Source organism: Muricaecibacterium torontonense, from assembly GCF_004793925.1.
Taxonomy (GTDB): domain Bacteria; phylum Actinomycetota; class Coriobacteriia; order Coriobacteriales; family Atopobiaceae; genus Leptogranulimonas; species Leptogranulimonas caecicola.
In genome coordinates this window covers 2,501-58,833 of record NZ_SRYE01000001.1, presented here as the reverse complement: position 1 = coordinate 58,833, position 56,333 = coordinate 2,501, and the positions used below count along the sequence as shown (strand labels likewise).

General features: G+C 59.4%; 57 protein-coding genes and 2 rRNA genes (2 of these 59 running past the window's edge). 50 read left to right on the top strand and 9 right to left on the bottom strand.

Annotated elements, in window-relative coordinates:
• The 3 genes in view from E5334_RS00290 to E5334_RS00280 are tightly spaced (at most 45 nt apart) and all read right to left on the bottom strand, a layout consistent with a single transcriptional unit that may run on beyond the window.
• Window positions 1-443, bottom strand: partial view of a PTS sugar transporter subunit IIC gene (locus E5334_RS00290; RefSeq protein WP_136011624.1) — the 5' portion only. Its footprint begins 382 nt before the window's first position; 443 of the gene's 825 nt are visible here — the first part of the coding sequence; its start codon is at window positions 441-443; the stop codon falls past the left edge of the window.
• An 18-nt stretch (window positions 444-461) separates the two neighbouring features.
• On the bottom strand, window positions 462-956 hold the full coding sequence (locus E5334_RS00285; protein WP_136011623.1) for a PTS sugar transporter subunit IIB: 495 nt from the start codon (window positions 954-956) through the stop codon (window positions 462-464).
• Window positions 957-1,001: 45 nt separating this feature from the next.
• Window positions 1,002-1,430 carry a PTS sugar transporter subunit IIA gene (locus E5334_RS00280; protein WP_136011622.1) on the bottom strand — a complete coding sequence of 143 codons (429 nt, stop codon included), beginning with the start codon at window positions 1,428-1,430 and terminating at the stop codon, window positions 1,002-1,004.
• Window positions 1,431-1,938: 508 nt separating this feature from the next.
• Here E5334_RS00280 and deoC point away from each other — a divergent pair.
• From deoC to E5334_RS00265, 3 genes are all read left to right on the top strand, one after another.
• Window positions 1,939-2,652, top strand: coding sequence for a deoxyribose-phosphate aldolase (deoC, locus tag E5334_RS00275; RefSeq protein ID WP_136011621.1), 714 nt, complete (start codon window positions 1,939-1,941; stop codon window positions 2,650-2,652).
• A 138-nt stretch (window positions 2,653-2,790) separates the two neighbouring features.
• Window positions 2,791-3,726, top strand: coding sequence for a type I phosphomannose isomerase catalytic subunit (locus E5334_RS00270; RefSeq protein WP_136011620.1), 936 nt, complete (start codon window positions 2,791-2,793; stop codon window positions 3,724-3,726).
• A 61-nt stretch (window positions 3,727-3,787) separates the two neighbouring features.
• Window positions 3,788-4,654 (top strand): SDR family oxidoreductase, encoded by an 867-nt coding sequence (locus E5334_RS00265; protein WP_136011619.1) that lies wholly within the window; start codon window positions 3,788-3,790, stop codon window positions 4,652-4,654.
• Window positions 4,655-4,768: 114 nt separating this feature from the next.
• On the opposite strand, the gene E5334_RS00260 is transcribed toward E5334_RS00265, so the two are convergent.
• Window positions 4,769-5,623 (bottom strand): MBL fold metallo-hydrolase, encoded by an 855-nt coding sequence (locus E5334_RS00260; RefSeq protein WP_275438854.1) that lies wholly within the window; start codon window positions 5,621-5,623, stop codon window positions 4,769-4,771.
• Between the two features lie 70 nt (window positions 5,624-5,693).
• Between E5334_RS00260 and tilS the strand changes: the two genes are divergently transcribed.
• Genes tilS through ftsH form a run of 3 tightly spaced genes read left to right on the top strand, consistent with a single transcriptional unit; the run spans window position 5,694 to window position 9,953 of the window.
• Window positions 5,694-7,211, top strand: a complete 1,518-nt coding sequence (gene tilS, locus E5334_RS00255; protein WP_275438853.1) for a tRNA lysidine(34) synthetase TilS — start codon at window positions 5,694-5,696, stop codon at window positions 7,209-7,211.
• Between the two features lie 33 nt (window positions 7,212-7,244).
• Window positions 7,245-7,808, top strand: a complete 564-nt coding sequence (gene hpt / locus E5334_RS00250) for a hypoxanthine phosphoribosyltransferase (RefSeq protein ID WP_136011618.1) — start codon at window positions 7,245-7,247, stop codon at window positions 7,806-7,808.
• 48 nt (window positions 7,809-7,856) lie between these two features.
• Entirely contained in the window at window positions 7,857-9,953 is a 2,097-nt protein-coding gene (ftsH, locus tag E5334_RS00245; protein WP_136011617.1) for an ATP-dependent zinc metalloprotease FtsH, read from the top strand.
• A 116-nt stretch (window positions 9,954-10,069) separates the two neighbouring features.
• On the opposite strand, the gene E5334_RS08595 is transcribed toward ftsH, so the two are convergent.
• Window positions 10,070-10,744, bottom strand: a complete 675-nt coding sequence (locus E5334_RS08595) for an HAD family hydrolase (RefSeq protein WP_167604231.1) — start codon at window positions 10,742-10,744, stop codon at window positions 10,070-10,072.
• Window positions 10,745-10,832: 88 nt separating this feature from the next.
• Here E5334_RS08595 and E5334_RS08590 point away from each other — a divergent pair, with 88 nt between their 5' ends.
• The 11 genes from E5334_RS08590 to E5334_RS00195 all read left to right on the top strand — a co-directional run bounded on the left by E5334_RS08590 (window position 10,833) and on the right by E5334_RS00195 (window position 19,330).
• Window positions 10,833-11,345, top strand: a complete 513-nt coding sequence (locus E5334_RS08590; protein WP_167604230.1) for a hypothetical protein — start codon at window positions 10,833-10,835, stop codon at window positions 11,343-11,345.
• Window positions 11,342-12,109 (top strand): GntR family transcriptional regulator, encoded by a 768-nt coding sequence (locus E5334_RS00235; RefSeq protein WP_136011615.1) that lies wholly within the window; start codon window positions 11,342-11,344, stop codon window positions 12,107-12,109. Before E5334_RS08590 ends, E5334_RS00235 begins: the two co-directional genes overlap by 4 nt.
• Window positions 12,094-12,825, top strand: coding sequence for a GntR family transcriptional regulator (locus tag E5334_RS00230; RefSeq protein WP_136011614.1), 732 nt, complete (start codon window positions 12,094-12,096; stop codon window positions 12,823-12,825). Before E5334_RS00235 ends, E5334_RS00230 begins: the two co-directional genes overlap by 16 nt.
• A gap of 198 nt (window positions 12,826-13,023) precedes the next feature.
• Window positions 13,024-14,160 (top strand): SIS domain-containing protein, encoded by a 1,137-nt coding sequence (locus tag E5334_RS00225; protein ID WP_167604229.1) that lies wholly within the window; start codon window positions 13,024-13,026, stop codon window positions 14,158-14,160.
• A 90-nt stretch (window positions 14,161-14,250) separates the two neighbouring features.
• Window positions 14,251-15,312, top strand: coding sequence for an SIS domain-containing protein (locus E5334_RS00220; RefSeq protein ID WP_136011612.1), 1,062 nt, complete (start codon window positions 14,251-14,253; stop codon window positions 15,310-15,312).
• A 52-nt stretch (window positions 15,313-15,364) separates the two neighbouring features.
• Entirely contained in the window at window positions 15,365-15,631 is a 267-nt protein-coding gene (locus E5334_RS08675; RefSeq protein WP_275438852.1) for a PTS sugar transporter subunit IIA, read from the top strand.
• Entirely contained in the window at window positions 15,628-15,780 is a 153-nt protein-coding gene (locus E5334_RS08670) for a hypothetical protein (RefSeq protein ID WP_275438851.1), read from the top strand. The genes E5334_RS08675 and E5334_RS08670 overlap by 4 nt, the downstream gene beginning before the upstream one ends.
• 65 nt (window positions 15,781-15,845) lie before the next feature.
• Window positions 15,846-16,316 (top strand): PTS sugar transporter subunit IIB, encoded by a 471-nt coding sequence (locus tag E5334_RS00210; RefSeq protein ID WP_136011611.1) that lies wholly within the window; start codon window positions 15,846-15,848, stop codon window positions 16,314-16,316.
• Window positions 16,317-16,355: 39 nt separating this feature from the next.
• Window positions 16,356-17,126 carry a PTS mannose/fructose/sorbose/N-acetylgalactosamine transporter subunit IIC gene (locus E5334_RS00205; protein WP_136011610.1) on the top strand — a complete coding sequence of 257 codons (771 nt, stop codon included), beginning with the start codon at window positions 16,356-16,358 and terminating at the stop codon, window positions 17,124-17,126.
• 4 nt (window positions 17,127-17,130) lie between these two features.
• Window positions 17,131-17,982 carry a PTS system mannose/fructose/sorbose family transporter subunit IID gene (locus tag E5334_RS00200; protein WP_167604276.1) on the top strand — a complete coding sequence of 284 codons (852 nt, stop codon included), beginning with the start codon at window positions 17,131-17,133 and terminating at the stop codon, window positions 17,980-17,982.
• Window positions 17,983-18,103: 121 nt separating this feature from the next.
• Window positions 18,104-19,330, top strand: coding sequence for an MFS transporter (locus E5334_RS00195; protein ID WP_275438850.1), 1,227 nt, complete (start codon window positions 18,104-18,106; stop codon window positions 19,328-19,330).
• Window positions 19,331-19,369: 39 nt separating this feature from the next.
• Here E5334_RS00195 and E5334_RS00190 read toward each other — a convergent pair whose 3' ends face one another.
• Complete coding sequence (locus E5334_RS00190) at window positions 19,370-20,323, bottom strand: NAD(P)-dependent oxidoreductase (RefSeq protein WP_136011608.1); 954 nt, start codon at window positions 20,321-20,323, stop codon at window positions 19,370-19,372.
• A gap of 210 nt (window positions 20,324-20,533) precedes the next feature.
• On the opposite strand from E5334_RS00190, the gene E5334_RS00185 reads away from it, so the two are divergent.
• The 5 genes from E5334_RS00185 to E5334_RS00165 all read left to right on the top strand — a co-directional run bounded on the left by E5334_RS00185 (window position 20,534) and on the right by E5334_RS00165 (window position 25,185).
• On the top strand, window positions 20,534-21,253 hold the full coding sequence (locus E5334_RS00185) for an ABC transporter ATP-binding protein (protein WP_136011607.1): 720 nt from the start codon (window positions 20,534-20,536) through the stop codon (window positions 21,251-21,253).
• Window positions 21,250-22,071: an ABC transporter permease gene (locus E5334_RS00180; protein WP_136011606.1), complete on the top strand. Its 822-nt coding sequence runs from the start codon at window positions 21,250-21,252 to the stop codon at window positions 22,069-22,071. The genes E5334_RS00185 and E5334_RS00180 overlap by 4 nt, the downstream gene beginning before the upstream one ends.
• 108 nt (window positions 22,072-22,179) lie before the next feature.
• A complete protein-coding gene (locus E5334_RS00175) occupies window positions 22,180-23,364 on the top strand; it encodes a pyridoxal phosphate-dependent aminotransferase (RefSeq protein ID WP_136012114.1) in 1,185 nt (394 codons plus the stop codon).
• Window positions 23,365-23,412: 48 nt separating this feature from the next.
• Window positions 23,413-24,216 (top strand): PHP domain-containing protein, encoded by an 804-nt coding sequence (locus E5334_RS00170; protein ID WP_136011605.1) that lies wholly within the window; start codon window positions 23,413-23,415, stop codon window positions 24,214-24,216.
• A gap of 210 nt (window positions 24,217-24,426) precedes the next feature.
• Entirely contained in the window at window positions 24,427-25,185 is a 759-nt protein-coding gene (locus E5334_RS00165; protein ID WP_136011604.1) for an exodeoxyribonuclease III, read from the top strand.
• 167 nt (window positions 25,186-25,352) lie between these two features.
• On the opposite strand, the gene E5334_RS00160 is transcribed toward E5334_RS00165, so the two are convergent.
• On the bottom strand, window positions 25,353-26,228 hold the full coding sequence (locus tag E5334_RS00160) for a patatin-like phospholipase family protein (RefSeq protein ID WP_136011603.1): 876 nt from the start codon (window positions 26,226-26,228) through the stop codon (window positions 25,353-25,355).
• A gap of 81 nt (window positions 26,229-26,309) precedes the next feature.
• Here E5334_RS00160 and E5334_RS00155 point away from each other — a divergent pair, with 81 nt between their 5' ends.
• The 4 genes from E5334_RS00155 (at window position 26,310) to E5334_RS00140 (ending at window position 30,377) form a co-directional block, all read left to right on the top strand.
• A complete protein-coding gene (locus E5334_RS00155) occupies window positions 26,310-27,044 on the top strand; it encodes an NAD-dependent protein deacylase (protein WP_136011602.1) in 735 nt (244 codons plus the stop codon).
• Window positions 27,045-27,285: 241 nt separating this feature from the next.
• Entirely contained in the window at window positions 27,286-27,876 is a 591-nt protein-coding gene (gene folE, locus E5334_RS00150) for a GTP cyclohydrolase I FolE (protein WP_136011601.1), read from the top strand.
• Between the two features lie 9 nt (window positions 27,877-27,885).
• Entirely contained in the window at window positions 27,886-29,532 is a 1,647-nt protein-coding gene (gene folK / locus E5334_RS00145; protein ID WP_136011600.1) for a 2-amino-4-hydroxy-6-hydroxymethyldihydropteridine diphosphokinase, read from the top strand.
• Window positions 29,533-29,570: 38 nt separating this feature from the next.
• On the top strand, window positions 29,571-30,377 hold the full coding sequence (locus tag E5334_RS00140) for a biotin--[acetyl-CoA-carboxylase] ligase (RefSeq protein ID WP_136011599.1): 807 nt from the start codon (window positions 29,571-29,573) through the stop codon (window positions 30,375-30,377).
• A 30-nt stretch (window positions 30,378-30,407) separates the two neighbouring features.
• Here the strand turns inward: E5334_RS00140 and E5334_RS00135 are convergent, their stop codons facing one another.
• Window positions 30,408-31,187: a type III pantothenate kinase gene (locus E5334_RS00135; RefSeq protein WP_136011598.1), complete on the bottom strand. Its 780-nt coding sequence runs from the start codon at window positions 31,185-31,187 to the stop codon at window positions 30,408-30,410.
• Between the two features lie 303 nt (window positions 31,188-31,490).
• Here E5334_RS00135 and rpmE point away from each other — a divergent pair, with 303 nt between their 5' ends.
• The gene (rpmE, locus tag E5334_RS00130; RefSeq protein WP_136011597.1) at window positions 31,491-31,931 is read left to right on the top strand and encodes a 50S ribosomal protein L31; all 441 of its coding nucleotides are present in this window, start codon (window positions 31,491-31,493) and stop codon (window positions 31,929-31,931) included.
• A gap of 150 nt (window positions 31,932-32,081) precedes the next feature.
• Here rpmE and E5334_RS00125 read toward each other — a convergent pair whose 3' ends face one another.
• Entirely contained in the window at window positions 32,082-32,936 is an 855-nt protein-coding gene (locus E5334_RS00125; RefSeq protein WP_167604228.1) for a trigger factor, read from the bottom strand.
• Window positions 32,937-33,192: 256 nt separating this feature from the next.
• Between E5334_RS00125 and prfA the strand changes: the two genes are divergently transcribed.
• The 23 genes from prfA to E5334_RS00010 all read left to right on the top strand — a co-directional run.
• Window positions 33,193-34,260: a peptide chain release factor 1 gene (prfA, locus tag E5334_RS00120; protein WP_136011595.1), complete on the top strand. Its 1,068-nt coding sequence runs from the start codon at window positions 33,193-33,195 to the stop codon at window positions 34,258-34,260.
• Window positions 34,261-34,410: 150 nt separating this feature from the next.
• Window positions 34,411-35,556, top strand: a complete 1,146-nt coding sequence (locus E5334_RS00115) for a N5-glutamine methyltransferase family protein (protein WP_136011594.1) — start codon at window positions 34,411-34,413, stop codon at window positions 35,554-35,556.
• A 3-nt stretch (window positions 35,557-35,559) separates the two neighbouring features.
• On the top strand, window positions 35,560-36,018 hold the full coding sequence (locus E5334_RS00110; RefSeq protein ID WP_136011593.1) for a very short patch repair endonuclease: 459 nt from the start codon (window positions 35,560-35,562) through the stop codon (window positions 36,016-36,018).
• A gap of 153 nt (window positions 36,019-36,171) precedes the next feature.
• Window positions 36,172-37,260 carry a DNA cytosine methyltransferase gene (locus E5334_RS00105; protein WP_275438849.1) on the top strand — a complete coding sequence of 363 codons (1,089 nt, stop codon included), beginning with the start codon at window positions 36,172-36,174 and terminating at the stop codon, window positions 37,258-37,260.
• Window positions 37,247-38,194: a DUF4928 family protein gene (locus E5334_RS00100; RefSeq protein WP_136011592.1), complete on the top strand. Its 948-nt coding sequence runs from the start codon at window positions 37,247-37,249 to the stop codon at window positions 38,192-38,194. The genes E5334_RS00105 and E5334_RS00100 overlap by 14 nt, the downstream gene beginning before the upstream one ends.
• Window positions 38,195-38,210: 16 nt before the next feature.
• On the top strand, window positions 38,211-38,846 hold the full coding sequence (locus E5334_RS00095) for an L-threonylcarbamoyladenylate synthase (protein WP_136011591.1): 636 nt from the start codon (window positions 38,211-38,213) through the stop codon (window positions 38,844-38,846).
• A 71-nt stretch (window positions 38,847-38,917) separates the two neighbouring features.
• Window positions 38,918-39,358 carry a ribose 5-phosphate isomerase B gene (gene rpiB, locus E5334_RS00090; RefSeq protein ID WP_136011590.1) on the top strand — a complete coding sequence of 147 codons (441 nt, stop codon included), beginning with the start codon at window positions 38,918-38,920 and terminating at the stop codon, window positions 39,356-39,358.
• Between the two features lie 41 nt (window positions 39,359-39,399).
• Entirely contained in the window at window positions 39,400-40,047 is a 648-nt protein-coding gene (upp, locus tag E5334_RS00085) for a uracil phosphoribosyltransferase (protein ID WP_265591875.1), read from the top strand.
• A gap of 863 nt (window positions 40,048-40,910) precedes the next feature.
• Complete coding sequence (atpB, locus tag E5334_RS00080; protein WP_136011589.1) at window positions 40,911-41,711, top strand: F0F1 ATP synthase subunit A; 801 nt, start codon at window positions 40,911-40,913, stop codon at window positions 41,709-41,711.
• Window positions 41,712-41,801: 90 nt separating this feature from the next.
• The gene (locus E5334_RS00075) at window positions 41,802-41,993 is read left to right on the top strand and encodes an ATP synthase F0 subunit C (protein WP_136011588.1); all 192 of its coding nucleotides are present in this window, start codon (window positions 41,802-41,804) and stop codon (window positions 41,991-41,993) included.
• 90 nt (window positions 41,994-42,083) lie between these two features.
• Window positions 42,084-42,635, top strand: a complete 552-nt coding sequence (atpF, locus tag E5334_RS00070) for a F0F1 ATP synthase subunit B (protein ID WP_265591876.1) — start codon at window positions 42,084-42,086, stop codon at window positions 42,633-42,635.
• The gene (locus E5334_RS00065; RefSeq protein WP_136011586.1) at window positions 42,622-43,086 is read left to right on the top strand and encodes a F0F1 ATP synthase subunit delta; all 465 of its coding nucleotides are present in this window, start codon (window positions 42,622-42,624) and stop codon (window positions 43,084-43,086) included. Before atpF ends, E5334_RS00065 begins: the two co-directional genes overlap by 14 nt.
• A 96-nt stretch (window positions 43,087-43,182) precedes the next feature.
• Window positions 43,183-44,802, top strand: coding sequence for a F0F1 ATP synthase subunit alpha (gene atpA, locus E5334_RS00060; protein WP_369945822.1), 1,620 nt, complete (start codon window positions 43,183-43,185; stop codon window positions 44,800-44,802).
• 4 nt (window positions 44,803-44,806) lie between these two features.
• Window positions 44,807-45,733: an ATP synthase F1 subunit gamma gene (atpG, locus tag E5334_RS00055; protein WP_136011585.1), complete on the top strand. Its 927-nt coding sequence runs from the start codon at window positions 44,807-44,809 to the stop codon at window positions 45,731-45,733.
• On the top strand, window positions 45,733-47,217 hold the full coding sequence (gene atpD / locus E5334_RS00050; protein WP_136011584.1) for a F0F1 ATP synthase subunit beta: 1,485 nt from the start codon (window positions 45,733-45,735) through the stop codon (window positions 47,215-47,217). Before atpG ends, atpD begins: the two co-directional genes overlap by 1 nt.
• A gap of 6 nt (window positions 47,218-47,223) precedes the next feature.
• A complete protein-coding gene (gene atpC, locus E5334_RS00045; protein ID WP_136011583.1) occupies window positions 47,224-47,658 on the top strand; it encodes an ATP synthase F1 subunit epsilon in 435 nt (144 codons plus the stop codon).
• A 286-nt stretch (window positions 47,659-47,944) separates the two neighbouring features.
• A complete protein-coding gene (gene murA / locus E5334_RS00040) occupies window positions 47,945-49,216 on the top strand; it encodes a UDP-N-acetylglucosamine 1-carboxyvinyltransferase (protein ID WP_136011582.1) in 1,272 nt (423 codons plus the stop codon).
• Between the two features lie 36 nt (window positions 49,217-49,252).
• The gene (locus E5334_RS00035) at window positions 49,253-49,681 is read left to right on the top strand and encodes a metal-dependent transcriptional regulator (protein WP_136011581.1); all 429 of its coding nucleotides are present in this window, start codon (window positions 49,253-49,255) and stop codon (window positions 49,679-49,681) included.
• A gap of 48 nt (window positions 49,682-49,729) precedes the next feature.
• Window positions 49,730-50,743 carry a hypothetical protein gene (locus tag E5334_RS00030; protein ID WP_136011580.1) on the top strand — a complete coding sequence of 338 codons (1,014 nt, stop codon included), beginning with the start codon at window positions 49,730-49,732 and terminating at the stop codon, window positions 50,741-50,743.
• A 251-nt stretch (window positions 50,744-50,994) separates the two neighbouring features.
• Window positions 50,995-51,888 (top strand): UTP--glucose-1-phosphate uridylyltransferase, encoded by an 894-nt coding sequence (locus E5334_RS00025; protein ID WP_136011579.1) that lies wholly within the window; start codon window positions 50,995-50,997, stop codon window positions 51,886-51,888.
• 71 nt (window positions 51,889-51,959) lie between these two features.
• On the top strand, window positions 51,960-53,351 hold the full coding sequence (locus tag E5334_RS00020) for a phosphohexomutase domain-containing protein (protein ID WP_136011578.1): 1,392 nt from the start codon (window positions 51,960-51,962) through the stop codon (window positions 53,349-53,351).
• A 373-nt stretch (window positions 53,352-53,724) separates the two neighbouring features.
• Window positions 53,725-55,236 (top strand): 16S ribosomal RNA (locus E5334_RS00015).
• A 348-nt stretch (window positions 55,237-55,584) separates the two neighbouring features.
• A 23S ribosomal RNA gene (locus tag E5334_RS00010) occupies window positions 55,585-56,333 on the top strand (it continues 2,229 nt past the right edge of the window).
• The 16S and 23S rRNA genes sit together here, the layout of an rRNA operon.

Below are 56,333 nucleotides of genomic sequence, written 5' to 3'. Positions count from 1 at the left end.
AGGTGCCACAGAGTGACGCCCTTGGTGCTTCCGGCCTGTGCGGCCTCCAGGGCCTTGTTGTTGAAGACGGAGTAGCCGGCCATACGCAGGTTGTAGAAGACCAGGCCAAAGGTGTTGCCCACCAGCACCGCCAGGGTCACTGCCAGCGCGGGGTCCTTGGTGGCGGCCATGGCCAAGCCAATGCCGCCATAGGAGGCATACGTGATCTCAGAGTTGGTGGCGCCGCCGGTGGACAGGTTGGCGATGAAGACGGCCTGCACCGCCACGCCGCAGAGGATGCCCTGGGTGACGTCGCCAAAGGCGAGGCCCACGATAAGGCCGGCTACCAAGGGGCGGCCAAGGCAGTAGAAGCTGCCGGTGGTGCCCAGAGGGTTGGCGCACTCGATGGCGCCCAGATAACAGAAGAGACCGCAGATAAACGCCGGGAAAATAAGTCCGCTCATAACAGTTCTCCTCCTCCTTTACAAAGACTCGTACTTGCTCTTCACCTGGGACCAGGTGTGCACAGAATCGTCGGGGATCATCTGGAATTGCAGGTCGATGCCTTGATTTGCCAGATAGTCGAAGCAGGCGACGTCTTCGTCGGTGATGCAGATGGCGTTGCCTAGGTTTTTGGTGCCCGGGCGTGTGCCAGAGAGGTTGCCTACGTTGAGCATGGGGCCAAAGTCGCCGCCTGCCTTCTTGAGGTTGGCGAACTCCTCCACCGAGTCGGAGATAATAAAGAAGTTTTTCTTGGAAGCTTTGGCCTTCTCGCAGGCCTCCACGCCCTGGTCGACGGTGTAAATGCCGATCTTCAGGTGCCCGGCTGCCGCCTTGAGCACCTTCTTGCGCAGGTCGTCAGCGGCAACTTTGTCGCTGATCACCAGGATGGCGTCGCAGGGCTTCTGGGTGGCCCAGCGGGTCATGGTCTGGCCATGGATCACACGATCGTCGATGCGTGCGAACGAAATGGTCATACACCTCTCCTCTCTTTTAGGGAAACTTGTGGCAAGACGACGCGGCTAGAAGAGATCCTCCTCTTCCTCTGGGCCGTCTTCCTGGGGAAGTTCCGCACCACAGACGCCGCTCGCCCCCGCTGAGACGGCAGTCTGAACAACGGCATCGATGTCATCGGCGGCAGAGGCCATGACTCCTGCCTCGATGAGCATGGGAAGGTTGAGGCCGCACACCAGGCGCAGCCGGGAAGGGTCTTCAAGCAGGCGGGCGTAGACCTCGTTATAGGGGGTGCCGCCCAACAGATCGGCCATCACCAAGATGGGGCCCTGGCCGTCAAGGGCGGCCAGACGCTCATCCAAGCGCACCCGAAAATCCTCTACGCCATCGTTGGTGAGGCTGAGGGCGCTCACGTTCGGCGCGTCGGCAAAGAGCATCTTGTAGGCGTCGAGCACGCCCTCGCAGAGCTTTCCGTGGGACACGAGCAGGATGTTCATAGGGGCTCCTTTAGGTGTAAGCAAAATTGATCGAAGGGAGGCGCCCGAAGGCGCCGGATGCCAAGGGAGGGTGCGCTTTTGTGAAGCGCCGTTCTTAAGGGCCCAGAGCGCGCAAGGGAAGAGGGGCGACGCTGGGCTTTCGAGGGATCCTGGCGGCCAGGTCCCGAAGGATAAGGAAATAAGTAAAGGCTGCTCAGAAACTTGTAAGTCAATATGTAAGCTTTAAGCCTTACATAACGCCTGTGCAATCCCAATAGTAGGGGGAGTTATCCAAAGAAACAAGAGACATATCCACACAATATCCGTGAACGGTAGAAAATATGAGCTGACAAAAAAGACAAATAGCCTAGACAAAAAGCTTGTTATACTCCTGCTACCGAGAAGGCCTGGCCCCCGGATGTTGTGAGCTTATCGGCACAAGGGCAATTCAGGTTGCCTTTAGAGTTGCAAGTTGTACAAGACGCACCCCTTAGCATTCTTCGAGTGCTTCTATTTAAGGAGCTTATCCATGAGCAAGACCTATACCTTGGACGACCTCGCTCGTCTGGTGGACCACACCAGCCTGCACGCCGACGCCACAGAGCAAGACATGAAGAAGCTCTGCGACGAGGCACGTGCCTACCACTTCAAGATGGTGGCGGTCAACCAGGTGCAGTCCAAGTTCTGTTCTGAGCAGCTGGCGGGTACCGACATCCATACAGGCGCCGCCATCGCCTTCCCGTTGGGGCAGATTTCTATCGAGTCCAAGGTGGCCGAGACTGAAGACGCCATCGCCAACGGCGCCACCGAGATCGACTATGTGATCAACATCACCCAGGTGAAGGCTAAAAACTGGGCCTATCTGGAAGACGAGATGGCACGCATCGTGGAGGTGTGCGACAAAGCCCAGGTACCCTCCAAGGTGATCTTTGAGAATTGCCTGCTCACCGATGAGGAAAAGCTTGCCCTCTGCGAGATCGCCAGCCGCGTGAAGCCCACCTTTGTGAAGACTTCCACCGGATTCTCCACCGGCGGCGCCACTGTGGCCGACGTGGAGCTCATGGCCAGCCATGTGGGGCCGGACGTACAGGTAAAGGCTGCCGGTGGCATCCGCGACGCCGACACCTTCCTGGACATGGTGCGCGCCGGCGCCACCCGCATCGGCACCTCTTCGGGCATCTCCATCATCGAAGCCTTGAAGGCGCGTATGGCAGACGAGGGCGTCGAGAGCTACACCCTCTAACAGGGCAGCTTCCTTAAGCGAGCGTTCTTGCACCTGCGCCCCTGCGGCATCCTATGACGAACGAGGACTGTCAAGAGAATGCCGCGGGGGCGCTTCTTTGGGTCGGATGATCTTTTTTAAACGAAAGGAGCCTATACTATGGGCCCCATTACCTTTGCTCCCCACGTCATATCGCCCATATGGGCCGGCACGCGCCTGGCCCAAATCCGCGGGCTTGAGCCTTCGGGCGACAAGAACTATGGCGAGTCCTTCGACATCTCGGCCCATGAAGGGGTGACCTCGCAGGTGGCCTCGGGTCCGGGCGAAGGCATGGCCTACGACGAGTTCTTGCGCGCCTATCACGATGAGGTGCTAGGCGATACCGAGGACACCGAGAGCCTCCAGGCCATCTTCATGGATGCCAAGGAGTTCTTGTCGGTGCAGGTGCATCCCGGAGAGGAGGATGCGGCACGCCTGGTGGGGGACCGCGGCAAGGTGGAATGCTGGTACATCTGCGAAGCGGAGCCCGGCGCCGAGCTCATTGGCGGATGCACCACCTGCGATCTGGAGGCGCTAAGGGAGGCTTCGGCCAACGATACCATCGGCGAGCGCTACGGGTTGCGGGTGCCGGTGCATCCTGGCGACTTCGTGCAGGTGCCCTCTGGGACCATGCATGCCATGGGCCCAGGCATCCTGAGTGTGGAGATTGGTTCCTTTGGCAATACTACCTTCAGGCTCTGCGACTGGGGCCGCGGCCGTGAGCTGCACGTGGATCAGGGATTCGAGGTGCTCAACCCCTCCAACTGCGTCACGGTGGCTCATGTGGGCGACCCGGAGCGCGTGGACCACCCTGCCACTCATCGCGCTATCCACAACGAGGCCTTCACGTGCGACGTCATCGATGTGCGCGACAGCTGGCAGGTGCCTACAGACGGCCAGTACTTCCTGCTCACCTGCGTCTGGGGAGAAGCCCACGTCTCCAGCCCTGAGGGCGACACAAACCTCGCCTATACCGAGAGCTGCGTGATCCCGGCATCTCTCGAAGGCGTCACCATCTCGGGCGACTGCCGCGTGGTGGTGAGCCGCCGCTGCTAAGGCCGCTGCCCGAACCTAGGAGCACTTCGAACCCAAGAACTACCAACCCAAGGAGCAATTCATGAGGCAAAAGGTCTTAGTGACCGGATCGCGGGGCTATCTGGCAAGCTTGGTGTCCCTCTACAACCAGGACACCTTCGAGTTCGTAGGCGTGTCGCGCAAAGACGTCGACTACTCGAACCCTGCGGAGGTGAAGGCGTTTTTCTCGGCACAGGAGTTCGACCTGCTCTTCCACACCGCCGCCAACGCCACCACTGCCGACTGCGAGAACGACCCAGAAGGAACCGGGCTGGTGAACCGGGACTCGGCCATCGCCATTGCCCAGGTGTGCCAAGACAAAGGCAAGCGTCTGGTGTTCATCTCTACCGAGCAGCTGTTCAACGGCCGCACTGACGCTGCTCCCTTTGATGAAGAGGCAGACCCTGTGCCGGTCACCAACTATGGGCGCCAGAAGGCCGACGTGGATGCCTGGATGCGCGCCCATATGGACAACTATGTGATCTTGCGGCTCTCTTGGCAGTTTGGGCTTTCGATGCCGCGAGTGAAGGCGTCTCCCAACATCTTGGGCAACACCCTCCGGGCCTTGCGTACCCACACTCCCACCAAGTTCACCGCCAACGAGCGTCGCTGCATGACCTATGCCCAGCACCTGGCCAACGACTTCCCTCTGCTGGCTACGATCGACAGCGGCGTCTACAACTTCGCAAGCGCCAACATGCTCACCACCTATGAGGCAGCCCTTTATATCGCCGGGCGCCTCGGGGCGACGCCTGGCGAGATCGACGAGCTCATCCTCCCCGATACCGAGCGCTATGCCGAGCGTCCTCGCGACTTTCGCTTGGACGGCTCCAAAGCCAAGGCGGCGGGGTTTGGCCTGGCCACCTTCGAGGAGGACGTCCAGCGCTGCCTGAGCGACTTTGGCTATTAAGGCGCGCGCCTAAGCCCAGGGGCTTGGGGAGGGCCATACACGCGCGACAGTAAATCGATGCGGCAGCCTGCATGTTTCAAGGACATGCAGGCTGCCGTTTTTTGAAGGCGTGCGCTATCGCACGGTCATGGGGCGAGCTTGGCCGGCGGCCACGATGGCGAGCCGCCCGTTGGGGGTCGCGGCTTGAGTGCCCACGTCGTTGGCGACCGTCGCACCCAAGGCTTCGGCCAGGGCCCCTACCGCCAGGGAGGGCCGGTTGTTTTCCTGGGATAGATGCATGGCCACCACAGCGCGGGTATGGCTCCCCACCAGTTGGGCTGCCGCCTGCGCGGCCTGGCTGTTGGACAGATGGCCCAGGGGGCCGGATACCCGCTGCTTGAGGTAGCCAGGGTAGGGGCCGCTGGCGAGCATGCGCTCGTCGTGATTGGATTCCAGGGCCAGGATGCCTAGGTCGCTCAGGGCTTCGAGGGCAGCGGGCGTCATATAGCCGGTGTCCGTGCAGATCCCTACGGAGTCGTCGCCGCAGCGAATGGAAAGCCCTACCGGATCGCAGACATCATGGCTGGTAGAGAAGGTGGCAACCTCCATGCACCCCAGCGTGAGCGTGCTGCCGGCATCAAAGGTGGCAAAGCCCAGCTGTTCCATGGAGGGGCGCGATGCGGCCGTGCCGCAGCTGGCATAGAGAGTGCCGTCAAAATGCTTGGCGAGCACGGGCAGCCCCTTGGTGTGATCGGAATGCTCGTGGGTCACCAGGCAGTCGGTGATGCGGGAGAGGTCCACCGAGAGCTCGGCCGCCCGCCGTTTGAGCTCGCGCAGCGAGAGGCCGTCATCGATGAGCAGCGAGTTTGCGGGGCCCTCCACCACGTAGGCGTTCCCTTTGGAACCCGAGGCCAACAGGTGCAAATGCAAACAGGGGTCCACGCAAGGCTCGCTTTCTTGAAGAGGTTGCACGTTCTTATCGGCACCCACAATAAGCCAAGCTCCCGTAGGGCAAAAGCCTACACTTGATAGTTCCAGCGACCTTAAAAAAGGAGGACCCATGACCAGTGTGGCCAGGCGATATGGAGGAGCCTCAGCTCCCTTTGAGAGGCCTGCTACCGCCGATGATCCCAGTTTGGGCGCGCCGGTGGTGCTCATGGTCTCCGGTGGGGCGGACTCCTGCGCGCTCCTGCTTTTGGCCGCCACCTCGCCGCTGGACTTGGAGGACGGTCGAGGGCCGCAACCCATCGCCCGAGAGCGGCTCCATGTGCTCCATATAAATCATGGGTTGAGGGGCCTGGATGCGGCAGAAGACGCCGAGTTTGTGCGCGACCTGGCTGCCCGCCAGGGGATCCCGGCTACGGTGGTAGAGGCGGATGTGCCTGCCCTCACCCAAGAGACGCCCGGCGAGTCCTTCGAGAGCGTGGCCCGCCAGGTGCGCTATGAGGCAGCCAATCAGCTGGCCAACGAGCTCTCGGCCCAGTGGGGCACCCCGCGCAGCGCCGCCCGCATCCTCACTGCCCATACGGCCAACGACCGCTGCGAGACCTTCTTCATGAACGCCATCCGAGGTTCCGGGGTCGCCGGGCTCTCATCCATCCCTCGGCGCCGCAACCGCATCGTGCGGCCGCTTTTGGACCGCACCCATCAGGATCTCTGCGACTACCTGCGCATGCACGGGGTGGTCTGGCGTGAAGACGCCACCAACTCCGACACCCGCTACCTGAGAAACTACGTGCGCCACGAGCTCATTCCTGTTGCCGAGAAGAAAAACCCCCGCTTGGCCCAGACGGTTTCGGGCGCCTGCGACATCCTGTCAGACGAGGATGCCTACCTCACCTCCATCGCGGCTCGGGTTCTGCGCGAGGTGACGCGCCGGAGCGATCCAGGCGCCCTGTCGCTGGACGCCAACCGGCTCGCGGCGATGGAGGTGGCCGTCGCCCGCCGGGTGGTGCGCGCCGCATTGTTGCAGGTAGCGCCCGAGGCGCGGCTGGAGGGCCGCCATGTCGAGCGCGTCTTGGGCCTGGTGGCGCAAGGCTCCGGCTCCATGACGGCGCCTTTGGGGGTGGATGTATCGGTGCAGTACGGGTTGCTGCGCCTGGCGTCGCGCACCAGCGCGGAGGCGCTGGTAGGGGCCTGGCTGGAAGCGCCGGGAACGCTGGAGCTCCCAGGGGGCAAGATTTTGTCGGCATCGCTAGTGCCCGTAGCGCGAGGGGACGACCCGGTGGCACTGGCCCAGACCTATGCGGCTGAGCGTGGGCCGGTGTCGGTGATGCTGGACGCTGAGGCTGCAGGCGTGCCTCCCGAGGGGGGACGGCTGTGGGTGGCGGGTCCAGAGGCCGGGGAGGTGCTGTGCCCGTTGGGGATGCATGGGCAGTCCAAACGGCTCTCGGACCTTCTGGCTGCCGCCCATATCCCTGCGCGTGAGCGAGGCCAGGTGCCGGTGGTTCACGCGGGCCCCGTAGGCCCGATCTTATGGGTGGCAGGAGTTCGTGCAGACGAGCGCTGCCGGGTCACGAGCGCCACTAAGACACTGTTAGTATTGAATTTCCACCAGCGGGAGCAGGCGGTCCTTTAGGGAAGGCCGTCGCGAGGAGAAAAGGGGACGTCAATGAGTGACAAGGCTGGCTGCGAACTGCATAGCGATATCGAGCGCGTGGTGTTCGCCCAGGAAGAAATCGCCGCTATCGTGCAAACCATGGGAGCGCAGATCACCGAGGATTACAAAGATCGAAACCCATTGCTCATCTGTGTGCTCAAGGGCGCTGTGGTGGTCATGGCCGATCTCATGCGCGCCATCGACACCCCCATTTCCATCGACTTCATGGCGGTGTCCAGCTACGGCGACGGCGCCACGAGCTCCGGCGTGGTGCGCATCGTCAAAGACCTGGATACCCGTATCGAAGGGCGCGACGTGATCATCGTGGAGGACATCTTGGACTCCGGCCTCACGCTCTCCTACCTCATCGACATGCTCAAATCCCGCAGCCCCCGCTCTATCGAAGTGGCCGCTTTTTTGGTGAAAGACCTGCCCGACCGCGATTGTCCTGTAATCCCTAAATATGTTGGTAGTCACGTGCCAAACGAGTTCATCGTGGGGTATGGACTGGACTATGCAGAGCGTTATCGCAACCTGCCCTACATCGGCATCCTCAAGCCGGAGTGCTACTCCTAACGGCCCAAGGACGGAGGCATAGGGCGCCCATAGCAACAAGGGAGATCCATGGCAGACAACACACCTCAACCGGGCGGCAAAAACCCCCAAGGCCCCAAGATGGGAGGGTCGCGCAGCAGCTTTCTCTACACGCTCATTTTGGTGCTGTGCTTTGCGGTGTTCTTTTGGTTCTTCACCGGAGGAAACGGCATTCCCCAAAACGGTGGCAGCGGCCAAGGCTCCACCACAAACTTAGCTACCAGCGAGTTTGTGGCGGCAGTAAACGACGGTCGCATGAAACAGGCCACCTGGTCTCCCTCTACCGGCAATGTCACCGGCCAGTATTGGGCCCAGAAGGAAGATGTGGGCAAAGACAATACGGCCAAGAATTTCACCAGCACCTACGCCGGTGCAGACTCCCTTGAGGAGCTCATGGCCGCCCACCCAGACGTGGACTTCACGGTGGACACGGCAGACGTCTCTACGGGCACCAGCCTGCTCATAAGCCTGGTGCCCACCATCCTCATCATCGTGTTCATGTTCTATTTCATGAGCCGCATGCAGGGGCAAAACGGCGGCGCCACCCAGTTTGGCAAGACCAAGGCCAAGACTACCGAGGAGACCCGCCCCACCGTCAAGTTCTCAGACGTGGCCGGTGTGGACGAGGCTGTGGCAGAGATCCGCGAGATCCGCGACTTTTTGGTCAACCCCGAGCGCTTCAAGCGCATGGGCGCCAAGATCCCCCACGGCGTGCTGCTCATGGGCCCTCCGGGCACCGGCAAGACGCTTTTGGCCAAGGCGGTGGCTGGCGAGGCCAACGTGCCTTTCTTCTCCATCTCCGGCTCTGACTTCGTAGAGATGTTCGTGGGCGTGGGCGCCAGCCGCGTGCGCGACCTGTTCAAACAGGCCAAGGCGGCCGCCCCCTCCATCGTGTTCATCGACGAGATCGACGCCGTGGGCCGCCAGCGTGGCGCCGGCTTGGGCGGCGGCCATGACGAGCGCGAGCAAACCTTGAACCAGCTGCTGGTGGAGATGGACGGCTTCGAGGGCAACGCCGCCGTGATCCTCATCGCTGCCACCAACCGCCCTGACGTCCTCGATCCTGCCCTGCTGCGTCCCGGCCGCTTCGACCGCCAGATCACGGTGGATCGCCCCGACGTCAAGGGTCGCGAGAAGATCCTGCAGGTGCACTCGGCCAACAAGCCCCTGGAGCCGGGCATCGAGTTTGGCGCCCTCGCCAAGCTTACCCCTGGCTTTACCGGCGCAGACTTGGCCAACCTTATGAACGAGGCCGCCCTTTTGGCCGCCCGTCGTAACAAAGAGGCCATCTCCATGGACGAGATCGAAGAGGCCATGGAGCGCGTTATCGCAGGTCCCGAGCGCAAGAGCCGCGTGATCTCTGAGAGCGAGCGCACCACCATCGCCTTCCACGAGTCCGGCCACGCTTTGGTGGGTCACTACCTCTCCCATGCAGACCCGGTGCACAAGATCACTATCGTCCCCCGCGGCCAGGCGCTAGGCTACACCCTGTCGCTGCCAGAGGAGGACCACTTCCTGCAGACCCGCAACGCCATGTTCGAGCAGATCGCCGTGCTTTTGGGTGGCCGCACCGCAGAGGAGATCTTCTGCGAGGACATCACCACCGGCGCCTCCAACGACCTGGAGCGCGCCACCAAGCTGGCCCGCCAGATGGTCACCCGCTACGGCATGTCCAAGGTGCTGGGCACCCAGGTCTTTGGCGAGGCCCAGCATGAGGTCTTCTTGGGCCGCGACTACGCCGACAAGCAGGATTACTCCCCTGAGACCGCACTGCGCATCGACGGCGAGGTGGGCCGCATCATGCGCCAGGCCCACGAGAAGGCCCGCCAGATCCTCGAGGAGCACGCAGACCAGATGCGCACCATGGCCAACGTGCTGCTGGAGCGCGAGACCGTCGAGGGCGAGGCCGTGCAAGCCCTGCTCAACGACACTTGGGACGAGTATTTGGCCGCCCATCCGCTGGAAGCTGTCAATCAAGAGGCTGCCAGCCAGGGCCAGGTGGAAGATCCTGCAGGCGACGCCACCCACGACGGCGGCCTGGACCTTTTGGGCTCTGAAGAAAAACACCAGGACGAAGAGAAGCTCGATCACGAGCTTAACCCACGGTCGAACGACGACTCAAAGTAGTCATTGACAGGTCGGGGTTTTATCGGCTTGTATTTTAAAAACATATGAAGCAGGTGCGGCTGGAAGGAATCCGGCTGCACCTGCTATTTTTATGGCATTCGGGGGGCGGCGCCATCTTAGAGGGAGAGGTGGTCGATCACGAGGGGGATCTCGTCGAGGGTATCCACCATGTGGTGCGCTCCTTTTTGAGAAAAGCAAAAGCGCGTCTCGCGCCGGGCAATCACATAATAACGAGCGCATCTTGCAGCTTCGATCCCGGTATTGGAGTCTTCCACAGCTACGCAACGCTGCGGGTTTACACCCAAGAGCCGTGCGGCTTTGAGGTACACATCAGGAGCAGGCTTGGAGTGAGCCACTTCGCTGCCGCTCACCACGGCCGCAAACCGGTCACGTACGCCGCAGCTACAAAGAGCAACCTCTATCTCTGCCGGTGAGGAGCACGAAGCCACGGCACAGGGAATGCCTCGGTCGTGCAAGCCCTCAAGACAGCGGTGCAGTCCGGCCATGGCTAGCTCGCCGAGCCTTCCATCAAGGGCGGCGAAAGCCGGCTCTACTGCCTCCTCAACGCCCAGGTCTGCCCAAGAGGGGTCGGGCTGGGGTACTTGTGCAAACCATCGCTCCAGGTGCTCGTGATATACCGGGGCAGAACATCCAACGATGTCGCTCACTTCGTCCCAGCTCAGAGAGACACCGTGTTGCCCAAAGAAATCCACGAGGATGCGGCAGTAGGCCGCCTCGGTGTCGACGATAACCCCATCCATGTCGAACACGACCGCCTCTACGGTGCCCATAATTCCTCCTGTTTGGAAAATTGGTATCAAGAAGTACGTATATTGTATACAATCACAGAAAGAAGGGACACAATCAAGGGAGATCTCCATGGGGCTGTTTGGGCACAAGGATCCGCAAAAGGTCTTCAACGGGCCTGAATTCACGGTGACGTCGGTCTTGTTTGAGCCGCCGCGCCTCTCGATGCTCCCTTGGGTGGTAGAGGATGCTTCCCGGGGGCTCTGGGCTGTGCGTTTTCCTGGCTGTGAGCCGGCGGTGTTTTGTGATGCGGATCTTCTGGCCTGCCAAATCGTCGAGCGCGCGCCTGAGCCTGAAGGCAACAATCGCGACCTAGCTGCTCGCATCATGGCCAATCCTGCCGCAGTGTCTCGAGCTAATGCTGCAGAGAAGGGGTGCTGCCTAGGGCTCTCTGTGGTGCTGGCGGTGCGCTCTGGCGCAGAGGGCGTTGCCCGCTTGGAGATTCCCATTATAACAAGGGAGGTCTCTAGAGACTCCCTAGCGTTCAAGAGTCTAAGTGGTTATGCTGAAGAATTAAAGGGTTCCATGGGCGCAGTGATTGCAAGAGGGGCCGCGAAGTCCGGGGGAGCGGAGCGCAAGGAATGAGCACAGGGTTAACCGTACCCGCCAAGGATCGCGCCTCTGAGGGCATTCGTTGGCTCATCGCCTCGCGTGGGCTTGGCCCAGGCGATCGCCTCCCGCCCGAGCGTGAACTCTGCGAGCTCGTGGGAGTATCGCGCACAGCTCTTAGGGGCGCCATTGCCGATCTTGTGGCTGGCAATGTGCTTGAGAGCCGCCAGGGGTCGGGCACCTATGTGGCAGATCCACGGGTGCTTATGGTTTTTCAAGAAACCTACAACTATGGCGCTGCAGCGCGCGACGTGGGCATGAGGCCGGGCAGCGTGTTGGTGGTCTCTGGGGTGGAGGAAGCTCCCTCTGATGTGGCTCATCGCCTCGCGATACACCCTGGTGACCCGGTGTTTTTTTTCAAGCGGCTGAGGACGGCAGATGGCAGGCCCTGTTCCATAGAGACTGGCTGGATAGATCGGGAGCGCTTCTCGGGTATTGAGAATCACGATTACGCCCAGGAAAGTCTCTACGAGGTACTTGAGCGCGACTACGGCGTTCGTATCTCCCATGGCGAAGAGCGTATCTCGGTGACGCGGGTTCGCGAAGACGAGGCCCCTCTTTTAGGGCTTGCTCCTGGCGCCGCCGCCCTTTACTTTCTTGCCGTCGAGAAGGACGACGCGGGCCTTCCCGTGGAGTTCAGCCGGCATATCATCCGCGCCGATCGCTATCATTTTGCGAGCAACGACCTGCCTGAGCATCTCAAGAGAAAGGTGGGTAAAAAGCCGTGGCTTTTCTCGTAACCCCGGGGGCTCTATCCCGAGAAGAACCCTTCTACCTTAGCATTCGTCGAATCATTGCCGAACGTATCGAGCGCGGCGACTATCCAGCCGGCGTCGCCTTGCCCTCTGAGAATGAGTTGGCAGATGAGTTTGGCTGCACGCGGCTCACGGTGCGAAACGCCGTGGGAGAGCTTGTGGATCGCGGCCTTGTGCGCCGCGTCCAAGGCAAAGGAGCCTTTGTGGTGAGCCTTTGGGATGGAGCTGAGGCTACCGGCATGGGGTTCCGAGAAATGGTTAGAGTGCACGATGCGGAGCCCTCGGTGCGCGTTCTCTCGCGCTCACGACGCCTTGCAGGCCCCCTTTTTGCAGACCTTTTTGGGGTAGATCCCGAGGACGAGGTGTATGGCGTGCGCCGGCTCAACAGCGTTAACGGCGTTCCGGTTTCTATTGAGAGCGCCCTTATTCCGCTTGAGCTCTTTCCTGCTATCGAAGTTGTGGATGTGGCTGTCTTTAGCCTTTACGAGACCTATGCGATGTACGGGCATGAAGTGGTAGGCACCCAAGAGGTCCTTGGTTTGACCGAGCTTTCAGCACGGGATGCGGGGCTTCTCCGCGTGCGAGCAGGGGATCCCGCCATGACCCTAGACTGTGTGAGCTATGACAGCGATGGTCGAGCCGTCGAGTATGTGAGAGCCCTTAACCTCGGTGATCGTGGGGGTTACGTCTACACCTATTGATCGTGTTCGCGACCATGCATTGAGGATGGGGCACGGCAATGCTACCGTTTGTCCCTTAATAAACTACCGTTCGCCGGTATCCCCTGCTTATCATGAATTGGTATCAAAAGAGTGTTAGCTTGTTTATAGCAAATGGTTATAAAAAGTCCCCACTTGTACTCTTCCCATCGTCAAACATCGATCGTAAGGAAGGCTGCGGTGAAGTCGAAGATCCCCACGATGCTCGATTACGCCCGTGCGGCACAAGATCGTATGGTCGAGAACCTCGATCGCTCGGCAGAGCTCACCTGTTGGTTGGTAGATTCCTATGCAGCGACGCTCAGGCGTCCCGGAGGACCGGCGATTCGCATCATCGCCTCTGGGTCCTCTCGCCACGCAGCTGATTGCGCCCGCGATTTCATGGCGCAAACCCTTCAAGAACAGGTATCTGTGGTGACCCCGGAGCGCTTCATGGCCTTCGAGCACGATTACCCGGCCAACGCATTCAACGTGGTCATTTCTCAAAGTGGCTACTCCACCAACGTGATAGCGGCTCTCGACTTTTTGCGCGATCGCGGCAAGCCTTCTGTTGTGCTTACGGCAAACCCCCAATCGCCCGCTGCAGAGCATGCCGATGTGGCCGTGGACTACGGTTGCGGGCTTGAGGCGGTGGACTTTGTCACCCAGGGCATGCTCACTTTGGTCGAATTCCTCATGTTCTTCGCGCTCTACGGAGCAGAGGAGGCGGGAACCCTCGGGCAGCAAGGCCTTGTGGATGGGCTTGCTGCCGTCGAGGACGCCGTGGCTGCCCATCGTGCCTGCTTGCCCGTGGCCGACGCCTTTGTCGAGCGGCACATAGGCGAGCTTTCTCGCCGCTCTCCCGCTCTCATCGTGGGCAACGGCCCTGCCTGGGGCGTTGCCGAGGAGGCCTCCCTCAAGTTCCAAGAGACGCTCAAGATAAGCGCCGCCCCCTTCGAGGGCGAGGAGTTCATGCATGGCCCCGAGATGCAAGTGGCCCCCGGCCACCTCGTGTTTATCCAAGACGACCCCGTTGGCTCACCTCGCCTTGCCCGCTGCGCTCAGGTCATGGCTCAGGTAACGCCCTCGGCATGGCTGCTTACAGCGCATCCCCAGGGCAAGGACTTTGAGGTGCCCTTGCCTTCCTGCGCAAACCCCCTCTGCACTGCCATTCCCAATCTCGCATTTTTCCAGGTGGTGGCAGCGACGGTGGCCGAGGCGACAAAGTCCTGGGACGTCCATCCGTTTTTAGCTGCCCATGAGGGCGAGCTTGGTAGCAAGGCCGCCGGCTACGACGAAGCCCAAGCCAAGCTGGAGCAGCGCGCATCCACTTTGTAGACACGGCGCGTACCTTAAAGCGCCTGTGCCAAGGGTGGCCGCCGGTACCCGGCCGCCCCATACCATTCGAGAGAGAGTGAGAGGAATATCGTGAAAGAGACTGAGAAGGTTGAGATCATGCACTTCGACCAGGAGGGCTACCTCGCCGATGGAGAGGCCCTTCATGAGACCGGTAAGCTCATGGCTGCTATGGCAGATTCCGTGGCCGACGAGGGCTACGACGCCATCTTCCTCATGGGCGTAGGCGGTACATGGGATGAACTCATGCAGCTCGAATACATGATGAACAAGTACGGCGACAAGGATCTCGAGGTCTATCTCATCCATGCCGCCGAGTGGCTCGTGGCAGGGCACAAGCGCATGACCGAGCGCTCTGTGGTGCTCACTGCTTCTGAGAGTGGCACTACGCCCGAGATCCTCGAGGCCGTGGCGAAGCTCAAGGAGATGGGCGTGCGCGTGGTGGCCATGACCAAGCCCGACGGCCCCATTGGCAAGGCGGTGGGTGCGAAAAACTGCGTGGCCATGGCGTCCAGCCACGGTGCTGGCGGGTGCGAGGGCGGTTATTATCTCGCTGATTGTTTTGGTCTTAAGCTCCTTGAGCGCCGCGGGTGCTTCCCGGAGTACGAGCGCTTCATCGAGCAGTGTCGCGGGATCTGGGCCGATCTCATCGATATTCGCAAGTCGTTCGAGCCCGTTGCCGAGAAGATCGCGCGCTCCTATGCCCTTGCCCCTTACACCATGTTCGTGGGTTCTGGCGCCCTATGGGGGGAGACCATTCTGTTCGCCATGTGCATTCTCGAGGAGATGCAGTGGAAGCGCACGCGCTATGTGAGCTCTGCAGACTTCTTCCATGGCACTCTCGAGCTTGTGGAAGAGGGCGTCCCCGTGGTGCTCTTCAAGGGCGTCGACGAGTATCGCAAGCTCGATGAGCGCGTGGAGGCGTTCCTTAAGAGTGGCCGCACGGGCGACAACGACATCGTTGTCATCGATATCGACGAGTTTGCGACGCCCTCCATTGACAAGGAGTTCCGCACCATCGTAAGCCCGTGGATTCTCTCATCCCTTGTGACCGATCGCGTGGCTGCCTACTACGAGACCGTCACCAAGCATAACCTCAACTATCGCCGTTACTACCACCAGTTCGAGTACTAACACGTAGCCGTGGCCCGCAGGGTGTTGGCCACGGGACAGGGGAGGGAGACTCATGAGAAGGTTCGTCATCGCATCCCACGCCCACTTCGCCCAGGGGATCGCCGAGGCTTTAGCGTTTCTTGTGGGGGAGCGCGAGGACCTCGCGACGGTATGTTTGTTCGTCGATGGCAACGACGACGTAGCAGCTGCGGCGACAGAGGCCGTAGGCGCAGGGGATGACGAGGTCGTGGTGTGCTGCGACATTCTTGGAGGGTCGGTGTGCAATGAGTTCACCAAGCTCCTTGCAAAACCCCCAACCTTCATGTGGTGGCCAACATGAGCCTCCCTCTCTTGATCTCCCTGCTCTTCTCCGATCCCGCCGAACCCATTGAGGAGGTGGTGCGCCAAGCCGTGGCTTCGCCGGATGTGGCGCCTAAATATGTGAACGATCTCGTGGCATCTGAGGATGTCGAGGAAGAGGAGTTCTGAGACCGGCTTTGAGGTTTGGGCTTGCACATCCATCCGTTCGTCTCTAATTCCTGGGGGTATTAAAAATGATTCTATTGTTGAGGGTCGATCATCGATTGCTCCATGGGCAAGTCGCTGTTTCGTGGTGCCAGGGACTGGGTGCCAACTGCGTCTTTTGCGTTGGCGACCATGTCGCCAACGATCCTGTATGGAAGACTACGCTCAAGTTGGGCAAGCCCGCTGGCTGCAAGTTGGTCATCAAGGATATGGACCATGCCGTCGAAGCCATCAATTCTGGCGTTACCGATAAGTACCGCATGATCGTCAGCGTGCAAACCATCGCCGAGGCTAAAGAGCTTGCCGATCGCTGCCCTGCAGTGACTAGCATCAACCTGGGCAACACCAAGGCGAGTCCCACAACCCGGGAGGTCTCTCGCCAGATCTTCCTCGAGCCAGAGGAGGAGGTCATGATCCGCGAACTTCTCGACCGGGGCGTCGAGGTGGAGATCAGGCCTTTGGCCGATGACCCTAAGGTTGACGCTGCCTCCGTGCTCTAGGGCTATCCCTTCGAATCCACTCCACAGATTGGCAAAATCATGATTGTACAAGCTGTACTCGTCGGCCTTATTGGTGCCCTCGGGTGTCTCGATTACCAGCTGGGCACACTTTATATGTTCAGACCCATCGTCATGTGCCCTCTAGTGGGCCTGGCTCTGGGTGATCTTCAGACCGGCCTCGCCGTGGGCGCCAGCCTCGAGCTGCTCTTCATGGGATCCATCTCCATCGGCGCCTACGTGCCACCCAACGAGACCATTGGCGGCGTGCTCGCGTGCGCGTTTGCCATCTCGCTTGGCGAGGGCACGGAGGCAGCCATCGCCTTGGCCATGCCTATTGCAGTGCTCTCGCTGGCCATTGGCAACTTGCTTCAGCCCATTTGGCCCTTCTTTGTCGACAAAGCTGATTCTTTTGCTAAGAAAGGCAATCTTAAAGGCATCTATGCTGTGCACTGGGGCATTGGCCTTTGGGGGTGCGTTGAATACTTCTTGCTCTGTGGTGGCGCATTCCTTCTTGGCGTAGACGCTGTTCAGGGCATCCTCGACTGGATTCCCAGCTTTATCCTGGACGGCTTTGGCGTCGCGGCAAACCTGCTTCCTGCCATGGGCTTTGCTATGCTCGGCCGTCTTGTGATTACCAAGAAGCTCGTTCCCTTCTACTTCTTGGGCTTCTTGCTCTGCAGCTACATGGGGGTGCCGGTGCTGGGTGTGGCCATCCTCGCCATCATCATTGGCATTGAGAAGTTCGATCTTATCAACATGGACATGGGAGCTCAGGTAGCCCTCGAGGGAGATGACGACGATGACTTCTGATGTGATGAACCTCAATGTCACCAATCTGGGCGACCAGGTCGAAGATGAGGATATGATTACCCATAAGGACCTGGTTAAATCGGCCTTGAGTGTGGGGTCTTTGGGCATGGAGTTCTCTTGGACCTACTACAAGCAGATGAACATTGCCTTTTGCCTCATGCTTGCCAACATGCTCAAGAAGATCTATAGGAACGACCCCGAGGGCTATAAGGCTGCCCTTGAGCGACATCTAGCCTTCTTTAACATCACTGTGCAGTTCGCTCCCTTCGTGGGTGGCGTGGCCATCTCCATGGAGGAGCGTGTGGCCAGGGGCGAGATCGAGCCAGAGTCGGTGAACGACGTCAAGGCGGCGCTCATGGGCCCGCTCTCAGGCATCGGTGATTCTATATTCCTTGCCACTATTCGTGTTATCGCTGCCGCTGTGGGTATCGCTCTTTGCCAAGCGGGCAACCCCTTTGGCCCCATCGCCTTTTTGCTCATCTATAACATCCCCGGCTTTTGGCTGAGGATCTGGGGTGTCCAGAAAGGTTACGAACTTGGTGTGGATTTCCTTGCCAAGGCGCAGGAAAACGGCCTTATGACCAAGGTGATGACCGCCGTATCCATTGTGGGCATCATGGTGGTCGGAGCCATGAGCGTGGACATGTTCTGGGCATCAATCCCCATAGAGATCGGCGTGGGTGAGAATGTGCAGACGGTCCAGGATATCCTCGACGGCATCATGCCGGGCATGCTGGGCATGGCGGCATTCTGGATTTACTATTGGCTCCTCTCTAAGAAAATAAGCCCCTCGTGGCTCATCGTAGGATCGATGCTGCTTGGCGTAGTGGGCGTCTACTTTGGATTCTTGGCTTAACCCCCAGGAACGGGCGGCGGCCGGCTGAGGTTGGCCGCCGCCCTTTTTGTGTGGTCACAAGATGGGTGGATGAATTGCGAATTACCTCGGAAAGGGGCGCCTCTGCGCCGTGTGATAAAAGATGAGAAGAACCGTCGATGCCACCATGGAGGAACCCCGCCTCTCGAGGGCAGAGGTCGACCTGATTTGGATCGAGTCACTCCAGTGGTGCGCTAACAACGCTGTCTACTTCTTGGGCCTCATCGGCGCCGCCACCTATGATCTTTCTGGTGGCGCATTTCTTGTTGCCGCGGTCACCTTAGTGCGCAATCTATGTGTCTCGGCTGGCAACGCCTTGGCAGGGCCGGCCATCGATAGGGTTGGGCCGCGCCGGGTAGCCATGGTTACAGTGGCCTTGGCTGCGGTGTCGAGCCTCGTGATGGGGGTTGTGCCCATCAGCGTGCCGTCCTTGATCTTCGCAGCGGTTTTTCTGGGGATTTGCGGTGGCTTCCTCAACACCACCACCCACGCCTATCCAAGCTACCTTCAGCCAGACGAGCAGGGCAGGCAACGGCTCAACGGCCTTTTGGTGTTCTATAGCAACATTGCTTTCACCCTAGGGCCCGTCGCAGGCGGGCTTTTGGTGGGTGTGTTGCCCACTAACTCAGTCTATTTGTTCATGGCGGTCGTCATGGCGGTGACCTTTCTATTTGCCCGTGATTGCAAAGAGCGGGTAAAGCCTGCCGGCGAAGATGAGAGGCTCACGGGCGTAATCTCGGGCATGGTGGAGGGCGCGCGCATGACCTTTGACAATCGCGATCTTCTTGTCATCTTTGTCTCGGGGTTTTTAGGTTTCTTTGCCTTTGGCGCCTTCGACTCTTTAGAGTCGCTGTTCTATCGCGATGTCCTTCAGGTGGATATCGTGTGGCTGGGATGGCTCTCTGCCGTGGTGGGCCTTACCTCGTCGGTGGGCGCTTGGGTGCTCACCCGCATACCCACTTCCCGGGTTAATCTGGGCCTGCTTTTGGGTTCACTCTTTGTGGTGGGCGTGGGCTCCATGGTCTATGTGGGAACCAACATTTTGTGGGTGGCCATTCTCGGCCAGGCTGTCAATGGTTTTGCCTGGGGCTTCTTAGAGCCAGTGCAAATGACGCTGGTACAGCAGGAGACGCCCATCGCCTCCCTTGGGCGCGTCATGGGGTTTGTGCGCTTTGGCCTCATGAGCGCTGGCGTGGTGCCCTTGTTGGCAGCCCCCTTTTTGGCTGATGTCCTTGGTGTCCAGCGGGTGCTTTTTGGCGCCTCGTGCATCATCGCAGCGGTGGGTGCGGCGTTTTGCATGTGGTGGTGCCTGAGAAGCAAAAAGGAATAGCTGCCGCAGAGGTCCTGCGCCCCGTGACCTGCGGCTTTGTTAGATCACCAGATTCTGCGGCGCACCCTGGCAATAGGCTGCAACATTTTCAAAGGCTATGGTGGCGCGTCGAACCATGGCTTCGGCAGTGAAGTAGCCCACGTGAGGTGTGAGTACCGTATGGGGCGCCTTAAGGAGCGGGTTGGTAGAGGGTAGCGGCGGCTCCTGTTCAAAGACGTCGATAGCGGCCCCAGCAAGATGACCAGAGGTGAGAGCCTGGGCAAGAGCCGGGGTGTCCACGATAGGCCCACGGGCACAATTCACCAGATAGCTGCCGGGTTTCATGGCGGCGATCTTCTCGGCATCGAGAAAACCCCGCGTCTCAGGAGTCAGGGGCAGGTGCACCGTAAGGATGTCTGAGTGAGTCAGAAGATCTTTGAGGCCCGGATACTCTACGCCCAGGGCGACGCAGTGAGGATTTTGATGGCGCGCGTAGCCCAAGACACGAGCTCCAAAGGCTAAAAAGAGCTGGGCCACCCGAGTTCCAATGTGACCGGTGCCCAAAATGCCTACGGTCTTGCCCGCGATCTCGGTACCCAGAAGGCCTTGGGAGGTGCCTCCGCTGCGCGTTGCCTGCTGGCAGGCGGGTATCTGGCGCAAAAGGTCTACGGTAAGTCCGCACACGAGCTCGGCCACCGAGGTGTCGGAGTAGCCCGCGCAATTGCTCAGGAGGATGCCGCGGGCGCGGCAGGCGTCCAGGGCCACTTGATCTACTCCAGTGAAGGCGACGTCGACAAACTTGAGTTGGGGGAGGGCTTGGATGACCTGCGCCGGCAGGGGCGTGTTGTCGATGATGATAATGTCGGCGCCCTGGGCTCGTTGGATCAGCTGGCCAGGATCTTTGGTGGGGGTGTCGTAGGCCTTGAAGCGATGGCCTGCGGCTTTGAGCGGGGCGGCGAGCGTATTTATGGTTTCTTGGGGCACCAAGAGGGGCTCGAGCAAGACGATGTTCATAGAAATGCTCCTTTCTCTTGTGCATCCTAACCTACAGATTGCTAGCGGAGTTTCGGCAGAGGCGCGCAGACCCGTGAGCGTGATGAAGGCCTATGAGGTCTTGGTGCACGCGCTTGTAGGACTTCCCTAAAATCCATAGGCGCGAAGTCCTATGAAGGGACCATTTAGTCGTTGATAGATGTCTCTTTCGGGTACCTTAATGGGGCAGACATGCTCGCTGAAGGGTTGGGAGATGAGGTCATGGCGCTCTTTGAAGCAGAGCATCTCAAGACTCGCTATCTGAGCCATGGAAAGCCTTTCTCGCCCTTCGAGGATGTGTCGTTTTTCTTGGAGGCTGGGGGTGTTTACGATCTCACCGGCCCCTCGGGTTCAGGCAAGACCACTCTTTTGAGAGTCTGTGCTCGACTGCTCCCCAAAACCGCCGGCACTCTGCGTCTTAACGGTCAGGATTCCGATGGGATGAGCCCGGTGGCCTGGCGCCGTCAGGTGTGTTTGGTGCCTCAGCAGAGCGTACTGGTGCCCGGCACGGTGGGCGACAACCTCAGGCTTCCCTGGACGCTCAAGGTCAACGCAGGCATCACTCCTCCAGCTGATGAGGAGCTGCAAGCGCTTTTGGACGCAGTGGATCTTAACGAGGTGAGCTGTCATATGGACGCCTCCCAACTCTCCGGCGGCCAGCAGGCGCGAGTGGCGCTCCTGCGGGCGTTTGTGACCCACCCAAAAGTGCTGCTCTTAGACGAGGTGGACGCTGGCCTCGATGATGAGTCGGCCAAGGCGGTGGGGCTTCTCTGCCGCTCTGTGGCACAAAAAGAAGGCTCGGCTGTGCTGCGCATTCGCCATAGGCCTCCCGACGGATTTGCCACCGCCGCCTTTGTGCTGGCCCAGGGCGTGATGAGCCGCCGCGAGGCTGCAGGAGGGGACAAATCATGACTGGCGGTGTGGTAAACATCGGCTACCCTCAGCTCCTGCTCGCAGTGGCTCTTATAGCGGTGGACCTCCTGGCCTCCTGGAAGCTGCGCTTGGGGCTGGTAAAATCCATCACCATCTCCACGGTCCGCCTGCTCATCCAGCTTCTGGCCTTGGGCTTTGTGCTGGGCTACCTCTTTCAATATCAAACCTTTTGGTGGGTTGCATTGGCAGTGGCGGTGATGTCTCTGGCGGCCACCCAGATCGCCTGCGACCGCACCCGCAAAACGGTGCACGGCATAGCCCCCAGCGTTTTTCTCTCCATCTTTGTGCCGTCGGTGTCGGTGGCCCTGGTGGTGGTTGACGGGGTTATCGGCGCGACGCCTTGGTGGAACGCCCAGCAACTCATCCCCATTATGGGCATGGTGATGGGCAACGCGCTCTCCTCGGTGTCGGTGGCCATCGAGCGCCTTTTTGCCGACATGGACGCGCGCAGCCAGGAGATGTATACGCTGGTGGCGCTGGGGGCAACCCCTCGGGAAGCGGCGTTTCCCTCCATCAAGGCGGCAGTGTCGGCGGGCATGGCGCCTACCCTGGCTACCATGTGTGCCGCTGGCATCGTGCAGATCCCCGGGATGATGAGCGGCCAGATCCTGGCCGGGGCAGATCCTATGGTGGCGGCCAAATACCAGATCGTGGTGCTGCTTATGATCAGCGCTGCCAGCACCGCGGCCATCGTGGCTGCCTGTTATCTGGCCTACAAGCGGCGCTTTAGCTCGGAGGGCTACTATCTGGAGCCGGGCCTTAGAGATGACCTCTCTCAGAAGGGTCCAAGGCCCTAGAGGCATGAGGGTTACGCTCTTGCGACACTAAAGGCGCTGGGGTGTTGAGAAGGCGCACCAACGCCTAGACTTATCTCAGTATGAATGAGGGGAGCCTTCATGGATCACATGCCTGTCAACGCCACCATGTATGACTACGGTGCGCAAAAATCGTCCATCCGCGAGATCGCTGCCTACGGCGCCGCACGCAAGGCGCAGATCGGCGCCCAAAACGTCTTCGACTTCTCGCTGGGAAACCCCTCGGTGCCGGCGCCCCCTCAGGTGCGCAAGGCCATTCAAGAGGCCCTGGAGCTGCCTTCGCTGGAGCTCCACGGCTATACGCCGGCAGCGGGTCTCATGAGCTGCCGATCTGCAGTGGCCAACTCCATCAACCGCCGCTTTGGCACGGGCTACGATGCCTCTGACTTCTTCATGACGGTGGGTGCCGCCGCCTCGCTTTCCTGCGTGTTCAACGCGGTGGTGGTCCCCGGCGACGAGGTCATCGTGATCTCTCCCTACTTCCCTGAGTACAAGGTGTGGATCGAGACCGCCGGCGCCACCTGCGTCGAGGTGCCTGCGCTGCCAGACACCTTCAACCTTGATGTGGAGGCCATCGCCGCCGCCCTCAATGCCCGCACCAAGGCCGTGGTGATCAACTCTCCCAACAACCCCGTGGGCGTGGTCTACGACGCCGAGACGCTGGCTCGTTTGGCCGTAGCCCTGGAGAAAGCCGAGCGCACCTTTGGCTCCACCATCTATCTGGTGAGCGACGAGCCCTATCGCGAGATCACCTACGGAGCCGAGGTCCCCTGGGTTCCCGGCGTCTACGACCGCACGCTGGTGTGCTACTCCTACTCCAAGTCGCTGTCTTTGCCCGGCGAGCGCGTGGGCTGGGTGCTTGTCCCCAACACCAATCCAAATCACGACCTGCTGGTAAACGCCGTGGCAGGCGCCGCCCGTGCCCTGGGCTTTGTGTGCGCTCCCTCGCTCTTTCAGCGCGTCATCGAGCGCTGCGTGGACGTCCCTGCAGACGTGGCCGCCTATGCCGAGAACCGCAGCCTCCTTACCCGCGGCCTCTCTGGCCTTGGCTATGAGTATGTGGAGCCCGAAGGCGCCTTCTACCTGTGGGTCAAAGCCTTAGAGCCCGACGCTCAAGCCTTCTTCGAGCGCGCCAAGTCCTTCGAGCTGCTGCCGGTGCCCAGTGATTCTTTTGGTTGTTCTGGCTGGGTGCGCGTGGGTTACTGCGTCTCCCGTGAGACCATAGCAAACTCCATGGGCGCCTGGGCGTCTTTGATGGAGAGCTATCGCCAGTAAAAGCCCGACCCCCGCGGGAGGCCGGCATACAAGTTTGGGAGCACTACTGTGGCCTTGGAAAACCGCTGCGACGTCCATACCCATACCGTCTTTTCCTATCATGCCTATTCCACAGTGGAAGAGAATGTGCGCGCAGCTCATGATCGCGGGTTGGAGATCCTGGGAATCGCCGACCATTTTTCGCCGTTGGTATCAGTCTCAGGCGATTTTAGGGAGTACCAGCACTTTGTCAACCAAAACTGCTGGCCTCGCCAGTGGATGGGCGTCACCTTGCTGCGCGGCGCCGAGGTAGACATCGTCGACCTGGAGGGCACCTTCTTTGGGGCTGCCAAAGACAAGACCTCGGGCTTCTTTGGCGAAGGGCGTGCGCCCTTCAGCCTGCTGGAGGAGTGCACGCGCGACTGCGATTATCTGGTGGCCTCGGTCCACGAGAAGGGTTTTGCTGCCGGAGCCACTCCCGAGCAGCTCGCAGCCATGTATGGTGCCGCTGCCTGCCATCCCAAGGTGCTCATCCTAGGCCACATTGGCCGCACGGGGCTTCCCTTCGACATCGACAGCCTTCTGGATGTGGTGGCCGCCCAGCACAAGCTAGTGGAGATCAATGAGCATAGCTTTGACTTGAGTGCCGGCGCCAACCCTGTCATGGAGGCTCGTTGCGAGGCCATTGTGCGTGCCTGCGCCGAGCGCGACATCTCCATAGCCGTCAACACCGACGCCCACATAAGCTTTGATGTGGGCCGCGTGCCACGTGCCATGGCGCTGCTCAAGCGCGTGGGCTTCCCTGAACGCCTTGTCGCCACCCGCTCCGCCGAGGCCTTCCTTGAGGCTGCTGCCCCCGTCTTCTCGCTCTAGGAGTCCATGCCGCCCCTGGCAGTCTTTTAGGCTCTGCCAAAACCCAGCACACAAGCCATCCCAGCCAGGGCCTCCAGCTGCCAGTGGCAGACGCATGTCGGCCGCCATGGGCCCCTGGGATTTTCGTGGCTTGAGTGTGCTGACGTATCCCCAAAGTCTAGTTGGGCAGGAACACTTCAGTGCGTGACCATCCTTTGTGAGGGGGCTGCTTTGAAGAAGTTTGTATCGTGGAACGTCAATGGCATTCGTGCCATCGTGCGTAAGAATTTTATGGAAGTCTTCGATGCCCAGAACGCCGACTGCTTTGGCGTCCAGGAGACCAAATGCCAAGAGGGCCAGGTAGAGCTCGATCTGCCGGGCTACTATCAAACCTGGTCCTATGCCGAGAAAAAAGGCTACAGCGGCACGGCGGTCTTCTCTCGCGAGAAACCCATTCAGGTGGTGCGCAAGACGGGCCTTGAAGTGGCAGACGTCGAGGGTCGCATCTGTGCCTGCGAGTTCGAGCCCTACTGGTTTGTCTCGGTCTACTCGCCCAACTCCCAAGACCAGCTGCAGCGCCTGAGCATCCGTGAGGAGTGGGACGCGCATCTTACCCACTTGCTGGACGACATGGCCAAGGACAAGCCAGTGATTCTCTGCGGCGACCTCAATGTGGCCCATGAGCCTATCGATCTCAAAGATCCCGAGAAGAACGCCGGCCATGCAGGCTTCACCGACGCTGAGCGCGACGATCTCACGCGTCTTTTGGACTCCGGCTTCACTGATACCTTCCGCTATTTGCACCCCGATCAGGCAGACACCTACACCTGGTGGAGCTATCGCGAGCGCGGGCGCCTTTCCAACACCGGCTGGCGCCTGGATTACTTCCTGGTCTCCAATGACCTGCGCGACAAGATCTCTGGCGCAGCCTGTCTCATGGACATCGAGGGCTCCGACCACTGCCCCATCACGCTGGAGCTGGATATCTAAGCTCCAGGCGAGTCCCCCAGCGAGCCCCAAAGAAACCCAAGCTACAGGTGCTGGGGTTTCTCGGTAAGGCGGGATTTGTGGACGTGTGCAGCGAGTCTTGTGAACGATCTGAGCATGGAGGGCTCTCGCGGTTTGGGAGGGCCCTTGGCGTCTTGTGCAGTCGATCCTTAGCGGCAGAAGGCGATGACGCGCTCTAGGTCGCGGGCGGCTTGGATGTAGCCCAGGTCCCAGGCTTCATCGAGCTTTTGGGTGTCTAAGGTGGAGTTTTGCACCGGCATAGTGTCGGGGCGGATTACCAGGGCGCGGCCTTGGCGCTCCAGCTCTTCCAGCTGTGCGAGGGCGGCGTTGTAGCGCTGGGGGCGGGTGATGAGGGCCTCGGCAACCAGGGGGTAGGCACCAAAGGTGCGGCGGATGAGCACCTTGTGCGCCGTGCCGTAGGTTTGCTTGCGGTAGCCCCGAGGACGTGTGGTGATGACCACGAGTTTCTCTGCGCCGTCGGCCAGCGCCATGGGGTGGGGAAGCCCCGCGCCTTCGCCCAGGCCGCCGTCAAACATCACTTCGCCGTCGATGGCGATGGGGTTCATGAGCAGGGGCATGGTGGAGCTGGCGCGGCAGTGGCTGGCCAGGTCGACGGCGTCTTTGTAGTCGCGTTTGTGCCATACCACCGTACGGCCGGTGGTGGCAGAGAACGCCTGCATCACGGCTTCGGCCGGGTTGTCGCAGAAGGCTTGCCATGCTATGGGCACTTCGCCTGAGGCCACGCAGCCCTCGTAGAGGTAGTCGGAGTTAAAGAAGCCGTCGCCGTGCATAAAGTGGGAGAGGCCTCCAAAACGGGGGTCCTCGGCATAGTCCACAAACTGCAGGCGGGAGCGGTGGGGGTCGCGGGCCACATGGTTTGCGGTGAGCGAGGAGCCGGCCGAGATCCCGCAGACATACCGAAACTCCAGGCCTACCTCGGTGATAGCTTGAGAGAAGGCCCCGGTATAGGCTGCGCGCATTCCGCCGCCTTCAAAGCACAGGGCGGCATTGGCGATGTAGGGCATAGCACACTTCCAATCACGGGAGAGCGGGTAGAGCCCGATCGAACATCATGGCATTGTACTGTGGGAGCAAAGGAGTGAGCTATGGAGTTGATAACTGATATCGCGGAGGCCCGGCAGACGTTGGCCCAAGCAGTGGATGAGAGCCAAAACCTGGTGTTTCTGGGAGGCGCGGGGGTCTCGGTGGCCAGCGGCATCCCGGACTTTCGCTCGGTGGACGGGCTTTACCATCAGAAGTTCGACTATCCGCCCGAGACCATGCTCTCCCACGAGTTTTACGAGACGCACCCTGAGGAGTTCTTTCGGTTTTACAAAGAAAAGATGATTCCTCGCGGGGCAAAACCCAACCAAGCCCACTACAAATTGGCCCAGCTAGAGCAGGACGGCCCCTTGAAGGCGGTGCTCACCCAAAACATCGACGGCTTGCACCAGATGGCTGGCAGCAAAAGTGTGCTGGAGCTTCATGGCTCGGTGCACCGCAACAAGTGCCTGCGCTGCGGCGAGGTCTACTCGGCCCAATGGGTGCTGGATCAGCCGGGAGTGCCGGTATGCGACCAGTGCGGCGGCCCTATCAAACCGGATGTGGTGCTCTATGGAGAGGCCCTTGACCAGCAGGTCCTCAATGTCGCAGCCGATGCGGTGGCCGGCTGCGACACCCTCGTCATTGGCGGGACCTCTTTGGTGGTGTGGCCGGTAGCTGGCTTGGTGCAGCTTTTTGGCGGCAAGAGGCTCGTCATGGTGAACCTTCAGCCTACGCCCCAGGACGCGGTGGCAGACCTCATGATCCGCGTGCCTATCGAGGAAGCCTTCGACTTCTAGGGATTCTCTTGGGGCTCGTGCCGCTCCTACACGACGCAGGGCAGGGCCCACAGGAGAGGTCGACCCGGAAGGCCGAGGGTTTCTCGGCACCTCGGGGCGCGAATATCGTTTTTTGCCCTAGGCTACAATTTGAAAGATCACCAGCAGCACCATCTTCCAAATCTGCAGCCCAGGGCAGGCAGGGAAGACTGTAGTCAGAGTGCGTGGGCCTAAGGGCCCTCGCCATAGACAGAGGAGAGCCATGGCGGCCGAGCACGGTATGGATCGGGCAAAGATCGAGGCAGGGGTACGCCTGATGCTTGAGGGCATGGGCGAGGACCCTGAGCGCGAAGGGCTCAAAGACACGCCGGCGCGCGTGGCTCGGGCTATGGAGGAGTGCTGCGGGGGGCTTGGCCGCGATGCCAAAGAGCTGTTCTCGGTGACTTTCGACGCAGAATGCCATGATGTGGTTATCGTGCGCGACATCGCCTTTTACTCCCTGTGCGAGCATCACTTGCTGCCCTTTTTTGGCGTGGCCCACATCGCCTACATCCCCGGCGACGACGGTCGGGTCTGCGGCATCTCCAAGCTGGCTCGCGCGGTGGAGCTCTATGCGAGGCGCCCGCAGCTGCAGGAGCGCCTTTGCGCCCAGGTGGCCGACGCCATCGTGGAAAACCTTGAGCCTCGCGGCGTGGTAGTCATCATGGAGGCCGAGCATCTGTGCATGACCATGCGCGGGGTAAGAAAGCCTGGGGCGCGCACCACCACCTCGGCGGTGAGGGGTTGCTTTGCCAAGAACCCCACCACCCGCGCCGAGGCCCTGAAGCTCATCTTCGACGGCACCCACGCGTAAGGAGGCGCCATGCTTAGAGAGGACTTTGCCACCTGGCAGTGCGGCGACCGCGAGTTGTCGTTGGCTCGCCCACGCATCATGGGTGTGCTCAATGTGACGCCGGACTCGTTCTCCGACGGCGGCCAGAACTTCGATGCCGACCTGGCCATCGCCCGCGGCCTGGAGCTTTTGGACCAGGGTGCAGATATCGTCGATGTGGGCGGCGAGTCTACGCGCCCCGGCTTTGTGCCGGTGGACCCCGACGAAGAGGCTCGCCGCGTCCTGCCTGTCATCCGCGAGCTGGCGCGGGCGGGGGCGCTGGTCTCGGTGGATACCCGCCATGCCTCGGTGGCCGCCATGGCCCTGCGCATGGGGGCGCGCATCGTCAACGACGTCACCGGCTTCACCGACCCCGCCATGGTCTCTGTGGCCACCGGCTCCAACTGCGGTTTGGTGGTAGTCCATGCAGGCGAGGTCTCCGACCATCCCCAGCGAAAGTCCGTGCTTTTGGACTCCGACCCTCGCGTCCGGGCCCAAGAAGCTGCCGAGAAACCCGCTCCCGCTGCCGGCGAGTCTCCTGCCGCTGGAGCGTCTGAGAATGCAACCGGCGGCGAAGCTGCGGCCCAGGAGGGCGTCGCTTCTGGCGAGGCTGCCCCGGCCTCTGTGCCCCAGGGCGCTACAGGGCCTGCAGGCTCTGCCGCCAGCCGTCTGGACGAGGTCATGCGCCGCAGCGCTCGGGGGTACACTAGCCCAACCGTGCGCCTGTCCTCTGGCTCCCATCGCCGCTTCACGCTGCCCGAGAGCGCCCCCATCATGCGCCGCATCATGGGCTTTTTGGGCGATCAAGCCCGCACCCTCATGCGCGCCGGCGTGGCTCACGACCGCATCGCGTTGGACCCAGGCCCTGGCTTTGGCAAGCTGGCCGACGAAGACGTGGTCATCCAGCGGGCCACTGCTCAGATGGCTTCCATGGGCTATCCCATTTGCTGCGCCATCTCCCGCAAGCGCTTTGTGGGGGCCATCTCCGGCGTGGACGAGGCCGCCCAGCGCGACGCTGCCACTATCGGCGCAGCGCTGGCCGCCGCTGCCGCCGGCGCCCGCATCCTGCGCGTGCATGACGTGGCCCACACTGCCGAAGCCCTGAACGGCTTTTGGACCATCGCTCATCCCGCCCAGGTGCGCGCTTTTGTGGCTTTGGGCTCCAACGTGGGCGATCGCTTGGGCTATTTGGCCCGCGCCGTGGCCCTCATCAACGAGATCCCCCTCACCTGCGTGGTGGCGGTGAGTCGCGCCTACGAGTCAGATCCTGCCTATGGCATCGCGACTCCTGTGGCCAACGCGGTAGCAGAGATACGTACCGAGCTGGCGCCGGAAGTCCTTCTCGGCCACCTGCTGGCCATCGAGGACGCCCTGGGCCGCACCCGCGTGCCGGGCGAGGAGGGCCACGGGCCTCGCACCATCGACTGCGACCTGGTGTTTATGGAAGGCGAGACCCACGGCGGCAGCCGGCTGAGGCTGCCCCATCCCGGTCTCACCGAGCGCGACTTTGTGCTGGTCCCCATGGAGGACCTGGTGCGCGATCCGGCGCGCTACCTGCGCCACGCCGGCGTGACGGTGAAACCCCGCGAGGAGCGCGTGGGTATCGTGCGCGCCCAGCTAGGCCCCATCGAGTGGTAACGCGATCCTAGGTTAGCAGCGATATAAAGAAGGAAATTATGCAGAGTTCTTGGCTTCCTGAGGCCGCATCGGTTCTGGACGACATCAAAACCCTGGGCCGAGAGGGTAAGCCCGCAGGTACCTTGAGCGTCGTCGGGGCTCAGTCCCATGGACGAGCCCGTCAGGGCCACCTTTGGCTCGATGCCCGGGCCCCCTTGGCCGCGGGCGTCCTTTTGCGCCCCCAGGCTCCCATGGGCCTGCTCGTCGGCCTTGCCCCTGTCTGCGGCTACGCTTGCGTGCAGGCGCTCAAGGCCGCTGGTGTGCCCTGCGCACTGGCTTGGCCCAACGACATCGTGACAGAGGGCGCCAAGTTGGGATCTGTGGTGTGCGAGGCAGGCTATGGCGACGGGGTTTTCGTGGCCGCCGCCGTCATGCTCAACGTGGCCGGCGCCCCCGCCTCTTTCGCGAGCTGCGGCTCACCGGAGCCTCGTCCTGCGGCAACGCTGGGGGCGTTCTTGCCGGAGCTTGCCCAAGATGCCCAGAAATGCGCCCGTCTAGGCCAGGACCTCTGCGCTGCCATGGAGGGGGAGTGCGAGCGTTGGAGCGCCGCCATCGGTCAGGGCGCCGGGGCTGCGGGCCCCTTGGGTCCCATTCTCTCTGCCTGGTTTGACGAGATGCCCCTTATGGGACAGCCGGTTCGGGCGCTTCTGCCCGATGGCCGGGCGGCCGCCGAGGGCCTTCTAGCCGGCATCGACGGCTGGGGCCGCATCACTGTCGTTGGCGCCGACGGCCAGGAGCACGAGCTCTCCTTCGAGCAAGCTTCAGTGCGGCCGATGGCCCAAGAATGCGAGCCCGAGGCGCAATAGCGTGCGGGAGGGGGAGGGTTTCTCGGCAGTTTAGCCTTGCTCGCCCCGGTAATGGCGCCAGATGCGATGGATGCCCCGCAGCGTGAGCTGGGGGTCGAGCTGGGTGAAGCAGGTGCACACCGCATCGACGGTGCGCGCGAGGCCCCCGGTGGCGATCACCGGGCAGCCAGGGGCGCCAAGCTCTTCTTGAATGCGAGCCACAAGGCCCTCTGCCATTGCCGCAGCTCCTACCACGATGCCGCTTTGAAGCGCCTCTTCCGAGGTGGAGCCAATGGTATGCGGCGGCACTTCGATAGGGGTGGAAGAAAGCTTGGAGGCGCGCTGGAAGAGGGCCTCGGCAGAAAGCATGATGCCGGGGGCGATGACTCCCCCCACAAAGGCGCCGTCGGGGGCGACCACGTCGATATTGGTGGCGGTGCCAAAATCCACCACGATGACCGGGGCCCCATAGCAAGCCAGCGCTTCCATGGCGTTGGCGATGCGGTCTGCCCCCACTTGGGTGGGGTAGGGCATGCGAATGGGGATGGGCGGCTCTTTGAGCGTTCCCACCATGAGGTGGGGCTTTCGCAGCCTCGCCAGACAGGCGTTCCAGGCATGCTGGAGAGACGGCACTACCGACGCCACTGCCACTGCGTCCACAGACTCCAGGGAGTATCCGCGGCCTGCCAAAAAGTTGGTGAGGATCATCAAGATCTCATCCGAGGTGGCGCGCTTATCGGTTTGGGCGCGCCAGCACTGGCATACGTCTCCCGAGGGGCCAATGAGCCCCAGCGTGGTTTGAGTGTTTCCCACATCTACCGATAAAAACATAGGTTCACCTCGTCAGAGTGCGCCCCGGCCCGCGATAAGCTCCAGGGCGGCGCGCCGGAATTGTTCTAGCCCACACTCTAGCAAGAGAGGCACGGTAGCCCCTCGCAGCGTCTCTTCAAGCGACAAAACCGCAGCTTTTGAGGGCGAACGCGTTCCTTGAGCTCACCGGCTCTCCATATTGGGCCGAGGGTGATGGCACCTATCGCGAAGCGTGCTATCATACAAAGGCTGTTTCGCCCAGGTAGCTCCTGGGCGTCCCCTTAGCCCTGGTCGGAAACCAGGGCAGACCATAAGGAGTCCTGCATGAAGAAGAACATCCATCCTGAGTACATGGAGTGCACCGTTCGCTGCTCCTGCGGCAACACCTGGACCACCCGTGCCACCGTGCCCGAGATGACTCTGGATCTTTGCGACAAGTGCCACCCCTTCTACACCGGCACTCAGAAGCTGGTCGACACCGGCGGACGCGTTCAGCGCTTTGCCGACAAGTTTGGCGGCGCCGCCAAGGCCCAGCTGGACAAGGCTGCTGCCCGCAAAGCCGCCAATGCCGAGAAGGACGCCCAACAGCGCGCCGAGCGTGCTGCCAAGGCTGAGGCCAAGGCTGCCGCCAAGGCCGCCCGCGCTGCCGAGTACGCCAAGAAGGCTGAGGCCGAGGCTGCCGCCAAGGCCGCTGAGGCTGTTGCCGACGAGGCGGTGGCCGAGGTTGCCGAGGCTGAGACCGAGGCTGCAAAGGACGCTGAGTAAGCGCTTATTCTCCTAGGTGCTCCTGCCTAATGTGCAGGCACCGCAGGTAATGGCAGAAAAAGAAGCCCAAATCTTTACTGAGGATTTGGGCTTCTTTCTTAGAGATCGAAGTCAGGAGATCAAAGGGTACAGGCTCTAGGCCGCCTTGATCTACACCAGCTTGAAGTTGCTCTTGTTGTCCTCTTTGTCATCGCCCTTGTCATCCTGGGTTTCTTCATTCTGCTGAGTCAGCATCATCTCTGCAAAGGCCTTGAGCTGCTCGGAGCGTGCCTGGGCCTCCTCTGCAGACTCGTGCTTGTAGGTGCAGTTGCACTCGCTGGTGATTACGCGAGCGGCCTTCATGTTGAGGGCGTCAGCTCGAAGGTCTTCAAGCTGCCCTGCGCCGCGAGCCTGCTCGATGACCTTCTCGCCGTCTTGAGGATTAAGGCCTAGAAGCGCTGGAATTTCCTGGTCTGCGACTTTGAGTTTCTTCTCGGCAGCGTAGGCAGAAAGAGCGGCTTGCTCGCCAGCCACATGAGCAGCGCGGTCATCTAGCATGGCGGTCATTGCGGCGCTGTCGATGCCCATTTGGGCGGCATAGGTGGCAAGATCCATGCCAGCCTGGGCGGCCTCGAAGCTCATGGATTGCTCCAGAGCGCTACGGTACTTGGCGATCTCGTCCATAGGAACTGCCTGGTTAAGGCGGAGTGCCAACTGTTGGGCGCAGAGCGCGGGCTTGGACTGCTCCACCGACTGGGTGTTCATGGCCTCAAGCTGGCTGCGCAAGGTAGTGCGGAACTCCTGGACGGTGGAAGCGCCATCGATATGCTCGGCTACCCAAGCATCATCGATGTCTTCAGGCTTGATGCCGTTGCTTGAGGCGATGCCGGCGATGGCAAAGTCGATGTCGGCATCGGTCACCTGGCTCACGGTCACAGTGATGGACACTGGATCGTAGCTAGAAAGGGTGTAGTGATAGCGGTCGCCAATTTTGAGTGGTGCCGGCTTGTGAATCTCAAGATCCATGGTGAATGCTCCTCTGACAGATCGTGGCCCTAAAACAGCCATTGCTCATTGTGAAGGCTTCTACCCGATGGAGCCAGTCTGTGCGCTTTAATTTTTGCGGATGCCCTCTACATACAGTTGGCAAACCGCCTGCCAGAGATATTTGACCATCCTGTGCTCTTGAGCGACATGCATAATCCCTGCGCGCGAGTGGTATTATCTGTAGGCTTAACAGTACTTACCGCGGCGCCCTGTCGCGTCATCAAAGGAGCCTCGGATGCGTGAACGTCTCTTAGCCTTGCTCGAAGCCTATCACGAGCTCGAAGCAAAACTCGGCGATCCTGCCGTCTATAACGATCCTCAAGAATATGCACGTCTTGCCAAGGAACACTCCTCCCAAGCAGAGCTTGCCGAGAAGGCCCAGGCCTACCTGTCTGCATTGGATGATATTGAGGCAGCCAAAGAGCTGCTTCATGAAGAGAACGATGCAGAGACTCGCGAGCTTTTGCAGGCAGACATTGCAGAGAATGAAGCCAAATTGCCTGGCCTTGAAGAGGAGATCAAGGTCATGCTTATTCCTGGCGATCCCAACGACGAGAAGGACACCATCGTTGAGATTCGCGCTGGCGTAGGCGGCGATGAGGCGGCCATCTTTGCCGGTGACCTTTTCAAGATGTATGAGCGTTTCTGTGAGGCGCGCGGTTGGAAGATCGAGATACTCTCCAGCAGCCCCTCTGAGGCCGGCGGCTTTAAGACCATCGAGTTCAAGGTCACGGGTGATAAGGTCTACTCCGTAATGAAGTACGAGAGTGGCGTTCATCGTGTGCAGCGCGTTCCTAAGACCGAGAGCCAGGGGCGTATCCAGACCTCCACTGCCACTGTGGCGGTGCTCCCTGAAGCCGACGATATCGATATTCAAATCGACCCCAGCGACCTGCGCATCGACACCTATTGCGCCAGCGGTCCTGGTGGCCAGTGCGTGAACACCACCTATTCGGCGGTGCGTATCACCCACCTGCCCACAAACACTGTGGTGCAGTCCCAAGACCAGCGCTCTCAGATCCAGAATCGCGAGGTCTGCATGCAGATGCTGCGCGCCCGTCTCTATGAGATGGAGCTTGAGCGTCAACAGGCCGAGCTGGGGGCTGAGCGTCTGAGCCAAATTGGTCACGGCAATCGTTCTGAGAAGATCCGTACCTACAACCAACCTCAGGACCGTGTGACCGATCATCGCATTGGCTTTAACGGCACTTACAACGGTGTGCTTTTAGGCGACACCCTTTCCTCTGTGATTGAGGCTTTGGCTGCAGCAGATCGCGCTCAGCGTTTGGCTGAGGCTGTTTGATAAGAGCTTCGAGCTCACCAACAGTTTGTGTGAGATCCTCTCATCGAGCGTGGTTGCTTGAGGAGAGGATCTTTTTTAAGGCAGGAGCCTTGAGCCAATGACGCGCTGAGATGGCCGATAGACAAGATTGGCCTAAGGGAGAATAGATCTATGGCAGATAGAGTGTGGACCATTAAAGACATATTGGACTGGACGCGCAATGACCTGGAGCACAACGGCGATGAGCACCCTCGTCTCTCGGCCGAGTGGCTGCTGTCCGCCGCTACGGGCAAGTCTCGCGTGGAGCTCTATCTCAATTTCGACCAGCCGCTTACACCTGCAGAACTCAAGGCCATGCGCGAAGGCGTAGTGCGTCGTCGCGCTGGTGAGCCCTTGCAGTATGTGACAGGGGAGGTTCCCTTTCGCCACATCATTCTTCGCTGTGAGCGAGGAGTGCTCATTCCCAGGCCCGAGACAGAGATCTTGGTAGCTGCAGCCTTAGAGGGTGTGGATGCTGCTGCAAAGAGAAGGGCGCTCCTACCAGAAGAAGAGATTGTGGCAGAAGAAGATGAGTCTTTGGAGCCTCAAGCCATACAGGAGACTAAGGACCTAGATCAAACATCATCTGCATCGCTTACCTCCCCCTTGAGTGACGGGAATGTCGAATATGTGCCTATCCAAACCGAAGAAGTCTTGCAAGCCTCAGAGACTGAATCTTTCTCTGAGGGGAATGCAGATGCCCCCGATGTTTCGGAGAATGACGAGCTAGATATCGAGAAAGTGAGCCCTCGCAAGGTGCGAGTGGCTGATCTTTGCTGTGGAACGGGCTGCATAGGTCTCTCCATTGCGTCCGAGCGTGAAGATGTGGTGGTATGGGAGGGCGACCTCTCTGAGCAAGCGGTATCTTTAACTGAACGCAATCGGGATGCGCTTAATCTCACTTCTCGGGTGGCGGTGGCTCAAGGAGATCTCTATGAGGCGCTTCCTGGTGAGCTTGCTGGCACATTAGACGTCATAGTGTCTAATCCTCCATATATACCTTCTGCGGTGGTGCCCACCTTGCCTCAAGAAGTGGTGGGCTATGAGCCGGGTCTCGCACTCGATGGTGGCAAGGATGGTCTCGACCTATTTCGCCGCTTACTCGAAGGCGCTCCTCAATGGTTGGCGCCAGAAGGAATGCTATGCGTGGAGCTCTTTGAAGACTCTCTTGATGCAGCGGCATCTCTAGTGCGCGACCAAAAGGGTTGGGCTCATGTGGAGATACGCCCCGACCTTACCGGTAGACCTCGTGTGCTCATAGCAGTTCGAGAGGGGTAGGACATGGCAGCACCTGTGCCGAAGGCTTCGAGTGAGGCAGTCCGCCATTCGATGCAAGGGAACCGAGGGAAAGATACCAAGCCCGAGCTGCTTGTGCGCCGATATTTAAGGGGTGCGGGGCTCACGGGATACCGCCTTCATTGGCATGTGCCTGGAAAGCCGGATGTGGCATGGCCTGGAAAACGAGTGGCCATCATGGTGAACGGCTGTTTCTGGCATCGCTGCCCCCACTGTCACCCGTCTTCGCCGTCCACACATAAAGACTATTGGAACGAAAAATTTCGCCGCAATGTCGAGCGTGACCGTCAGAATATCGAGATACTTGAGCTTGATGGCTGGACGGTCCATGTGGTGTGGGAGTGCCAGCTCAAGAAAAAGGTTGTGGAGGACACTATGGCGGAGTTGTTGCCTCAGCTGTCCAAAGAGCTTGGGAAGCCCCTTAAGAGAGACTTGGAAAAGTAGCGCGGCTTCCTGTGCGCCGTTGTCTTTCTGTTTGCAGGGCTACAGGGCGCTCAGATGTGGAAATAGGAAGAACAAGTGTTCTGTTTTATGGGGCATGGACGGCATACTCTGCTAGGATGAATTTGCCTGAGGATAAACCTATGGGAGGAAAGCGTGTCAAGCGAGAAGAAGGTCGTCTATAGCGCAGCGCCTTGGCGGATGCATGAGTTTTTTGCTGGAAGCGGCCTTGTGGGATATGGTCTCAACGGCATGTTCGTCCCGGTCTGGGCCAACGACATCAACGAGCGCAAGGCCCGGGTTTACAGGGCAAATTTTGATAACAGCAGGTTCCATTTAGGAGACATCAAAAGCGTTAACGGTGCAGATCTCCCGGTGGCTGAACTCTCTTGGGCCAGCTTCCCTTGCCAAGACCTCTCTCTGGCGGGATCCATGGGCGGAATTCATGCAAAGCGAAGCGGTTTGGTCTGGGAATGGCTAAGGGTGCTGGACGAGATGCCTTCGGCGCCCAAAGTTATAGCCCTGGAGAACGTGGTTGGCCTTTTGACCTCCCATGGTGGGGATAATTATCGAGCGCTGCACCGAGCCTTAGCCGAACGAGGGTATCGCGCTGGGGCCATCGTGCTGAACGCCAATTGGTTTGTGCCGCAGTCGCGCCCCCGCGTTTTCGTGGTGGCCGTTGCTGGTAACGTCACGAGTCCTTCCGCGGTGGAAGGCAGCGAGCCATGCTGGCTCCACTCGCCAGCGGCCATCAAGCTCGGAGAAGAGCTTGACCAGTGGGTGTGGTGGCATGCTCCCCAGCCCGACGCGCGCACGAGCGTCCTTGCCGATCTTCTTGAAGACGCCCCTTTTGATAAAGACGATGTGCTGCAATTGGTGCCAGAGCGGCACAAAGCTCTTCTAGAAGAAAAGGAGCACGTGGTAGCTGCCGGTTATCGCCGTACCCGTGGCGGCAGGCAAGTGCTTGAACTTCGCTTTGATGGTCAGGCGGGTTGCTTGCGCACGCCGGAAGGAGGAAGCAGCAGGCAGTATGTTGTCGTGAAAAACGGAGAAGACGTTCATGCACGTCTGCTTACTGCACGTGAGACTGCGCGCCTAATGGGGGCCCCTGACTCATTCAAGCTGCCTGGCTCTTACAATGATGGATATTTTGCCATGGGCGATGCTGTTGCGGCCCCTGTTGCAGAGTTCATTGGCAGGCAGCTCTTGGTGCCGCTCGTGGAGGCTTCTTATGAGTCTGAATGACAAAACCAAATCCGAGCTGGACAGATTTAAGTCAGAGCAAAATGTATCGACAAAAGGGTCGCTCTCCGTAGTTCTTCAGCTGACGCGCATTCTTGAGGAAAAAGGCCTTCCAGCAGATCCCGAAGAATTTAAAACCGGTAAACAGGGCCAGGTCGCCGGCCTTGGCGGCGGCAATCTCAGAAAGATTCTGGCCGAGCATGGGATTTCTCGACAGTTGTCGGCCGAAGGTGGCAGGACGAGTCGTGGGAGCATGAGCCTGATGCTTTCTTACGTTGGTATGCTGAACCAACTGGCGGAGCGTGAGAATGTCGATCTCGAGGCGGTAGAGGGCTATTGGGTCGACGAGGTCAGGGCGTTTTTCAGAGGGAAGCCCTTCACCTTGAGTGCCGATGCTCGACTTTCCCTCTCATCAAGTTTCGATGAGCTCTTCGAACAGGCAAAAAGAAGGCAGAAGGAGAACCCAGGTACCCAGTATCTGGGAACTGTTCTTCAACATTTGGTAGCCGCAAAGCTGCTGCTGGTCCTTCCTGAAGGTGCCGTCGAGATTCACGGCGCCTCAGTGGCGGACGGCCCTACGGGGCGCGAAGGTGACTTCGTGATCGGGAACATGGCAATTCACCGCACTACGGCACCCGCCAGCCTGCTCATGAAAAAATGCAAGGCAAACTTACGAGACGGGCTGCGCCCCATCATCGTCACGATTCGCGACCGCGTTCAGACGGCCTGGTCATTAGCCGAAGATGAGGGTCTTGATAGCAGGATCGAAGTTTGGGACATACAACAATTCTTGGCCACCAATGCCTATGAGCGCGGGCTGTTTTCCAACGGATCCGTCGAAGATGTGGTATCAGAAGTGATCGACGGTTACAACGTCATTATCGACACAGTTGAAAGCGATCCAAGCCTCAAGATAAGGTTCGACAAGAATTTGTAGCTCGTTAGGTGGGGAAATGGCTCGGTTGTTTAGAAGCGCCCTGGCAGACACTTCCGTTGCCTCGCAGGTGGCAGAGGAACTTGATCGTGATGGCGTGGTTGTCATGCCTACAGACTCTGTGTATGGCATTGGCGCGGCGGCCAGAAGGGGGAATCCAGGCCATGAGCGTATCTTTGCCATCAAAGGACGCAGTCGCTCTCAGACTCTGCCGTTGCTTGTTGGGGGGCCTGAGGACCTGAGATTATATGGGGCAGAGGTTCCCGAGTGGGCCTGCCGGGCCGCTTGTGTGCTCTGGCCGGGGGCCATCACTTTTGTTGTGCGAGCTTCCAGTCGACTTGCCGACGAATACAAGGCTGCAGATGGAACTGTGGCGTTGAGGGTCCCCGACGCTCCCCTAGTGCGAGCAGTGATCGAAAAGCAGGGTTTTCCGTTGGCTATGACCAGCGCAAACACGCATGGTTCTCCCAGCCCTGCCAACTTCGAGGAGTTGGAGGAGGCGATATTGGACAAGGTCGACGTCGCGGTGGATGGCGGACGGTGTCCTGTGGGCGTGGCTTCGACAATTGTAGACGCCACAGGGGCGGTGCCTCGAATCCTGCGGGAGGGTGTGATCAAACGGGACGATATCTGTGCAGCTGGCAATCTCAGATAAGAGCTTCGGGCATCGACAGCCCATCAAATGGTTAGACTGGACTGGAGTCTACTACCACCCAAGGAGGAAGCATGCGCGTAGCTGTCGCATCTGACCATGCTGGTTTTTGCCAAAAGGCCCAAGTTATCGACTTCATCAACTCGCTAGGGCATGAGGCGATCGATCTTGGTCCTGCAACAGACGATCGTGTTGATTACCCTGACTATGCCGATCCTGTAGCCCGTGGCGTAGCTGATGGCACCTATGACCGCGGTGTTCTCATTTGCGGTACGGGTATTGGTATGGCTATGACTGCCGATAAGGTCCCCGGCATTCGAGCGGTGGCCATCCAAACCCCTGGTTTTGCAGAGCTGTGCCGTGAGCACAATGACGCCAATGTTATCTGCCTGTCTGGCCGCTTTGTAGACCCCACCACCAACGATGAGATCGTAAAGATCTTCCTCGAGCAGCCTTTTGGTGGAGGCCGTCACGCCCAGCGTGTAGAGAAGATCATGCGTGAGGACGAGCGCTAAAGCGCAATAGATAAAGCAGGACGTATCGAGAGGAGCTTTTCATGACCATCGAGTACGACGAAAGCCGTGTAACGCTGGTGGATCATCCTTTGGTGCAGCATAAGGTAGCTATTATGCGCGACAAAGACACTTCCACCAAGCAGTTCCGCGAGCTCGTACGTGAGCTGGCTCTTTTTGAAGGCTATGAGGCCACTCGTGACTTCCCTCTAGAGGAGGTCGAGATTGAGACACCGCTAGAAACCTGCACCTGCATGGAGCTCTCTGGTAAGAAGGTGGCAATCGTGCCCATTCTGCGTGCAGGTCTTGGCATGGTTGACGGTCTTTTGGAGCTCATTCCCTCTGCGCGTGTAGGACACGTGGGAATGTATCGCGACCCAGAGACGCATGAGCCTCATGAGTATTACTGCAAGCTTCCCCCCGATGTGGAGAATCGCACCTGCCTTGTGGTAGATCCCATGCTTGCTACCGGTGGATCTTCCAACGCAGCCATTGACTATCTGCGTCGTGCAGGCGTGTCTGATATTCGTCTGCTGGTCCTGGTGGCCGTGCCGGAAGGCCTCAAGGCCGTACTCGATCACGATCCAGATGTACGCATCTTTACCTGCGCTATCGACCGCGAGCTCAACGATCACGCCTATATCCTGCCGGGCTTGGGCGACGCTGGCGACCGTATCTTTGGCACGAAATAATAAATTCCTTGTGCGCGATTCAAAGTCGACCTCGTCTAATGAACTGAGGTCGACTTCTTGTTTGATCCATGTTTCAGCCAATGACAGGCTCGCTGTCTAGAGGGAAAGGGTTTCTCGGTTATCTAAGAGTTTTACTTGCCGACAAACCCCTTTTTTCAAGACTTAGAGCAAGAGGCAAATAACGGAGAGCGGTTTTATGGTCGCATCGTTTAGGGGTGTTTAGCTGACGTATCAATGATCTTTAATTTCGTTTTCGGTTTATTGGCCCCAGTTTTAGGTATCTTTAAGCGCTTATTGGTATACCAAGTGGGGGATACTAGGGATTACCAGAAGAAGGAGGGAAGAAGCTGTTCGCAAGGTAGTTCCTAAACAAGAGCTGCTACAGGGGGCCGTTTGCTCGCATGCAAGCCAGAACGGTCGTTGGCTTCGGTAAGCAACTGGGCGAGGCTTACATATCAGCTTCATAAAGTCGGCTGATAAGCGTCAATCATTGTTCCATTTGAAGGCCAAAGGACTAGGATACTGAATCGACTCAACGGTCCGCCCCTCAAGAGAGGACCCAAGGGCACATGTATTGGCTTGTAGGCGCACTTATCGGGCTACTGGGGGCGCTCCCCGGTCTCCGGTTGGCTCATGATGCACGTAGCGGTCGCCGCGTATCGGTGGCCGCGGGCCTTGCCGTCACGCTCGCATCCACAATCATGTTGGTGCTTGCAGTCGCAGCGGGGTATTACCTACATAGTTCCGAGTTTGCCTCCTTCGCCTTTGCGATGGTGACAGTTTTTCTCGGGACCTGGACCATAGAAGCAATGCTGGCTTGGCGGTGGATAGTCCACGGTCGCCGGCAATAAGAAGGAGGAAACGTGGGAGAGTTCGAGGAGCTACCTGAGCACGTTAACGAGCTCGTTGACAGCTTCATCGCAGAGCCTGTGGTGGGTGACCTCAACGTAGGTATCACCCAATACACCTTCTACATGTTCCTTGCCGTCGCCATTATCTTTGTGGTGCTTTTCATTTTTAAGAAGAAAGAGTCGGTGTCTTTGGTGCCCCAGGGTCGCTTTGTGAATGCAGTGGAATATGTGATTGAGTTCGCACGCAAAGACCTGGTAGAGGACATCCTGCACAGCACCTGGCGTCAGCACTTCCCCTTCATCGCCACGGTCTTCTTCTTCATTCTGGTCAACAATCTGCTGGGGGTTATCCCCGGCATGCATCCAGGCACGGGTACCATTGGCGTGACCTTTGCCCTGGCGCTTATCTCGTTTGTGTACTTCATCTACGTAGGCGTGAAAAAAGATGGCGGCTGGGGTTATATCAAGAGCCTCAAGCCTAAGGGCGTTCCTTTCCCGCTGGACTGGCTCGTCTGGCTCATCGAACTGTTCTCTACGTTCCTTCGACTCATTACGCTGGCCGTGCGTTTGTTCTGCAACATGTTTGCCGGCCACGTGGTTATGGGTACCTTCGCAATCCTGGCATCGCTTTTCATCTCTCGATTCGCCCAGGGTGTCACTCTTGAAGCCTTTACAGGCGCAGGCATCTCGCTGCTCTGGCTTCTGGTGCTTATCGTCATCTATCTCGTTGAGATTCTTGTAGCTGCCATCCAGGCATACGTGTTCTCGTTGCTCACGGCGGTCTACGTGCAAATCGCCGAGGAAGATGAGTAATCATCGGCATATCGACGGGTAATACCGTCTGTGCATAGTTCGATCCCATAAGAAGGCCCGGTCGGAAGGGCCGTTGCTAAAGGAGGAATCGTGGGAGTCATCGGTTACGGAATTGGTGTTGTTGGTGCCGGTTTGGGCATCGGTCTTGCTGCCTACGGCGCAACTACGTCCATGGCCCGTCAGCCCGAGGTTCAGGGTCGTCTGTTCACCGTCTTCATCCTTGCCTCTGCATTCGTCGAGGCACTGGCCCTTATCGGCTTCGTGGTCTCCCTGCTTGCCTAATTACTATTCACGTCAAGCTCGTTGGAGGTTTCAGAAATGAATCGTACCTGTGCAGGTAGAGGGGTTCTGCCCTCTGCAGTGGGGGCTCTCGTGGCAGTGATTCTCACTGCGCCAACACCCGCACTGGCTGCCTCCGCCTTCGACATCCTCGTCCCTAAGCCGGCTGAGTTTATACCAGCCCTGGTGGCCTTCATCGTGATCTGGGTCATCCTCGCCAAGCTTGTGTGGCCTACGGTGTTAAAGACGCTAGATGCTCGCCAGCAGACCATTCAGAACAATCTGGATGCTGCCGAGCAGGCTAAAGTCGAGGCTGCTGAAGCGCTAAAGAAGGCTGAGGCTGCGGTTGATGAAGCCCAGATTCAGGCTGATGACATTGTGGCTGAGGCTAAAAAGACCGCTGAGGCTTCCCGGGCTGCCATCATCGAGAAGGCCAATGCTGATGCCAAGCAAATCACCGATCGTGCTCGCGAGAACATCGATGCTGAGCGCAATGCAGCTATGGCTGAGCTCGTAGACCAGGCCGCAGATCTTGCCGTGGACTTGGCGAGCAAGATCATTGGCGAGCATCTTGATGTAGAGACGCAAAAGCGCCTCATCGAGAAGTCGCTGGCGGAGGCTGGAGACGCCAATGTCGACGAATAGCCGCATGGAGCAAGACAAGATCGAGACCTATGCGCGCACTCTTCTCGAAGCCGCGAAGGCAGAGGGACGCGAGAAGCGTGACTTGCACGCGCTGGTAGATCTGGCCAATGCCTTAGGCGAGGTGTCAGACACTCTTAAGGTCATCTTGGAGCGCGGCGATGAGAACCTCTTGCCAGAGATCGCCAATCGCTACTCAGATCTTGTTCATAACGAAAACGATGTCATCGCCGTGGACGTGACAACTGCCATTCCCTTGGATGATGACATGCGCGAAGAGGTAGAGGAGTTCCTCTCGCTGGACTACGGTCAATCCGTGTTCATTGTCGAGCACGTGGACCCCTCAATCATCGGAGGCATCATCTTCAACGCGCGTGGTGAACGCCGCGACGCATCTGTTAAGACCCAACTTGAGAATGCGCGTCGTGTTCTCAAGAGCAGAGGAGGCGAATAGGAGTTGGCCGATTCCAACGAGGCGACCAAGGTTGCGCCAGATGGCGCTATCAACGCCGACACCATAGCCAACATCCTGCGCGTCAAGCTCGACGCCATGAAGGCCGCCATCGATACTCAGGATGTTTCCCGAGTGATCGAGATTGGCGACGGTGTTGCCCGCGTGAGCGGTCTTAAGAGCGCTATGGCTGGCGAGTTGCTGGATTTCACGAGCGCTATGACCGGCGAGCATGTGTACGGCTTGGCCCAAAATCTGGACCGCGACGAGGTTGGCGCGGTGCTCTTTGGCAATGTGGAGGTTATTCGCGAGGGTGACGAGTGCCGTACCACCGGTCGCGTTATGGACATCCCCGTGGGTCCTGCGATGCTAGGGCGTGTGGTTAATCCTCTGGGCGAGGCTATTGATGGCGCTGGCCCTATGGAAACCGTGGCTCGTCGTCCCATCGAGTTCAAGGCCCCTGGCATTATGGCTCGTACTCCTGTCTGCGAGCCTGTGCAGACAGGCCTTATGGCTATCGATGCCATGATCCCTGTAGGCCGCGGTCAGCGTGAGCTTATCATTGGCGACCGCAAGACCGGCAAGACGGCAATCGCCATCGACACGATCATCAACCAAGCCAAGAGCGACATGATTTGCATCTATGTAGCCATTGGCCAGAAGGCTTCCACAGTAGCCACTATCCGCCAGACGCTCGAGCAGCATGGTGTGATGGATAAGACCATCATTGTGGCTGCCACCGCCTCAGATTCTGCACCGCTTCAATACATCGCCCCCATGGCAGGCGCTGCCATTGGCGAATACTTCATGTATACCGGTGAGGACGGCAAGCCTGCTAACCAGGACAATCCTGGCCGTGCCGTGCTAGTGGTCTACGACGACCTGTCCAAACAGGCAGTGGCCTATCGCCAGATGTCTCTGACGTTGCATCGTCCCCCTGGACGCGAGGCGTATCCCGGCGATATTTTCTACCTGCACTCTCGTCTGTTGGAGCGCGCCTGTAAGTTGGATGAGGCCCATGGCTACGGCTCGCTTACTGCGCTGCCCATCATTGAGACGCAGGAAGGCGATGTGTCCGCTTACATTCCTACCAACGTCATCTCCATTACCGACGGTCAGATCTATCTGCAGTCCAACCTGTTCTTGCAGGGCCAGCGCCCTGCAGTGGACGTGGGCATCTCGGTGTCCCGCGTAGGTGGAGACGCTCAGATCAAGGCCATGAAGCAGGTGGCCGGCAACCTCCGTCTGGACCTGGCAAGCTACGCCGAGCTTCAGAGCTTTGCACAGTTTGGCAGCGACCTCGACCGCTCCACCCGCTATCAGCTCAACCGCGGCGCCCGCATGACCGAGCTGCTTAGGCAGAAGCGTTTCTCGGCCATCGACGTGGTGGATCAGGTAGCCGTCATATTCGCAGGCAACAACAATTTCCTCGACGATCTTCCGGTAAACCAGGTGATCCCCTTCCGCGATCAGTTTGTGGATTACCTCAAGACCAGTCGCGTGGCTCTGCGTGAGAAGCTCCGTCAGGGGCGCATCTCCGACGAGACAGCCGAAGAGCTCAAGGGCGCCTGCCGCACCTTCAAGAAACAGTTCTTGGCCAGCACGCGCGCTGCCCAGAGCAAGAAGACCCAAGAAGAGCTAGCAGAAGACGCAATCGAGTCGGCTGGCGCCGTGACCACGGTGGAAGACTCCGCCGCCTCGGTGGCTGAGGAAGCATAGAATCATGGCGAACCTTCGCGACATCAAACGACGCATACGCACGGTGTCGAGCACTCGGCAGATCACTCACACCATGGAAATGGTGTCTACTACCAAGATCATGCGTGCCCTCAAGCGTGCAGCAGACGGCGCCCCCTACAAGGACGCCATGACCACCATGCTGGTCAACGTCGCCGCTGCGGGCAGCAGCGAAGAGCAACCTTTGCTTAAGGAGCATCCTGCAGTTAATCGCGTGCTCATCATTGTGGTGGCTTCTGATCGCGGCTTGGCTGGCGGCTTCAACGTGCAGGTGGAACGTGACGTTGAGCGCCGTATCGTCGAGTGGGAGTCCAAGGGCGTGCAAACAGAGCTCGTCTGTTGCGGCACCAAGCCTACGGAGTACTTCACCGCGCGCGGTCGCAAGCCCATCTTGTCTTTCCAGGGCATCTCGGCAGATCCTACGCTGGTGGAAGCCAACCAGATCGCCAGTTATGTGATGGATGGCTTTACTTCCGAGCATTTGGATCGCGTCGAGATTACCTATCAGCATGCGCGCAGCCGTGTTGAGCAAAGGCTGGTTACCGAGGAATTGCTCCCCGTAACCCGTGACACCCTGCGCTTGCCCAATGCCCCTCGCGAGCATGAGGCGTTGTCAAGCTTGAACCCTGCTGCCAACTCTGAGGCTGCGCAGGACTTCGAGTTCGACCCCTCGCCCGCTCAAGTGCTGGGATATCTCATCCCCAGCTATATCCGCACGGTGATTTATCACGCACTCATCGACTCCGCAGCGGCCGAGCATGGCGCGCGCCGTCGTGCCATGCAGGCAGCTACCGAGAATGCCGATGAGATCGTGACCACCTTGAGCCGTGAGTACAATCGCATCCGTCAGAGCTCTATCACCACCGAGATCAATGAGATTGTCGGCGGCGCCGCAGCATTGGAGGAGAAGTAATGGCAGAGAAGACCAAGCTCGCGTCGCTGGACCTCGACAGCGTTCTCAAAGCCTCGGTCAACAATCAGAGCGACCTCGACGAGGGCATCATTGTCCGTATCGTAGGCCCTGTGGTCGACGTCAAATTCGAGGACCACATGCCCGCTATCTATACCGCCCTCAAGGTAGATGCAGTGACTCCTTTTGGCCACATCAAGACCGAGCTTGAGGTGGAGTCCCAGCTGCCTGGCGGCATTGTACGCACCGTCGCCATGACCTCCACCGACGGTTTGCAGCGCGGCCTGCATGTGGTGGATACCGGCAAGCCCATGCAGATGCCTGTAGGCGAGTCCACTTTGGGCCGCGTCTGGAACGTGCTGGGCGAGCCTGTGGACGGCAAGGGCATGCCTAAGAACGTGCAATACTATCCCATCCATCACCCAGCGCCTCGCTTCGACGACCTCACCACCTCGGTGGAGATCTTCGAAACCGGCATCAAGGCCATCGACCTGCTGGAGCCCTACATCCGCGGCGGCAAAACCGGTCTGTTTGGTGGCGCCGGCGTAGGCAAGACGGTGCTCATTCAGGAGCTTATCAACAACCTGGCCATGGAGCACGGCGGTACCTCGGTGTTTACCGGTGTAGGCGAGCGTACCCGCGAGGGTACCGACCTTTACCACGAGATGACAGAGTCTGGGGTTATCAACCGCACCTGCCTGGTCTACGGTCAGATGAACGAGCCGCCCGGAGCCCGTCTGCGCGTCGCTCTGGCCGGTCTGACCGAGGCCGAGTACTTCCGCGATCAGGGCCAGGACGTGCTGCTCTTCATCGACAACATCTTCCGCTTCTCTCAGGCGGGCTCTGAGGTTTCGGCACTTCTCGGCCGCATGCCTTCCGCAGTGGGCTATCAGCCTACCCTGGCTACCGAGATGGGCGACCTCCAGGAGCGCATCGCCTCCACCAAGGAAGGCTCAATCACCTCGGTGCAGGCAGTCTATGTGCCCGCAGACGACCTGACCGACCCGGCGCCTGCTACCACCTTCACGCACCTGGATTCCACTACGGTTCTGTCCCGTTCCATCTCTGACCTTGGCATTTACCCGGCCATCGATCCTTTGGCGTCTTCTTCGGACGCGCTGGATGCCACGGTGGTGGGCGACGAGCACTATCGCGTGGCCATGGCAGTGCAGGAGGCCCTTCAGGCCTACACCGACCTTCAGGACATCATCGCCATCCTGGGTATGGACGAGCTCTCTGACGATCAGCGCAAGACTGTGCAACGCGCTCGTAAGATCCAACAGTTCCTTTCTCAGTCCTTCCACGTGGCAGAGCAGTTCACTGGCAACCCCGGCGTCTACATCAAGGTGGCCGACACGGTGCGCTCCTTTGCCGCCATCGTGGACGGCGAGTGCGACGACATTCCCGAGCAGTGCTTCCGTTTCGCTGGCGACATCGACGATGTGCGCCGCCGTTATGAGCGGCTGCAGAAGGAAGGGGAGGCGTAAGGCCCTATGGCTCACCTCACCTATCAGATCGTTCGCCCCGACAAACTCATGAAAGAAGGCGAAGCCAATGCGGTGATCTTGGTCACTCGCTCTGGCGAGCTGGGCGTCTTGCCCGGTCATGCCCAAGAGATCTGTGCTCTGGGCGATGGCGTGGTGCGCATCGAGCATGAGCCTGACGAGAAGGGCGAGACCGTAAACTACATCGTGATTTCCGGCGGCTATGCAGAGATCACCGGCACCGAGGTCATCCTTCTGGCCGACCATGCGCGCAACATCGACGACATTGAGCCTTCTGTGGTGGAAAAGACTCGACAAGAAGCCCAAGAGGAACTGAGCCGCATTCCAGAGGGAGATTCCCGCCGCGCTTACTTCGACTCAAAGATTGCCTGGTGTGATCTTTTGCTTGCCGAGAATGACCGCTGGAGCGGGCAGAAAGCCTAAGGGTGGTCCCTACAATTTTGGAAGCTGCAGCTTGACGGCAGCCACCTGCCTGCTGCCTAGATCTATAAAAAAGGGCGACCGTCAAGGTCGCCCTTTTTACCTCTTGCGCCCTGGGCCACCGCCCCTTGTTTTTCGCTATGTGCGCCTGCGGTGTAGGAAGTTAAAGCCGGTGCACTTTGGGGTTGGTGTCTTCCATACTAGAAGCCGGAAAACAGAGGGCCGGGCCGCCTAGGGGCTCCCTTGTAGGGATGGGTGGGTTTCTCGGCTAGAAAATTGGAGGAATGCCGTGGAGGTTATTCAGATTGAGGGTGGCTACCCTATTACCGGCGAAGTCAGGGTGGAGGGCGCAAAAAACTCGGCGCTCAAGCTCATGGCAGCCACGCTCATGGCGCCCGGCATCAACGAGCTCACCAATGTCCCCAACATCTCGGACGTGCACATCATGGCGCAGGTGCTGGAGGAGCTAGGTGCAAAGGTCGAGGTCAAAGGGCCGCATGATCTGCTAATCGACACCACAGACGTCAATACCTGGGTCACTCCCTATCATCTGGTGGCCAAGATGCGCGCATCCACGGCGGTGTTGGGACCGCTTCTGGCCCGCTTTGGCAAGGCCGTGGTGGCTATGCCTGGTGGCTGCAACATCGGCGCCCGCAAGATCGATATGCATATGTTGGGCCTTGAGGCGCTGGGTGTGAACTTTGTGGTAGATCACGGCAATATCCACGCCAGTGCGCCCAATGGCATCGTGGGAACGCTGGTGACGCTGGAGTTTCCCTCGGTGGGCGCTACAGAGAACCTGCTGATGGCCTCGGTCCACGCCCAAGGCGTCACCACCATCGACAATGCTGCTCGCGAGCCTGAGATCGTAGACTTGGCCAACATGCTCAACGAGATGGGCGCCAAGATCTCTGGCGCCGGCACCCCGCTCATCGAGATCGAGGGCGTGCCTGAGCTGCATCCCGTGAGCCATCGGGTGGTGGGCGACCGCATCGAGGCAGGTACCTTCATCGCCATGGGCGGCCTGGTGGGCGAGCCGGTGACCGTGCGCGGGTTCGACCCCCAGCATCTGGGTCTCGTGCTCAAGAAGTACGAGCTTATGGGTCTTACCGTCGAGCGCGAGGCGGATGGCGTCACCGTGTGGCGCACCGGCCCCATCAAACCTACGGACATCCAGACGCTGCCTTACCCCGGCTTTCCTACCGACATGCAGGCCCAGACCATGACACTTCTCGCCACTGCCGCAGGAGACTCCATCATCACAGAGAATGTGTTTGAGAACCGCTTCATGCTGGCAGCCGAGCTCAACCGCATGGGAGCCGACATCCGCATCGAGGGGCATCATGCTATCGTGCATGGGGTGGAGGGCTTCTCGGGAGCGCCTGTGACCTCTCCCGATCTCCGCGGCGGTGCCGCGCTGGTGATGGCGGGTCTGGTGGCAGACGGCTATACCACGGTGTCGGCCATCCATCATATCGACCGCGGCTACGAGTCCTTCGTGGAGAAGCTCCAGTCGCTGGGCGCTCATGTGGAGCGCATCGCAGCGCCCGACGAGCTCTAAGTGCGACGACTGCCATTTTTAGAGGAGGGATGACCCATGTCGGAGTCCGAGAAGGACACGGTGCCGGCCAGCCATCTGTCTATGGCCAACGAGGATTATCTGGAAGCCATTTGGCGCATCGCTTTGCGCGAGCAGTCAGAGGCGGTGCGCTCGGTAGATGTAGCGGAGCTTTTGGGAGTCTCAAAAGCCAGTGTGAACAAGGCGCTGTCAACCCTTAAAGAGAACGGCTATGTGGAGCAGCATCGTTACGGGCGCGTCACGCTCACCAACGATGGCGCCGCCTACGCTCGGCGTTTGTGGCGTTCCCATAGGGCGCTCCGCACATTTTTAGAGACCGAGCTGGGTGTGGATCCTCAGGTGGCCGATGAAGAAGCCTGCCGCATGGAGCACGCATTATCTGATGACACTATGAATCGTTGGGTTCATTACCTAGAGAAGGCTGGAATTGCGGTAGATACGGTCTAGTCATCAAGCGAACCTATTGCGTCTCTTATCTGTATCGGAAGGATTGCCATGGATTACCCGTCTTCGGGGCACGACGATCTCATGCCTCAGGCTGAGCCTACCGTTGCAGAGCTTTTGCACGCTTCCTCACCCTCAGACCTCGACGAGGCTTCTCAAGATGCCCAGGTGGCCGCAGCTCGTGAGCTAGAATCCCGCCTCCGCGGCCAAGGGGCGGCGCTCACGCTTTCCTCAGACCTCACCTCTGCGCTGTCCAAGCTCGATCCCACTATGCCTTCTGCTCTCTGGTCGCTCTACGAGCCCGAGCAGGTAGCGGCTTTCCAAGAGCTCGAGGCGGCTTCGGGCATCGAGGCGATCCTGGCCAACACGCGCACCCCGGTTGCAGACCTTTTGGCCGACGGCGCCGCTCGTCAGCTCTATGACCTTGGGCTTCGGGCTATGGAGCTGGCCAGTCGCCGTTCTGCGCCCTACTGCTTGGGCGTGGCTAACCTGGATCGATGGGACACCGCCGATCCCATAGCTGCCTTCACCGGAACTCTGCGCCTGCTGGAAGGCGTCTGCGACGGTGGGGCTCAAGGCTTGCTGCTCGAACAGGCGCCCTCGCTGGATCTCGCCTGCACGCTTCTGGATGCCCTTGCCGAGAAACGCACCCACCTTCCTGCAGTCATCTGCTGCTTTGACCCCACCGCTTCCGGAGTGGCGCCCCAGCTCACCCCACAGACCGACGAGCGGGGGTTCGCCCTTCTCGGCATGCCTCCAACAGCCCAGAGGCCCGACTATGCCCGCCTGGTGGAGTCCCTCGCCTCCCGGTCGGTGGCGGCGTGGGGATTCTCGATGCAGACGGCAGAAGACCTGGTGCGCTGCCAGGGGCTCTTTAGAGGCGACGGCTCCCAAGGCGCGGCCTATATGCTGTCTGCGGCCCTTCTGGAAACGGGGGCAGCTGACCACCTGATGTTCGATGCTGCCACCACTGCGGTAGGGCTCATCGGTCCGGCGAAACTGTCGTTGGTCTCGCGACTGGTGCTGGCGCAGCAACAGGTCGACAGGCCAGAGGACCAGCGCTGACATTCAGATGCATAATTTAAGGGCCTTTGGAGGTTTTCATGGCCCTGTCATTTGTATGTAACGATTTGGAGACCGGGCAGATACAGGTAACATCAAGGTTGGTCGAATCCAGCTGTTGCTCTGCGACTCCTGTGCTTGACCTTACGCATCCACTCAGTTGGCGCGTCTTTTAAGACCGTGCCAGCGCGTTTGGACGTACGTGCTCTGTGCGTCCCTGCGGCCTCAAGGGCTGCAGGCTAAAGGAAGGTTTCATGAAGGCTGTTATCCCCGCTGCTGGTTTGGGCACTCGTTTTTTGCCTGCTACCAAGGCTACTCCCAAAGAGCTGCTTCCAGTTCTCAATAAGCCGGTAATTCAATATGTAGTAGAAGAGGCACTTGAGCCTGCGGCAGTTGACGGCGTGGTTATCGTCAACTCCCACGAGAAACCCCAGATCGAGGAGTACTTTAGCCCTATGCCCGAGCTAGAGGGCCACTTGCGCGAAGTGGGCAAAGAGGCCGACGCCAACCTGGTGCGCGAGACCGGCGAGCTGCCTGTGTCCTTCGTCTACCAGGACGAGCCCCTGGGCTTGGGCCATGCGGTGCTTTGCGCTGCCGACAAGATCGACGACCAGCCCTTCTTTGTCCTTTTGGGTGACTACTTTGTGCCTAATCGCGAGATGTGCGTGGCCATGGAGGCAGTGTCTCGGGCTCACAACGGCGCTTCGGTCATCGCAGTGGCCCCTGTTCCTCATGAGGATGTAAGCCGCTACGGTATCGTGGGCGGCCAGCTCGTCGCTTCTCCTGACGGGGTGGCTCGCGGTGAGAACGAGCCTGGTGCAGTACTCAAGATCTCTGAGCTGGTAGAGAAGCCTGCTCCGGAAGATGCCCCCACCGATCTCTTTATTGTGGGTCGCTATCTGCTCACTCCCCGCGTGATGGAGCTGTTGACCACCCAAACCCCTGGTGCCGGCGGAGAGATCCAGCTCACTGACGCCTTGGTGCGCCTGCTCGACGACGAAGAGCTCTTTGCCCTAGTGGTGGATCCCAAAGACGGCTGCGATACCGGAACGCCGGCTGCCTGGGCCGGCACCAATGCCCGTATGGCTCTTAAGGACCCTGCCATTTGCTCCATGTTCTTGGAGGCGCTGGGTTCTCAGGAGCTCTAGTTTGTCCCGATGTTCTCCCGGGCCCCAGGCTCGGGAGACCGCGGCGATTATAAAAGACCAGAGGATCTCTCATGTCCTACTTGCGGTTCACCAATGATGGCTGGTATTCGCGGCTGGACGAGGATTTCTGCGAGCCCAATGTCGCTCGCATTGCCGATGCCGTCGCGGCCTTTTGGTATGAGCAAAATCCAAAAGGCACTGTCTATATAGGGTTTGACACCCGCCAGAATGCGGGCTCCTATGCTGCCATTGCTGCAAAAGCCCAGGCAGCTTGGGGACTTAGGACCGTGGTGTCCGACGGCCCCTGCCCCATGCCAGCCTTGAATGAAGCGGTGCGCGAAGACCCCGAAGCCATTGGCGCCCTCATGCTCACGGCAGACCACCGTAGCGCCGATTATCTAGGCGTGCGCGTGCGCAATGCAGATTCTTCAGCCATCTCCTCAGAGGATGCCGCTCATATAGAAGACCTGGTCTCTGCCGAAGTAGACGTTCCCGACGTGTCCTTCGAAGTGCAGGACTTCGTCTCGCCGTTTTTGGCGACCATGTCGTCGATCATCGATGTGTCCTTAGTGCGCGACGCCCATCTCACTGCGGTGGTCGACCCTCTTTTTGGCACCGCACGAGGAATCGCCGCCCCGCTGCTGCGCTCTTTTGGCGTGGACGCAATGGAGATCCATAGTGCAGCCGATGCCAACTTTGGCGGCCTTCATCCTGAGGTGGTGGAGCCTTGGGTTGATGACCTGGAATATCTTATCGGGCAAACCCGATCCAGCTTTGGGGTTGCCATTGACGGACCTTCGAACCGCTCCATTCTGGTGGACGAGCGCGGCCAGCTGGTGTCTGCCCCTCAAGCCCATGGATTGCTCTTGGAGCATCTGGTCAAGCATCGAGGCCTCTCCGGCCGCATTGTGGTGCCCCGGTTCTCCTCTGCCATGACTCGCCGTCTGGCCGATCGCCTAGGTTGCGAGGTGGTGGCCGTCGCTTCTGGCCCCACTTGGCCCTTCGATGAGATCCGCCGAGGCAACGTGCTTACCGCCAGCGACGGCCTAGGCGGCATTTGCGTTCCTACGTTTGATAGGGAGCGCAATGCATTCGTGACCATGCTTTTGCTCATGGAATACATTGCTGCCGAGAAAAAGCCGCTCTCTTTGCTGGTAGATGAGTTTTGTGCCCAGGTGGGCAAGATGGAGTTCGGCTCTAAAGAGCTGCGGATGGATCCTGGCAAATATGCTGTGTTGCGCAATCTCTTGCCGGGAGTAAACCCTGTATTAGAAGGGGTAGGCAAAGAGCCTGTGTCTGTGAGCCATGCTGATGGGTTGCGAGTCCAGTATCAAGATGATTCTTGGCTTTTGGTAAAGCCCTCGCTCTCTGAGCCTCTTGTACGTATTTATGCCGAAGGTCCTACAAAGGCCGAGAGGGACAATCTGCTCGATGGTGCCAAACAGCTTCTTAAGCAGCTTTAATAGTAAGGTCTGTTGCAAGTTATGAAGGAAATGTGAAGTGCAAACTTCTCGCTAGGCTCACCCTCTCCCTCGCGTATAGTTCTTTCTCGCGCCGCGGTGGCACAGACCACAGGCGGTGCGGCGAACCTTGAGAACCGGATACCGTGGCCCCTTTCCTACAAGAAAGAGAAGTGAGAAAAGGGTCACAGAAAGAATGACAGACCATTTAGTGGTTCTTTATTACTTAACCTCGTTTTCTTATAAACCAGTGCGAGTAGCAAAGAAGACCTAATGGATCCAAAAGTTGATCGGCGTTTATTAGCCGGAGTCATAAGGTAAGGCTCACCATTTTTTGACTGGTTAAAGATGCGGTTCTCTGCATCTTGACATAGTTTGAACGGAGAGTTCGATCCTGGCTCAGGATGAACGCTGGCGGCGCGCCTAACACATGCAAGTCGAACGAGAAGCACCTCTTCGGAGGTGTGGATAGTGGCGAACGGCTGAGTAACACGTGGGCAACCTGCCCCTCTCATCGGGATAGCCTCGGGAAACCGGGGATAATACCGGATACTCCGACGCTTTCGCATGGAAGCGTTGGGAAAGCTCTGGCGGAGAGGGATGGGCCCGCGGCCTGTTAGCTAGTTGGCGGGGTAACGGCCCACCAAGGCTTCTATGGGTAGCCGGGTTGAGAGACCGACCGGCCAGATTGGGACTGAGACACGGCCCAGACTCCTACGGGAGGCAGCAGTGGGGAATCTTGCGCAATGGGCGAAAGCCTGACGCAGCGACGCCGCGTGCGGGATGACGGCCTTCGGGTTGTAAACCGCTTTCAGCAGGGACGAGGCCGCAAGGTGACGGTACCTGCAGAAGAAGCCCCGGCTAACTACGTGCCAGCAGCCGCGGTAATACGTAGGGGGCGAGCGTTATCCGGATTCATTGGGCGTAAAGCGCGCGTAGGCGGCCAGTTAGGTCGGGAGTCAAATTTCGGGGCTCAACCCCGTCTCGCTCCCGATACCGGCTGGCTTGAGTGTGGTAGGGGAAGGCGGAATTCCCGGTGTAGCGGTGGAATGCGCAGATATCGGGAAGAACACCGGTGGCGAAGGCGGCCTTCTGGGCCATCACTGACGCTGAGGCGCGAAAGCTAGGGGAGCAAACAGGATTAGATACCCTGGTAGTCCTAGCCGTAAACGATGGACGCTAGGTGTGGGGCGATGTCGCTCCGTGCCGCAGCTAACGCATTAAGCGTCCCGCCTGGGGAGTACGGCCGCAAGGCTAAAACTCAAAGGAATTGACGGGGGCCCGCACAAGCAGCGGAGCATGTGGCTTAATTCGAAGCAACGCGAAGAACCTTACCAGGGCTTGACATGACGGTGAAGCGGCGGAGACGCCGTGGCCGAAAGGAGCCGCCACAGGTGGTGCATGGCTGTCGTCAGCTCGTGTCGTGAGATGTTGGGTTAAGTCCCGCAACGAGCGCAACCCCTGCTGCGTGTTGCCATCATTTGGTTGGGCACTCACGCGGGACCGCCGGCGTCAAGCCGGAGGAAGGTGGGGACGACGTCAAGTCATCATGCCCCTTATGTCCTGGGCTGCACACGTGCTACAATGGCCGGCACAACGGGCACGCCACTGCGCGAGCAGGAGCAAATCCCTTAAAGCCGGCCCCAGTTCGGATCGGAGGCTGCAACCCGCCTCCGTGAAGTCGGAGTTGCTAGTAATCGCGGATCAGCACGCCGCGGTGAATGCGTTCCCGGGCCTTGTACACACCGCCCGTCACACCACCCGAGTCGTCTGCACCCGAAGTCGCCGGCCTAACCTCGTGAGGGAGGCGCCGAAGGTGTGGAGGGTAAGGGGGGTGAAGTCGTAACAAGGTAGCCGTACCGGAAGGTGCGGCTGGATCACCTCCTTTCTAGGGAGACACACGGTCTTTCTAAAAGACATCGCTTATCTTTGATTTTTTAGTTCCTTGCCTTACCGGCAACCGATCGCCTCTTTCTGTGACTCTCGCTTTTCCTCCTACAAAAGAAGGCAAGCTACGGCATCCGGTCCTCGAGGTTAATCGCCTCGCGTACCTTGAAAGCCGCATAGCGTCAAAACACATTTGTGTGTCTCAGACACAGTCTGAGATATAAGCATCTGATCGCGTGCCATCTCTGTCTCAACTCGGAAGATGGCACAGCATGTATGTATACCAGCAACACTGCACCTTATATATCTAAGGTGTCTTTGTTTGTTATTAGCAAAGCTATGAAGACAAAGACAAGATGTTAAGAGCGTACGGTGGATGCCTTGGCACAGGAAGCCGATGAAGGACGTGACAAGCTGCGATAAGCCACGGTGAGGCGCACATAGCCTTCGACCCGTGGATCTCCCAATGGGCAAACCCGACAGACGTGATGGTCTGTCACCCTTGCTTTGAACCCATAGAGGCAAGGGGGATAACCCGCTGAACTGAAACATCTAAGTAGGCGGAGGAAGAGAAATCAACAGAGATTCCCCTAGTAGTGGCGAGCGAACGGGGATGAGGCCAAACCGACGTGCGTCTATGCCCGGCAGGGTTCGCGCCGTCGGTGTTGTAGGGCCACACGTACAGGATCTGCCGGTCTTGTGCGCAGTAAGAAACCGGAGCGGTAGTCGAAAGGTCTGGGAAGGCCTGCGAAACAGGGTTAGAGCCCCGTAGACAAAACCGATCCGGCTGCGCGTTGTGGTACCTGAGTACTGCCGGACACGTGAAACCCGGTGGGAATCTGGGGGGACCACCCTCCAAGCCTAAATACTCTCCTGTGACCGATAGCGAACCAGTACCGTGAGGGAAAGGTGAAAAGCACCCCGGGAGGGGAGTGAAATAGTACCTGAAACCGTGCGCTTACAAGCAGTCGGAGCACCTTAATTGGTGTGACGGCGTGCCTTTTGTAGAATGAGCCAGCGAGTTGCGGTATGTGGCGAGGTTAAGCTCTGATAAGCGAGCCGTAGCGAAAGCGAGTCCGAAGTGGGCGTATAAGTCGC

Coding starts and splice junctions, on each gene's coding strand:
- tilS (WP_275438853.1), top strand. CDS start 5,694: ATGACCAGTGTGGCCAGGCGATATGGAGGAGCCTCAGCTCCCTTTGAG.
- E5334_RS00200 (WP_167604276.1), top strand. CDS start 17,131: ATGAACCTCAATGTCACCAATCTGGGCGACCAGGTCGAAGATGAGGAT.
- E5334_RS08675 (WP_275438852.1), top strand. CDS start 15,365: ATGAGAAGGTTCGTCATCGCATCCCACGCCCACTTCGCCCAGGGGATC.
- rpiB (WP_136011590.1), top strand. CDS start 38,918: ATGCGCGTAGCTGTCGCATCTGACCATGCTGGTTTTTGCCAAAAGGCC.
- E5334_RS00280 (WP_136011622.1), bottom strand. CDS start 1,430: ATGAACATCCTGCTCGTGTCCCACGGAAAGCTCTGCGAGGGCGTGCTC.
- E5334_RS00185 (WP_136011607.1), top strand. CDS start 20,534: ATGCTCGCTGAAGGGTTGGGAGATGAGGTCATGGCGCTCTTTGAAGCA.
- E5334_RS00140 (WP_136011599.1), top strand. CDS start 29,571: ATGCAGAGTTCTTGGCTTCCTGAGGCCGCATCGGTTCTGGACGACATC.
- hpt (WP_136011618.1), top strand. CDS start 7,245: ATGAGTGACAAGGCTGGCTGCGAACTGCATAGCGATATCGAGCGCGTG.
- E5334_RS08595 (WP_167604231.1), bottom strand. CDS start 10,744: ATGGGCACCGTAGAGGCGGTCGTGTTCGACATGGATGGGGTTATCGTC.
- upp (WP_265591875.1), top strand. CDS start 39,400: ATGACCATCGAGTACGACGAAAGCCGTGTAACGCTGGTGGATCATCCT.
- E5334_RS00155 (WP_136011602.1), top strand. CDS start 26,310: ATGGAGTTGATAACTGATATCGCGGAGGCCCGGCAGACGTTGGCCCAA.
- E5334_RS00115 (WP_136011594.1), top strand. CDS start 34,411: ATGGCAGATAGAGTGTGGACCATTAAAGACATATTGGACTGGACGCGC.
- rpmE (WP_136011597.1), top strand. CDS start 31,491: ATGAAGAAGAACATCCATCCTGAGTACATGGAGTGCACCGTTCGCTGC.
- E5334_RS08590 (WP_167604230.1), top strand. CDS start 10,833: ATGGGGCTGTTTGGGCACAAGGATCCGCAAAAGGTCTTCAACGGGCCT.
- E5334_RS00110 (WP_136011593.1), top strand. CDS start 35,560: ATGGCAGCACCTGTGCCGAAGGCTTCGAGTGAGGCAGTCCGCCATTCG.
- E5334_RS00065 (WP_136011586.1), top strand. CDS start 42,622: ATGTCGACGAATAGCCGCATGGAGCAAGACAAGATCGAGACCTATGCG.
- E5334_RS00025 (WP_136011579.1), top strand. CDS start 50,995: ATGAAGGCTGTTATCCCCGCTGCTGGTTTGGGCACTCGTTTTTTGCCT.
- E5334_RS00175 (WP_136012114.1), top strand. CDS start 22,180: ATGCCTGTCAACGCCACCATGTATGACTACGGTGCGCAAAAATCGTCC.
- E5334_RS00100 (WP_136011592.1), top strand. CDS start 37,247: ATGAGTCTGAATGACAAAACCAAATCCGAGCTGGACAGATTTAAGTCA.
- E5334_RS00195 (WP_275438850.1), top strand. CDS start 18,104: ATGAGAAGAACCGTCGATGCCACCATGGAGGAACCCCGCCTCTCGAGG.
- atpG (WP_136011585.1), top strand. CDS start 44,807: ATGGCGAACCTTCGCGACATCAAACGACGCATACGCACGGTGTCGAGC.
- E5334_RS00235 (WP_136011615.1), top strand. CDS start 11,342: ATGAGCACAGGGTTAACCGTACCCGCCAAGGATCGCGCCTCTGAGGGC.
- E5334_RS00020 (WP_136011578.1), top strand. CDS start 51,960: ATGTCCTACTTGCGGTTCACCAATGATGGCTGGTATTCGCGGCTGGAC.
- E5334_RS00030 (WP_136011580.1), top strand. CDS start 49,730: ATGGATTACCCGTCTTCGGGGCACGACGATCTCATGCCTCAGGCTGAG.
- atpD (WP_136011584.1), top strand. CDS start 45,733: ATGGCAGAGAAGACCAAGCTCGCGTCGCTGGACCTCGACAGCGTTCTC.
- E5334_RS00125 (WP_167604228.1), bottom strand. CDS start 32,936: ATGGATCTTGAGATTCACAAGCCGGCACCACTCAAAATTGGCGACCGC.
- prfA (WP_136011595.1), top strand. CDS start 33,193: ATGCGTGAACGTCTCTTAGCCTTGCTCGAAGCCTATCACGAGCTCGAA.
- E5334_RS00190 (WP_136011608.1), bottom strand. CDS start 20,323: ATGAACATCGTCTTGCTCGAGCCCCTCTTGGTGCCCCAAGAAACCATA.
- E5334_RS00270 (WP_136011620.1), top strand. CDS start 2,791: ATGGGCCCCATTACCTTTGCTCCCCACGTCATATCGCCCATATGGGCC.
- atpC (WP_136011583.1), top strand. CDS start 47,224: ATGGCTCACCTCACCTATCAGATCGTTCGCCCCGACAAACTCATGAAA.
- E5334_RS00205 (WP_136011610.1), top strand. CDS start 16,356: ATGATTGTACAAGCTGTACTCGTCGGCCTTATTGGTGCCCTCGGGTGT.
- E5334_RS00095 (WP_136011591.1), top strand. CDS start 38,211: ATGGCTCGGTTGTTTAGAAGCGCCCTGGCAGACACTTCCGTTGCCTCG.
- folK (WP_136011600.1), top strand. CDS start 27,886: ATGCTTAGAGAGGACTTTGCCACCTGGCAGTGCGGCGACCGCGAGTTG.
- E5334_RS00285 (WP_136011623.1), bottom strand. CDS start 956: ATGACCATTTCGTTCGCACGCATCGACGATCGTGTGATCCATGGCCAG.
- folE (WP_136011601.1), top strand. CDS start 27,286: ATGGCGGCCGAGCACGGTATGGATCGGGCAAAGATCGAGGCAGGGGTA.
- E5334_RS00035 (WP_136011581.1), top strand. CDS start 49,253: ATGTCGGAGTCCGAGAAGGACACGGTGCCGGCCAGCCATCTGTCTATG.
- deoC (WP_136011621.1), top strand. CDS start 1,939: ATGAGCAAGACCTATACCTTGGACGACCTCGCTCGTCTGGTGGACCAC.
- E5334_RS00180 (WP_136011606.1), top strand. CDS start 21,250: ATGACTGGCGGTGTGGTAAACATCGGCTACCCTCAGCTCCTGCTCGCA.
- ftsH (WP_136011617.1), top strand. CDS start 7,857: ATGGCAGACAACACACCTCAACCGGGCGGCAAAAACCCCCAAGGCCCC.
- atpA (WP_369945822.1), top strand. CDS start 43,183: ATGAAGGCCGCCATCGATACTCAGGATGTTTCCCGAGTGATCGAGATT.
- E5334_RS00160 (WP_136011603.1), bottom strand. CDS start 26,228: ATGCCCTACATCGCCAATGCCGCCCTGTGCTTTGAAGGCGGCGGAATG.
- E5334_RS00210 (WP_136011611.1), top strand. CDS start 15,846: ATGATTCTATTGTTGAGGGTCGATCATCGATTGCTCCATGGGCAAGTC.
- E5334_RS08670 (WP_275438851.1), top strand. CDS start 15,628: ATGAGCCTCCCTCTCTTGATCTCCCTGCTCTTCTCCGATCCCGCCGAA.
- E5334_RS00135 (WP_136011598.1), bottom strand. CDS start 31,187: ATGTTTTTATCGGTAGATGTGGGAAACACTCAAACCACGCTGGGGCTC.
- E5334_RS00265 (WP_136011619.1), top strand. CDS start 3,788: ATGAGGCAAAAGGTCTTAGTGACCGGATCGCGGGGCTATCTGGCAAGC.